This is a genomic window from Pseudomonas sp. CFII68 (assembly GCF_000416195.1).
GTDB classification, from domain to species: domain Bacteria; phylum Pseudomonadota; class Gammaproteobacteria; order Pseudomonadales; family Pseudomonadaceae; genus Aquipseudomonas; species Aquipseudomonas kilonensis.
This window is the reverse complement of sequence record NZ_ATLN01000053.1, coordinates 1-40985: the sequence shown is the minus strand read 5'-3', so window position 1 is coordinate 40985 and position 40985 is coordinate 1. Positions and strand designations below refer to the sequence as shown.

Below are 40985 nucleotides of genomic sequence, written 5' to 3'. Positions count from 1 at the left end.
CGCCCCACAAACCGGGCATTGAGGTTGCGATGCGCTGGGTCTGTATTCTCTTCCCGCAATTGGCGCTGGACGCCGCGCTGCGTCAGCGCCCCGATCCCGAGCAGCCCCTGGCATTGCTGACCGGTCCGGCCCAGCGTCGGGTGCTGCAAGCGGTGAATGCGCCGGCACGAGCCCTGGGCTTGCGCCCCGGCCAGACCATGACCGCCGCCCAGGCCTTGAGCAAAGGCTTTGCCACCGCCGAATACGACGCGGCGCAGATCGAATATTGGCAACAGTTCCTGGCAGCCTGGGCCTACCGTTTCAGCTCCCAGGTCAGCGTGCATTACCCGCGTACGCTGCTGTTCGAGATCGAGTCGAGCCTGGGCCTGTTTGGCCCCTGGCCGGTGTTCGAGGCGCGCTTGCGGGCCGAGCTGACCGAGCTGGGCTTTCGCCATCGCATCGTCGCCGCTCCCAATCCGGTGGCGGCGCGGGTGTTGGCCAATGCCTACGACGCCCTGGTGGTGCCCGACGCCGAGACTTTGCAGCAATGCCTGGGAGACATGCCCGTGGAGCGGATCGGCCTGGAACCCGAGGTCGCCACGGCGCTGTCGCGCATGGGCCTACGCCGCCTGAGCCAGGTCCAGGCCTTGCCCCGGCAGACCCTGGCTCGGCGCTTCGAGGCCCAGGTGCTCAAGCACCTCGACGCGCTGACGGGCAGTCGCACCCTGGCGCTGTCGTTCTACCTGCCGCCAGACCGTTTCGATGTACGCATCGAACTCAACTACGACGTTCAGTCCCATCAGGCGCTGCTGTTTCCGTTGCGCCGGCTGACCGGTGACTTGTCGGCCTTCCTGTGCGGACGCGACAGCGGCGTGCAGCGTTTCGACCTGCACCTGGAGCACGCCGGGTTGCCGGATACCGTGATCAAGGTCGGCCTGCTCAGCGCCGAACGGGACCCAGCGATGCTCTTCGAACTGGCCCGCGGTCGCTTGGAACAGGTGCAGGTCGCGGCCCCGGTGCGGGGTTTTCGTTTGTGTGCCGAGGACCTGCCGAGTTTCGTGCCCCAGCGCCTGGAGCTGTTCGACGAGCGCCCGCAACAGTCCTTGCCTTGGGAGCAACTGCGCGAACGGCTGCGGGCGCGGCTGGGGGATGACGCGGTGCAGGGCCTGGGGTTTCGCGATGACCATCGACCTGAATGCGCCTGGCAAATGACGCCCCAACCCCGGCCCCAGGCCGGCCCGGTGCGCGCTGGCGTGCAGCGTCCCGGCTGGTTGCTGAATGAGGCCCAGGTACTGCAGGACAGCCAGGCGCGAGTCCTCATGGGCCCGGAGCGCATCGAGACCGGCTGGTGGGACGGTGCCGACGTACGCCGCGACTACTACCTGATCGAAACCCGCAGCGGACAACGTGGCTGGGCCTATCGAACGGTGGGCGAGGGCGGGCCGTTGTGGCTGCAGGGTTGGTTCGCATGAGCGTTGAGTATGCCGAGCTGCATTGCCTGTCGAACTTCAGCTTCCAGCGCGGCGCCTCCAGTGCCCTGGAGCTGTGTCGTCGGGCCAGGCAAGAGGGCTACCAGGCCCTGGCGATCACCGACGAATGCACCTTGGCCGGAATCGTCCGGGCCTGGCAGGCGGCCAAGGAACTGGAGCTGCAACTGATCGTCGGCAGCGAAATCCAGGTCGAGAACGGCCCGAAACTGGTGTTGCTGGTGGAAGACCTGGAAGGCTATCAAGCCTTGTGCCGGCTGATCACCCGCGCCCGGCGTCGCAGCGAGAAGGGCTACTATCGCATCGTGCGAGAGGATTTCGACCAGCCCTTGCCGGGGCTGCTGGCGTTGTGGATAGCCGAGGGCAACGACGCTGAGGAACACGGGCGTTGGCTCCAGCCGATCTTTGCCGGGCGCCTGTGGCTGGCGGTCCAGTTGCATTGTGGGCAGGACGACCGCCGCCGGTTGGCAGACTCGTTGGCGCTGGCCGAGCGCTTGAATCTTCCCGCCGTGGCCAGTGGCGATGTGCACATGCACGTGCGTGGTCGTCGTGCCTTGCAGGACACCATGACCGCCATCCGTCACCACGTTACAGTGGCCGAGGCTGGCCAGCGCCTGCACCCCAACGGCGAGCGCCACTTGCGCAGCCGCAAGGATCTGGCCGATCTCTACCCGCGGGCCTTGCTCGACGAAACCCTGAACATCGCCCGGCGCTGCACCTTCGATCTTGGCCAACTGCGTTACCAATACCCCCGCGAGCTGGTGCCCGAGGGGCATGATCCGGCGTCCTGGCTGCGGGAACTGACCGAGCGTGGCATGCGCGAGCGGTGGAAGGCTGGCGTGACAGACAAAGTGCGGGCACAGATCGACAAGGAACTGAGCCTGATCGCCGAGTTGGGTTATGACAGCTATTTCCTCACCGTACAGGACATCGTCAGCTTCGCCCGCAGCCGCCATATCCTTTGCCAGGGGCGCGGTTCGGCGGCCAACTCGGCGGTGTGCTACGCCTTGGGCATCACCGAAATCGACCCCAGCCTTACCAGCCTGCTGTTCGAACGCTTCCTGTCCCGGGAGCGCAACGAGCCGCCGGACATCGACGTCGACTTTGAACATGAGCGTCGCGAGGAAGTGCTGCAGTACGTGTTCCAGCGCTATGGCCGTCATCGTGCGGCATTGACGGCGGTGGTCAGCAGTTACCACGGCGCCGGGGCGGTGCGCGATGTGGCCAAGGCCCTGGGCCTGCCGCCGGACCAGATCAACGCCCTGGCCGATTGCTGTGGCCGCTGGAGCGACGAGGCGCCGCCAGTGGAGCGCTTGCGTGAAGGCGGCTTCGACCCGGACAGCCCGGTGTTGCGCCGGGTCCTGAGCCTGACCCGGCAATTGATCGGTTTTCCCCGGCATTTGTCCCAGCACCCTGGCGGCTTCGTGATTTCCGAGCAGCCCCTGGACACCCTGGTGCCGGTGGAAAACGCCGCCATGGCCGAACGCACCATCATCCAGTGGGACAAGGACGACCTGGACGCGGTCGGGTTACTCAAGGTGGACATCCTGGCCCTGGGCATGCTCAGTGCGATTCGTCGCTGTTTCGATTTGATCGAGCACTACCGGGGCCAGCGCTACGCCCTGGCGTCGCTGCCCAAGGATGATCGGGCGACCTACGAAATGATCAGCCGCGCCGACACCATCGGTGTGTTCCAGATCGAGTCCCGGGCGCAGATGTCGATGTTGCCTCGGCTGAGACCCAAGACCTTCTACGATTTGGTCATCGAAGTGGCGATCGTGCGACCCGGGCCAATCCAGGGTGGGATGGTGCATCCGTACCTGCGGCGCAGAAACAAAGAAGAGGCGGTGACTTATCCCTCTGAAGCGTTGAAGGAAGTGCTCAACCGCACCCTGGGTGTTCCCTTGTTCCAGGAGCAGGTCATGCAGATCGCCATCGTCGCGGCCGATTACACCCCGGGTGAAGCAGACCAATTGCGTCGCTCCATGGCTGCCTGGAAACGTCACGGTGGGTTGGAACCCCATCGGGAACGCCTGGCGCAAGGGATGAAGAAAAACGGCTACACCGCTGAGTTTGCCGCGCAAATCTTCGAACAGATCAAAGGCTTCGGCAATTACGGTTTCCCGGAATCCCACGCCGCCAGTTTCGCCTTGCTGACCTACGCCAGCAGTTGGCTCAAATGCCACGAACCGGCGGCGTTCGCCTGTGCCCTGATCAACAGTTGGCCCATGGGGTTCTACAGCCCGGACCAGATCCTCCAGGATGCCCGCCGGCATCAACTGTCGATCCGTCCGGTGGACGTGCGCGCCAGCGATTGGGATTGCAGCCTCGAGCCCATGGACGGTCGGCAACCGGCGATCCGCATGGGGCTGCGCATGGTCAAGGGCTTTCGCGAAGAGGATGCCCGCCGTATCGAAGCGGCCCGCCGGCATCGGCCCTTCAGCGACGTGGCTGACTTGGGCGAGCGCGCGCAACTCGATGCCCGGGCCCAGGCGCAACTGGCCGATGCCGGTGCCTTGCAGGGCTTGGCCGGTGATCGCCATCGTGCCCGCTGGGAGGTGGCCGGGGTGCAGAAGCAACTGGGCTTGTTCGCTGGTTTGCCCTGCCAGGAGGAACCGCCTGTGGCCCTGCCAAAACCCACGCTGGGGGAAAACCTGTTTGCCGATTACACCACGCTCGGCACGACACTGGGCCCTCATCCGCTGGCCCTGCTGCGTCCCGAACTGCGCGCCCGGCGCTGCCGCAGTTCACGGGAGTTGCAGGATGTGGAGCATGGCCGCAACGTCAGCGTCGCCGGGCTGGTCACCGGCCGCCAACGCCCGGGCACGGCCAGTGGCGTGACCTTTGTCACCCTGGAAGATGAATTCGGCAACCTCAACGTGGTGGTCTGGCGCGACCTGGCCGAGCGCCAGCGCAAGACCCTGGTGGGCTCGCAGTTGCTCAAGGTCGACGGGCGCTGGGAAAGCGTCGGCGAGGTCCGCCACCTGATCGCCGGGCGCCTGAGCGACCTGACCGAGTTGTTGGCGGGCATCCAGGTGCAGAGCCGTGATTTCCGCTGAATCCGCACGTTGTTTTAGGCTGGAGACACGATTTCTGCGGCAACGGAATTACGTGGCGAGGGGATTTATCCCCGCTGGGTTGCGAAGCAACCCCATGATTCATCAGCCACTGTGATGTGTCAGACAGGACGCAGGGGGTTGCTGCGCAACCCAGCGGGGATAAATCCCCTCGCCACAGATATTTACTTTTGCCACAGGAATCATGTCCTCGATCCAAACAGCACCCTCACATGAAACCAAACGCCAACCCAGCGCTCGAAGCTCTGATCGCAAGGGATTTGTGTATGCCGACTCCCAGCAGGCATTTTGAGGTTCAGAATCGACCATGCAGTTTCTATCCCAGAATCACGGGTGCCCTGGATGGGGCGGTGAAATGGCCGGGCGTATCCGGGCGTTCGATTGGAGCCGGACCGAGTTGGGCGCCATCGAGCACTGGTCCGCCAGCCTGCGCAGCGCCGTTCAGTTGTTGCTGGCTTCGCCCCTGCCGATGGTGATGTTGTGGGGCCGCCAGGGCTTCATGATCTACAACGATGCCTATGCCGAGTTCGCCGGTGGCCGCCATCCTTACCTGCTGGGGTGCGCGGTGGAGTTGGGCTGGCCGGAGGTCGCCGAATTCAATCGGCATGTGCTGGACGTCTGCCTGGCCGGCGGCACCTTGTCCTACCGCAGCAAAGAGTTGGTCCTGCTGCGCGATGGCAAGCCTGAAGATGTGTGGATGGACCTCTATTACAGCCCGGTGCCCGATGACGACCAGTCCCCGGCGGGCGTGCTGGCGATTGTGGTGGAAACCACCGAGCTCGTGTTGACCGAGCGTGCCCGGCAAGAGGCCGAACGCAGTTACCGAGCCGTCAATGAACGCATCCAGTTGGCCCTCTCGGCCGGACCATTGCTGGGATCGTTCGTCTGGGACATCCAAGCCGACACGCTGTCGGGCGATGAGCGTTTCGCCCGTACCTTCAACTACCCGCCAGACTGTTCGCTGGACGCACTGCCCATCGAAATCGCCCGCCAGCGCATCCACGCGGATGACCTTGAAGAGGTCAACCAGCGGATCGAACTGACCGTGCGTACGGGCATCCCCTACAGCGCTGAATATCGGGTGCGCCGCATAGGCGGTGATGACCTGTGGGTGCTGGCCAGCGGTCGCTGCGAATTCGATGCCACGGGCAAGCCCCTGCGTTTTCCAGGTGTGCTGATTGACATCAATGAACGCAAGACAGCCGAAGCTTCGCTGCTCAAATTCACCCGCGACCTGGAACAGCGGGTCGCCGACGAGGTGCAGGCGCGACTGGCGGCAGAAGAACAGTTGCGTCAATCGCAAAAGCTCGAGGCCATTGGCGGTCTCACGGGTGGCGTGGCCCATGACTTCAACAACCTGCTGCAAGTGATTGCCGGCAACCTGCACTTGCTGGCCCGCCACGAGCGGGACAACGTCAACGTGCAACGGCGGGTCAGTGCCTCCATCGAAGCCGTGGAGCGGGGGGCCAAGTTGTCATCGCAACTGCTGGCTTTTGCCCGGCGCCAGCCATTGTCACCGGCGGTCTACAACCCACGACGCATCTACGAGGGTATGGGTGAGCTGCTGCAACGGGCCTTGGGTGAAACCATCCAGATTGAAGTGAGCCTGCCCCAGGAACCCTGGTGCATCCACGTCGATCGCAATCAATTGGAAAACGCCCTGTTGAACCTGGCGATCAATGCCCGCGATGCCATGGGCGGCGAGGGCATCATCCGCCTGATCGGGGAGAACATCGGGCTCGATAAAACGTTCTGTGCCGGCAAGGGGATCTCGGCCGGCGACTATGTCCGGCTGTCGGTGATCGACTGCGGTGCCGGCATGCCGCCCGAGATCCTGAAGCAGGTGTTCGAACCGTTTTTCACCACCAAGACCGATGGCCAGGGCACTGGGCTTGGATTGAGCATGGTGTTCGGGTTCGTCAAGCAGAGTGGCGGCCATATCGAGATCTCCAGCGACCTGGGCGAGGGCACGCGGGTACGGATGTATTTTCCTCGAAGCCTTGCGCCCGAAGCGGGCGAAACCGAGCAACACGACGCGCTTCAGTCCGGCCGGCAAGAGACGATCCTGGTGGTGGAGGACAACGACGAGGTGCGCAGCGCGTCGGTGGAACTACTGGAGCAGTCTGGCTATCGGACCCTCACGGCCGCCAACGGCGATGAGGCGATGAGGCTGCTGCTGGAAGGCATCTCGGTGGACCTGATCTTCACCGACGTCGTCATGCCCGGCCTGATCAAGAGTTCCGACCTCGCCGCCTGGGCCAAGGTGCAGAACCCACCGGTCCCGGTGCTGTTCACCTCGGGGCACACCCGGGACATCATCTCCCGCAACCATCAGTTGAGCCCCGATACCCATTTGTTGAGCAAACCCTACGGCCCGGACGCGCTGACCCGGATGGTGAGGAGTGTGCTGGGCGGCTGATCGCGGCACTGCAAACAAATGGAACCGATGCCGTCGCGTCACTTTCGAATGTTCGAGACCGGTCATCCATCCGGCCCTGCCATGAACGAGGTGCCTATGAACGACGATCCCGCAACCACCCAACCACTGCGCCCTGCCGGAACGGACCAGGCCCAGAGCGCCGCCACGGAGGTCGATCAGAAGAATCGTCATAGGGACAATGACAACACCTTCAGCCCCGGCTTCAAGCCTGAACCGGATCGGCCGAAATCTGGCGAGGATACTGACGCTGATATCGACACCGATGGTGGCTAGCCCATGACGGATGTGCGACACCGATTCATTGTGGGAGCGAGCTTACTCGCGATGACTGTGGCAAATTCGATATCCCTGTGACTGGACCACCGCTATCGCGAGCAAGCTCGCTCCCACAGGGAGGGCTTCGAAAAAACGGCGCTTCCCTTCCAACGGAGGCGCCGGGCTTTTTTCGTGCCTCGCTCTACTTGCTTGGATGCGCAGCCTGAAGTTTCTTGGCGGCTTCCAGGTGATGTTGCAGTTCCGGCAGCATCTTCTGGGCGAACGCCTTGAGTTCGGTATTGCCAGCCTTCTTGTCGTCGGTAACGGTTTCGGCTTCTTTCTTGAACAGGGCGATGGTTTCTTCGTGGGCCTTGACCTGGTTGTTGGCGTAGGCCGCATCAAAAGACTCATCGCGCACGTCGAGAATCTTCGCCTTGGCTTTTTTCATCAACGTGGTGTCGTCGGGTACTTCGATGTCATGTTTTTGCGCCAGGGCTTTCAGCTCTTCGTTGGCCTTGGTGTGGTCGGTGATCATCTTGTTGGCGAATTCCTTGATGTCCGCCGATTGGCTTTTTTCCAAGGCCAGTTTGCTGGTCTCGATTTCTGCAATGCCACCGGCCGCCGCGTTGTCGACAAAGTCGTTGGAAGTCGCGGCCCATGCCATGCCCATGCTGGTACTCAGGGCAACTGCCAGGCCGAGTTGACGCAGGGTGAATCTGTCCATAGGTAAGTCTCCACACACGTTGAACGAGCGATTCTTGTCGTCTCTGCTCAATGGAGGGCGAGGCACCGGCAAAGGTTTGATCGCCAAGCGATCCGGTACGACGAACGGTCACCGCTGGTCGGATTGGCGGTCGACAGAACCCTGTCGAGGAGGCCATCCTGATAATCGACGGGCGCCGCAAGGGCGTCTGCCACCGACCCATCGAAGGAGGTGTTCCATGCCGGTGTCCCACGATTTGTGCCAGGATCTCAAATGCACAAAAGACCACATCCAGCAAAAACGCAGCGAGAATCCAAGGCTCGACTCGTTACTTCAAAAATACTCCCAACTTGATGCCGAGGTGGTCGAAGCCGAGAAACCGTCCTCCGGCGCGTTGTCCGACGATGCTTTGGAGACGCTCAAGAAGAAGCGATTACTGGTCAAGGACGAGATCGTGGCCCACATGCAGAGGTAGTGCGAAGGGCTTTTGTGGCCAGAGATTGCTCCCGCTGGGCCGTAGGAGCTGTGTAGGAGCTGTCGAGTGCAACGAGGCTGCGATCTTTTCCCTGCCACTTGAACCTCAAGCGAAAGATCAAAAGATCGCAGGCTTCGCCAGCTCCTACAACGCGGGAGCAAGCTCTGGCCACGACGGCCCCTCATGCCTTGCCTCCCAACCTGTCAGGTCAATGGATCCCAGCGCTGCGACCAGTCGCTGCCGGTCTTGACGATCTCTCGCAACACCTCGAACGCCTGCTGCAACGCCGCTGAATCCCGATCGCGGGAGTAGACCAGGTAGGTGGGGTAGTTGAATTCCGGTGCCTTGGGCACCCGTTCCAGGATGCCGCTGTCCAGGTAGCTCTGCACGACCCGGGTGCGGAAGTAGCCGCTGCCGCCGTTTTCCAGGATGTACTGCAGGGCCAGGGGGCCGAGGTTGAAGGTCACGGCGGCCTTGGCCTTGTCTGGTAGCGCGGTGTCGTGTTGGCGCCGGAAGTCAGCACTCCAATCGATGTACACGTAGGGCTCGGGACGGGCGGCCAGGCGTACCAGGATGAGCTTTTCTTCCAGCAGCTGTTCTACCTGCAGCCGCGGCCAGTATTCGGGTTGATACACCACCGCCGCGTCCAGCAGACCCAGCTCCAGCTGTTGCAGCAGTTTCTCGCCGTCGCGGATGTCCATGCGCAGGGCATGGCCGGGAATCTTCTGGCGCAGTCCGCCGGCCCAGGCGAGCATCAACGGATTGCACAGGCTGACCTCGCCCCCCAGGTGCAAGACGTTGCGATAGCCCTCGGGCAGTGGCAGGTCCCGACGGGCTGCTTCCCAGGTCTGCACGAGCTGGTTGGCGTAGACCACAAACGCCTCGCCGTCGCTGGTCAAGCGCGCGCCGGCACGGTTGCGTACGAACAGCGCGCAGCCAAGCTGGCTTTCGAGCTTCTGGACCCGGGCGGTGATCGCCGTCTGGGTCACGTGCAGCTTTTCGGCCGCAGCAGCGAGGCTGCCGTGGCGGACGATTTCCAGGAAGGTGCGAGCGAGGTCGATGTCCATGTTCAGGCCGATACGGGGAAGCGGGCATTGTAAGAGCTGACGCGCCTCCCCGATACCTGCGAACCGCAGATCCCTTGTGGGAGCGAGCCTGCTCGCGATAGCGGCGGGGCAGCCAGCGAAGATACTTGAGGCAAAAACACGAATCCCGCCACGGGGGCGGGATTCGTTTGCAATCAAAGGCCCGCGAAGAACGCGAGCGCAGTCTCAGCCTGGGAACAGCTCGGACAGTTTCATGGCCAGCATCATGTCGCCTTCGGTGCGCAGCTTGCCGCCCATGAACGCTTGCATGCCGTCGGTGCTGCCGTCGACGATGCCCTGCAGGGTATCGCCGTCCATCACCAGGGTCACCTGGGCGTCCGGGTTCTCACCTTCCTGCAGTTCGCAGGTGCTGTCCTTGACGATCAGCGAGAAATTCTTGGTATCGTCGATGCGGAAACCGAATACCAGGTCCAGGCCGGCAGCGGCGGCTGGGTTGAACTTGGCTTTCATGGCTTGTACGGCGTCGGCTACGGAGGTCATGGTTTCGATCCTTATTTGGGTGGTACAGCAAGGGTCTACAGTAATCCGGACTCAGCGAAAGGTGATGAGGTCCGGGGCCTTCAGCAGTTGCAGGTGGGCATGGCTGTTGAAGGAAGCCAGGGCCACCTCGCGACCCCTGAATTTCAGGTGGTTGAGCGAGGTGTTGACGATTTGCCAGTTCAGTTCGAAGGCCTGTCGGGCCGGTATCTGGGTGATCAGGTGGAGCAGGGCGGTGATGGTGCCGCCGGAGGTGAATACGGCGATTTTATGGGTGTTGTCGGCTTGCTCCAGGATGCGGTGCAGGCCCGCCTGGACCCGCTCGACGAAACCCAGCCAGCTTTCCAGGCCCGGCGGGTCATACTGGCCGCTGAGCCAGCGTTCGACGATCAGTGCGAAGATGCGCTGGAACTCGGCGCGGTTCTGCGCAGCGTTGCGCAGGATATGCAGCGCCTCGGGCTCCTGGGGGAGCATGTCCGGCAGCAGGGCGCGAATGACCGCGTCGGCATCGAACTCGTTGAACGCGGCGTCGATTTCCAGCCCGGGAACCGGTAACCCGGCGGCGGACATCTGGCCCAGTGCGCCGATGGCGGTATCCTGTTGGCGACGCAGGTCACCCGAGAGGCAGCGATCGAATACGACACCGAGCTCCGCCAGGTGGCCGCCGAGCACTTGCGCCTGGCGCACGCCATTGGGTGAAAGGACATCGTAGTCGTCCGCACCAAAGGAGGCCTGGCCATGTCGAATCAGATAGATACTGCCCACGTCCGCGTCATCCCGGTACGTTGAAGGTTTGGCGAGGTTATGGGGATGGCGGTGAGCTGTCAATGAAAAAACATACGCTTGTTTGAAATGCCCGTTGCAGCCTTGTCCTGCCTCGCTCGCCTCAAGGTAACCACAGGTTTCATGACTGGCCGCGACGCAGTCGCATGGGTATGCTGGAGCCGTTACGCGCCTGCGTTCAGTGGCGCATCGCATTTAAGGAGTTGCTGTGGAGTTTTTCATCGAGTACGCCGGTTTCCTGGCCAAGACCGTGACGTTGGTGATCGCCATCCTGGTGGTGCTGGCCAGTTTTGCGGCGCTGCGCAGCAAGGGGCGGCGCAAGTCGACCGGCCAGTTGCAGGTGAGCAAACTCAACGATTTCTACAAGGGACTGCGTGAGCGCCTGGAGCAGACGCTGCTGGACAAGGATCAGCTCAAGGCGCTGCGCAAGGCCGAGGGCAAGGCTGAAAAGGCCGGGAAGAAAAACAAGGACAAGCCGGCGGCCAAGCCCCGGGTGTTCGTGCTGGATTTCGACGGTGACATCAAGGCCTCGGCCACCGAGAGCCTGCGTCATGAAATCACCGCGCTGCTGACCCTGGCGACGCCGAAGGATGAAGTGGTGCTGCGCCTGGAAAGTGGCGGCGGCATGGTCCACAGCTACGGCCTGGCCTCGTCGCAACTGGCGCGGATCCGTCAGGCCGGCGTGCCGTTGACGGTCTGCATCGACAAGGTCGCGGCCAGCGGCGGCTACATGATGGCGTGCATTGGCGAGAAGATTATCAGCGCTCCTTTTGCGATTCTGGGCTCCATCGGCGTCGTCGCGCAATTGCCCAACGTCAACCGTCTGCTGAAGAAACATGACATCGATTTCGAAGTGTTGACGGCCGGGGAATACAAACGCACGTTGACGGTGTTCGGCGAAAATACCGAGAAGGGCCGGGAGAAATTCCAGGAAGACCTGGACATCACCCATGAGCTGTTCAAGAACTTCGTGTCCAACTACCGCCCGCAACTGGCCATCGATGAAGTGGCGACCGGTGAAGTCTGGCTGGGGGTCGCGGCGCAGGGCAAGGGCTTGGTGGACGAGCTGAAAACCAGCGATGAATACCTGGCCGAGCGGGCCAAGGGTGCCGAGCTGTACCACCTGCACTACGCCGAACGCAAAAGCCTGCAGGAACGCATCGGCATGGCGGCCAGCGGTTCGGTGGATCGCGTTCTGCTCAGTTGGTGGAGCCGCCTGACCCAGCAGCGGTTCTGGTAACTCGGGGGTAGGGGCTCTCAGCGTTGAGTCCCATCGCCAATTCCCTGTGGGAGCGGGCTTGCTCGCGAAGGCGGCGGCACATCCAACATCCTCTGTTCAGACACACCGCTTTCGCGAGCAAGCCCGCTCCCACAGTGATTCCGAGGTGGCTGGGCATCGATCACTCACCCTCAAAAAAGCCCTGAACCGGTATCCCCGGCTCAGGGCTTTTTCATGGCGCTGTTTCAGCGACGACGGAACAACGGCAGCGGTTCGTCAGTGGCAGCCTGGTAGGTCACCGAGAAGTCCTTGAGGCTTTCGAGGGCTTCGTAGGGGTCTTTGTCGGCACGCAAGGCGAAGGCGTCGAAGCCGCAGCGGCGCATGTAGAACAGCTGGTCGCGCAGCACGTCGCCAATCGCCCGCAATTCACCCTTGAAACCATAGCGGTCACGCAGCAGGCGAGCGTTGGAGTAGCTGCGCCCGTCGGTGAAGGCCGGGAAGTTCAAGGCGATGACCTGCAACTGGTTGGCGTCCTCGCCGATTTCCTCGGCTTCCTCGTCGGCGTCCAGCCACACGCCCAGGCCGCCGTCGCGGGCCTTGAGGGCGTGGGCATGATCGCGCCACAGGGCCAGGGGCACGATCAGGTCGTCACAGTTGGAGATGCCGTCGAAGGTCGCGTCCTTGGGCAGCAGGTGCCAGGTTTCGTCGATGACCTCGTTGTTCTTAATGATTCGCTGCATAGACGCGTTCCTTGAAGAGGTCGATGCCAATACGTTGGTAAGTGTCGATGAAGCGCTCGTCTTCGGTACGTTGTTCGATGTACACGTCGATCAGCTTCTCGATCACGTCAGGCATGTCGTCCTGGGCAAACGACGGGCCGAGGATCTTGCCCAGGCTGGCGTCGCGGCTACCGCTGCCGCCCAGGGAGACCTGGTAGAACTCTTCGCCTTTCTTGTCCACGCCCAGGATGCCGATGTGGCCGACGTGGTGGTGACCACAGGCGTTCATGCAACCGGAAATGTTCAGGTCCAGCTCGCCGATGTCGAACAGGTAGTCCAGGTCGTCGAAACGACGCTGGATCGATTCGGCGATAGGGATCGACTTGGCGTTGGCCAGCGAGCAGAAGTCGCCGCCCGGGCAGCAGATCATGTCGGTCAGCAGGCCGATGTTCGGGGTGGCGAAACCTTGCTCGCGCAGCTCGCCCCACAGGGTGAACAACTGGCTCTGTTCAACGTCTGCCAGGATGATGTTCTGCTCGTGGGAAGTGCGTAGCTGGCCGAAGCTGTAGCGCTCGGCCAGGTCGGCCACGGCGTCCAGTTGCTTGTCGGTGATGTCGCCGGGCGCGACGCCGGTCGGCTTCAGGGACAGGGTCACCGCGACATAACCCGGCTTCTTGTGGGCCAGGGTATTGCGGGTGCGCCAGCGGGCGAAGCCCGGGTGTTCCTTGTCGAGGGCTGCCAGTTCGGCGTCCTGATTGCCCAGCGCCTTGTATTGCGGGTCGACAAAGTGCTTGGCGACGCGATGCACTTCGGCTTCGGTCAGGGTGGTCTGGCCGCCACGCAGGTGAGCCATCTCGGCGTCGACCTTCTCGGCGAACACTTCAGGCGTCAGGGCCTTGACCAGGATCTTGATCCGCGCCTTGTATTTGTTGTCGCGACGGCCGTAGCGGTTGTATACCCGCAGGATGGCGTCGAGGTAGCTCAGCAGGTCCTGCCACGGCAGGAACTCGTTGATGAACGCGCCGACCACCGGCGTACGTCCCAGGCCACCGCCCACCAGCACACGGAAGCCCAGCTCGCCGGCCGCGTTGTAGACCGTCTCCAGGCCGATGTCGTGGACTTCGATGGCCGCACGGTCCGAGGTCGAGCCGTTGATGGCGATCTTGAACTTGCGTGGCAGGTAGGCGAATTCCGGGTGGAAAGTCGTCCACTGGCGGACGATCTCGCACCATGGGCGCGGGTCGATCAGCTCGTCGGCTGCGACACCGGCGAACTGGTCGGTGGTGACGTTGCGCAGGCAGTTGCCGCTGGTCTGGATCGCGTGCATCTGCACGGTGGCCAGTTCGGCGAGAATCTCGGGCACATCTTCCAGGGCTGGCCAGTTGTACTGGACGTTCTGCCGGGTACTGATGTGGGCGTAGCCCTTGTCGTAGTCGCGGGCAATTTTCGCCAGCTTGCGCACCTGGCGCGAGGTCAGTTGGCCATAAGGCACAGCCACGCGCAGCATCGGGGCGAAGCGCTGGATATACAAGCCATTCTGCAAGCGCAGAGGGCGGAATTCTTCTTCGCTCAGCTCGCCTGCCAGATAGCGTCGGGTCTGATCACGGAACTGCTTGACGCGGTCCTCGATGATCCGCTGATCGTACTCGTCATATACGTACATATAAGTCTCGGTCTCAGGCTTGGGCCGATCAGAAACAGCTGCATGTTGGCTCGCTGGAATCGGGTTCTGCCTCGGCAATTCTGCGCGCACGGCCGCGCACTCCTAGAGGAGCCGGTGCAAGATACCTGTTTTGAGTTATGCGCAAAAGTGATGTTTGAGTATATGTAAAGAACCAAATCGACTAATGAGATTGATTATTGCCTAACCCACATTTGTCGTGCGGGCAATCATCGTCTTAACTGTGGTCGAGTCCCTATGCAATCACCTACAAAACCGACAAGAGGCGATGCAATGAGCAATCCGACCAAAGCAAGGAAAAGCGACAGTTCTGTTGATGCCTGGGCCATTTTGTTCCTGATTATCCTGGTGGTGGGCACCGCAGTGTTCTGGGTCAGCCATCAATAGGTTCGAGCCGTTGCCGGCCACATGAAGGTCTCGCGTTCATGTGCCGGTTCGCCACCCGGGTCGTTATACTGGGTGGCGTATTACTTGGGGCGGGCGGGATGTCGAAGTTTATCTGCAGGCTATTGGGGCTGTTATGCCTGTCATTCTGGACGCAGGCCCAAGCCGCCCATGTGGTTTCTTCTTCCGAGGCGTTGCCTGGCAGTTCGACTGCTCCTTCGGTCGTGTTCCTGAACCCGGGCCACTCCACCGAACCCTTCTGGGTCAGCTACACCGAATTCATGCAAGCGGCGGCAAGCAAGCTGGGCTTGCGGCTGCGCGTGGAGTATGCCGGGCGCGATCCCCAACTGATGATTCGCCTGGCGCGCGAGGCCGTCACGGCGAAGGACCGTCCGGACTACCTGGTGTTGGTCAACGATCAATATGTCGCCCCGCGGATCCTGCAATTGGCGCAGGGCAGTGGGGTCAAGCTGTTCCTGGTGAACAACACGTTGACCAGCGATCAGACTCGCCTGCTGACAGAGAACGGTGCCGCACCTCCCGAGTTGCTCGGCAGCCTGGTGCCCAATGATGAGCGCAGCGGTTACCTGATGCTCAAGGAACTGTTGCGCCAATACGGACCGCTGGCACCTGGGCAGACCCTCGACTTGCTGGCTTTTTCCGGGAAGAAACTCACCCCTTCGGCGCAACTGCGCGAGAAGGGCCTGCTCCGGGCGCTGGCCGAGCACCCGCAAGTGCACCTGCGCCAGTTGGTCTATGGCGAGTGGAATCGCGAACGGGCTCATGAGCAGGCGAGCCAGTTGGTCAAGCGCTATCCGCAGACCGCGCTGGTCTGGTCGGCCAACGATGAAATGGCCCTGGGTGCCATGCAGGCGTTCGAGGCGGCGGGTCGCCAACCGGGCAAGGATGTGTTGTTCAGCGCCATGAACAGCTCCAGGGCGGCGCTCCAGGCCCGTATCGACGGGCGCTTGAGCGTGCTGTTCACCGGGCACTTCAGCTTGGGAGGGTGGGCCATGGTGCTGCTCCATGATCACGCCCGAGGCGTCGACCTCGCGCGTCATGGCGGTTACAACCAGCAGATCGACCTGATGCAATCGCTCGATCCGGCCCGCGCCCGCGCGTGGTTGAACATGAATCCCGCCAAGGACTATCGCCTGGACTTCAAGCGCTTCAGCCTGGTGTCTCACCCGGATGGCGAGCGCTATGCCTTTTCGCTCGATGCCCTGGGGCGGCGCTAGAGCGACTCAGATCGAGACGGGCGGTATGGCTGTTTCGTTTCGCAAGAGGCCCGGTTCCATATTTGCAGATCCGTTCTATACGCCCGCAAAGTACAACACCAGATTGACGATCCCATACAACGTCAACCCGAAAATCACCGTAAACAGGATGCCCAGCAGAATAAAGTGACTCGGCTTGCCGTGGGTGAAGTCGCGGGCGCGGTTTTTTCCGCTTTGCACGCCAAGGGCCGCCGCTCCCACGCTGTGGAGCATTTGCCAGAGGGTGGGCGCCTTATTTTCGCTTGGTTCGTCCATGATGCTCTCCATACACAAGGTCGTATGTGGAGAGCATAGCCAATCTCTGCAGGCTTAAATCCCTCATTACACAGTTTCCCATCGACCTATAACTATGTACCGCCCATGCGGTTCGCTAAACGGGTCTGCTGTCGCTTCATTCAAAGGAGCGATGTATGTCACCCAATTCCACACAGTCCCCGGAAAAAATACAGCCAAAGCCACGGGCCACGGAGAGTCTGCACGCGGACTTCCTGGAAGCCGCCATGCCGGCATGGCTCATCGAGGCTTCGACGCAACGCAGGCAGGCGATGAAGCAAGTCGGAACGCAGATGCCGGCCTGGTACGCGAACGCTTCGCCAGAGCAGCGCAAGGTCGTGGATGCCTGTTTTAAGGAAAGTCTTGCGGCACAGAATCAACTGGATAAAACCATGTCCTCATTCCAGGACATCGATACCTTTGCCAGGCCGCTGTTGGTTCAGGCACTGAAAGATCAATTCAAGATAGAGCTGGATGTCGACAAGACCTTGTTGTGCCTTAGACGAGCCACGGAAATGGGTGTGTTCAGGATAGAAATTGGTACGTTTGAGTTGTTGAAGCTGCCTATGCTGCAGGCCGCGCTGCACAACTTCGAAAGTTGGGAATGCGATCACGATGCCTACCACCATAGCTCTGGATTTGTCAGGGAAACGGGAACCCCTGACGCATACGCACCCGTGGCTCTGAGCCTGTCGGTAAGCCAATTCCTCACCCTGTGCCGTACCCTAGATATCGGTACCAAGTACCAGGCTTACCTCAAGTCGTTTTTTTACCCGGCTGACGCGGCGATCGAAACGACTTTGCGCCAGCACTTCATTGCCAGCCAGAAAACCGCGATGAGGGCCGCCGCCGAACAAGCGCTGCTGGCAAAGGATATCGAGCCCGGAGATCACGCGATGATTCTTTCGGTCATCGAGGGGGAGAACAACCCTTGGCTGGGCAAAAAACCGGTCTGGTTCGAAGACATGACCGTTATGAAGCAACGGCTGGTGGGCTGTGTTGCGTTCACGATTTGTGAAATGCATCGCTACAGCGATGAAACGATTCTCTACGTGCCTCATGACCCCGAACATCCGCTGAAGCGTTACAACGGCGATCAACTGAAAACACGCATCAAACAATTGCTTACCACGCCCGATACTGGGCAATCTCAAGACATCGGCCCCACGCCTTATCAACGTTTTTTCAGTCAGTTCGTGCCGTACGATATGCGGCCTTATTTCTTCAGTCAGTTTGTCCAGGAAGCGGCCCATTCACTAGGCGATACAGTGATTTCTATAGGCGAAACCATCAGCGATTCGCCATGGATGATTTTCATCGAGTCCACTAATCCAGCCTATAGCCTGACGTACATTAAAAATCCTGCCCCCAAACACCCAAAAATGCAGCGTGAATCTGATCCCTATATCGCAGCTTCGACGGTGAGCCGCAAAGGGCAAGCATTGTGGGACGATAACTTGGATCCATGGGACTACCTCTATGATCGACATCGTGAAAAGGTACTGGCCGATGCGCGCAGTCATGCGGTTCCAACGGATGATGTCGACACCAAGGCAAGGGATGCAAAGCTGGCCCATTTAATGGAGGAGGGTCTGTTTGCACTCAACCTGGTATCCATGTTCGTTCCGGTGTTGGGTGAGGTCATGATGGTGGTCATGGCGGGACAGCTTTTATACGAAACCCTTGAAGGGGCAGTCGAGTGGGGCGAAGGCGACAAACGGGCAGCCAAGGCTCACTTGATCGACGTCGCAGAAAACCTGGCGTTGATGGGCGCGATGGCCGGTGTGGGGGCCGGGGTCAGCAAGCTGGCCGCCATCAAGCCTGAACCGGTGATCGAGTGCCTTGAGCCTGTGACGTTGCCTGATGGCGAAACACGCTTGTGGAAGCCGGAACTGAGCAGCTATGAAAGCGCTGTAACACTCACCGATACGAGCACTCCGAACGCGCTGGGGCAATACGAAGTCGATGGGAAAACCCATATTCGTTTAGGGGGAAAGGTGTACGAGCAGTTTTTCGACGCATCGATCCACAAATGGCGAATCAAGCATCCAACGGACGAGGCGGCGTACCAACCTATCCTCCTGCATAACGGCAACGGAGCCTGGCGGCATTCGCTGGAGCGCCCGATGACGTGGGATCGCCTGACGCTGCTCAGGCGCATGGGCCATGAGACCGCGGCGTTTTCGGATGAGATGCTGCTCAGGCTCGTCGATGTCAGCGGCGTCAGCGATAACGCGCTACGCAAAATGCACATGGACCGAACGATGCCCCCTCCCGAGCTGAGGGATGCGATGCGGCTGTTCAAGGCGGATGCCGAGGCCGCGCAGGTGATTGATCAGTTGCAAGCTGCAGCAAATCTGGGAGGGTTAACCCGGCAGCAAGTTTTTGAAAGGATCTACAAGGGCACGGAACCTGTGGACGGTCGTATCAGGATTTTGCAGCGTGAGTGCCCAGGCCTTAGCGAGGCTGCCGCCCAGGAGGTCATCGCCCACGGTAGTGCTGCGGATCTCGCCCGTCTTGACGCAAGGCGCCGCGCGCCGTTGAGCATGCTCGAAGAGGCTCGCTGGTATGCACGACAAGGACGTCAGGTTCGGGCGTATGGGGGATTGCACAGCGACAATATCATTTCGGCGGACAGCCGACGCTTGGCATTGCATGCCCTGGAAAGACTGCCGGGCTGGCCCGTTACGCTGCGCCTGGAAGTGCGCGAGGGAAGCGACACGGGTGCGCTGCTCGAAAGTATCGGCGACAAGAATGCGCCTGAAAAAAAATACCTGATCAAAAACGGACCTGGCTATCAGGCCTTCAATGAGCTGGGTGACGAACCGGGTGGCATGCCCCGGCGGGGCGGCAACTTCTACCGTTCGATCCTGCAGGTTCTGCCCGCTGATGCGCGTTCCGCCCTGGGGCTGCCGGAGGGGAACGGCCCCGAGCTGCAACGCATGATCATCGATTACGCCTACCTGCATCGTGGGGACATGACCCAGCTCCTTGAAACCCCCGCCAAGCGCTTCAAACCACCGGTTCGCGTGAGCGCGACGCTCAAGGGGTATTACGCGAGCGGCCGGGGTAGGGGAATGCATCCTTCCATTGAGGCGCGGGTGGAGGCACTTTACCCCAGCGAGCCACAGGCCGAGGCGTTCATCAGGCAACAACGGGGCAAGACCGAACGGCAGATCTATTTGGAACTGCAAACGCGCCAGCGCGAGTGGGAGTCGCTCGACGGCACGCTTGAACAATGGCTGGGCGAGACGCTCGGCAGCCCGGCCGATGCGCATAAAAATAGGTTTGCGCAGGCGCTCAGGGACGGTTGGCGCAATCGCCCGTTAGCGCAAGAGTCCCCCGAAGGCGCGCGGCTGGTGCTTTCCTGTGAGGTGTCGCTGCCCCCAATAGCCACCCATTTTGCGCATGTACGGGAATTGTCGGTGATTGGCGGCGGCATGACAGACGCCAATGCGGATGCCTTCCTGGCACTTTTCCCTGGGGTCACGAAATTGGAGATTGGCCTCAGGGAATCCGGATTCCTCGATCTGTCCTTCGGGCACCCGCCGTTGACCACCTTGCCGCACGCGGTGAGCCAGATGCCAGGACTCACCAACTTGCGGTTTTCCACCGCTGCTGTCTCGCTGGCCGAGAGTTTTCCACAAAGGCTCTCTTCGCTGACTTCACTGGAGGTGCTGCACATCGATTACTCAGGTTTCGATCAGACCGCCATGCACAACCTTGACCTGACACCATTGAGCCGTTTGCGTACGTTGAAAATCGAGGCGCCTCAAACGTTATCGCAATGGCCTGAATACGTGCAGCGTCTTCCCCGGCTCGAACGCCTGGAGCTGTCGCGCACATCGATACGTACGCTGCCGGATGCAATATTCGAAGGGCACGAAAAGTTGTGGGCCGGGCTATCGCTGAATTGGTCAGCGCTGACTCCGCAAGCGTTCGCGCGCGCCTACCGGTACGTCAGCGAATACTCGGGAGCGTTCGGCCATTTGGTGGACGTGGATCAAATGGTGGACGGCTACTGTCGCGGGCAATTGCGCTTGCTGGTCGGGGAGGCCGAGTCTGTCGGGCGCCTGCCCGTGAAATTTGACAGTGCCTCCAATACTCCTCAGGAACGATTTGCTGCGGTAGAAGCACTCAGGGCTGAACACGATGGAATCTTTGCGCAGTTTTTTTTCGAGCCGACGGGGGCGGAAGATTTGTCATACGCCTTGCTTTCGCCAGTGTGGTGGGAGGGCGGAGGTCTGTTGTTTCGAGCGTTGCGAGACAGCTGGCGCGGTGCTGTACGCCAACGCCTGGGTTTGCCGACCGTAGGGGGCTCCTTGTTTGAGCTGCCGGCTTCCGGGTCTGCTCTTCCCGGTAAGCAGTTTGCGGCGCTCCCAGCGTTGCCGCCCGCAAGCTTCTCCCACGTAGAAACGCTGCGCTTGGGATCGTTGGATGTTTCCCCCCGACAGGCGCGCAACTTTTTCAGGGCCTTCAGCGGTACGCGAACATTGGAAATAAGCGGCAACGGCTTCACCGAGCTGCCTTTCGACGCCGAAGACTTGCCAGCCTTGACGCAACTCGATATGCGCAACAACAACCTGCTCGTCACGCCCACTGTTCAAGCGCAGTTCAATGGGTTGACGCTGCTTGAGCAACTGAATCTGGAAAACAACCCGCTCGAGACGCTTGATGTCAGTGCCTTGACCCGGCTCAAGGCACTGGGCCTCAAAGCCACCCAGTTGCGGGCTTGGCCAACCGGTGCCGAGAACCTGACGCAGCTTTCCTGGCTTGACTTGCGGGATAACCAACTGCAGTCATTCCCGCCAACAGTGCTGTCCAATGATGAAGTCCTGTTAAAGACCCATTTGGCCGGTAACCTCTTCAGCCCTGAAGGCGAGGCAGCCTTGAGTGCGGCATATCAGCGAGTCGAAGATGCAAGAGGGCTTCCCCATGGGGCATTGGCCCGATTTGCCAAGGAGTCTGTACCGGATCAATTCCCGCCGACGGAAACAAGCTGGTCGATCGCTCAACTTCTATTACCGCCGCCCGAGGCGTCGGCCATGGTCGAGGGGGATGCGGGACGCAAACTGCGCCTGCAGCGGCTGGATCCGATCCTGACCCAGGAACAGGCAGCCCTGAAGCTCGGGCAATGGCGTGAAAACGGGATGACCGAGACGCAGATCGACGACCAGGTCAGCCAGTGGCATCAATCGTGTGTCTCGCTGACTCGTCGGTTGAATGACTGGCTCTTCATCAGAGAAGTTCGAGTCGCAGGGGGCACCGTTTCCGCGCAAAGCCGCGCGCTGGCGGCCAAGAGCATCCGTGAGGTTTGGCAAGAGGGACTGATACGCCACGGTGGGGCAGGACAAACACTCAGCCTGCATGGCCTGCAATTGGGCGACTTGCCTGAGTTGGGTGTGCAATTTCCTGGCGTGACGACGCTGGAGCTTTCGGGTGTCTTGCTGACCGAACGGGGCTCAAACGGTTTCTTCGGTTCCTTTGCTCATTTGAATCGATTGGACCTGGGCGGCAATGAACTGACCGCCGTTCCGGATGCTGTCCTGCAAATGGAGCAATTGGAGCATCTGGGATTCGGTGATAACTACTTGCCGCCTGCGGCGGCTTACCCGTTATTGACAAACGGTCGCCTGCGTTCGCTTAACTTGACCATTAATAGACTGGTCACGTTCGATCCTCCGGATTTTGGCCAGATCGAAGCACTGGACCTCAGCTATAACGACATAGAAAGCTGGCCCAGCCAGCTATTGAACGCGCAAGAGCTGGGTGTGCTGAACTTGAGCGGCAACGAGTTTACTGATCTTCCGGCGGGGTTGCTGGATGGCAGCCACCAGAGGCTCGTGGACGGAATGGATTTGAGTGATAACGAAGACCTGTCGCTCAACACATTTTATGAACTCAGGGATTACCTTGAGTCAGGCAATCGCGAAGAGGTTTTAGGGTTTTCCCGAGACGAAATCGATAGCCTGATCGCTACGTCAGAGGCGCCACAAGACGATAGCTCGGACTTCAATGACGACTCCGATGGTGGCGCAGGCGCTAATGGCCGTCACGATCCACATGCTTCTGTCGCTGCGGTCGAACCTCTTCTTGATCCGACGGGCGACGCATCGGCCGAGGCGCTGAGTCCATGGCTGGTGGGCTCAAGCAGTGAACAAATCACGGTCCGGAGCCGGATCTGGGCGCAGTTGGCCGAAGAAAACGATCACGAGCGGTTCTTCCAATTGCTTGCGCTGTTGCCTGATACGTTCGATTTCAGGTTTGACCGGGCAGAACTGACGCGACGGGTCTGGAACATCATGGACGCTGCCAGCGAAAACAGCGAGTTGCGTCAGTTGCTGTTTCAAAACGCCGAAACCCACGGTACTTGCATCGATGGCCGCATCTTGACCTTTAGCGAGTTGGAAGTGCGTGTGTTTGTCTTTCAGGCCTTGCGTGACATTCCGCTGGACCGTCCCCTGCTCAGGGGCCAGGCGTTGCTGCGCTTGTCGCGGCAGTTGTTCCGGCTGGAGAGGGTCGAAACGTTGGCTGAAGCGGCTGGCCAGGGCAGGGATCGGGCGGAAGTGCGCTTGCGTTATCGCATTGGCCTGACGAGCGGATGGGGCGACGGCATCGATTTGCCGGGGCAGCCTACGCACATGGCGTTCGGCGCGCCGATCACTGGAGAACTGGCGGCGCGCACCCGCACCTCGATTCTTGAGGCAGAGCGCAGCGATGCGCTATTGGTGAGCATGGTGTCGCGTGACTACTGGACGACCTACCTGCAGGAGCGGCATCCAGAACAAATGCGCAATATCGAAGACGTTGTCGCCAATAGGCGTCATGAGCTCCTGGACGCACTGGAGGATCGCCGGGCTGATGGCGGAATCGATACGCCGCGGTACAACCTGGAACTCAATGCGTTGGGCCGAACAGTCGATGCCCTGCGCACGGAGAAGCTGGTTGAGTTGACGCGAAGCGAGTTGAACGATTTGCGAAGCACCGTTGGTGAAGCGGAGCAATCCGGTACCCGGTCACCCCAACCTGGACCGTCACGCCGCAACTGATCCGCAGTTGCGGATCTGAAGGCCGATCTGTCGATACCGGTGCCGTCGATGGGTCGGTTTGCTGATGTTAAAGCGTAGGCTTGTTTGCTGCTCTAGTGTCCTGTTTCGCAAATACGTTTCTTTTTTGGCGAGTGGCTGTTGTCGTCAGGCAAGGCGCCGCGACGAGTCATAGCCCGCTATGGCGAGGAGCGGCAACGCAGCATGACGACAACAGACGCCGTCAAAAAGGAACAGTATTTGTGATACAGGACACTAGCTACTGTCATATCTGACAGTAGTCGTCCCGGTTTAATGGGATCAGTCTTATGGCTCCTGTCTTCGCAAGGAAATACGCCATGAATACTGGAAATCCATTCTCTACGGCTGGGCGCTCCGGCCTGACAGCGCTGACGTTGGTACTTGCGCTGCCCGCACTGGTCAGCGCTGCAACCGATAGCCCCGAAAATTCGCCCCAAGCGACGTCGGCCAGTATATATGCCGATACAATCGGCAGCGCGCGCTTTGAGCGTTCGGCTATCAAGGTTGAGCAGGGGTACACGGTAGAAAGCGGCAATTTGTACACCCGCGATGGCGAAACAGGCTCGCTGGTGGTGGTCAGGTCGCCTGATGGTGCGGTCACCGCGATTGTCGATGAGCCTGGCAAGCGCGGTTTGTTGGTGGTCGATGCGCACGGGAAAAGCACTTTTACCCAAGAGCCGCCCGACGATTATATGACTCCCGATACCGTTGAGATGTCTGAGACTTCAGTGCCTGCGGTGGACAATTCAAAAGCTGGTGAGCCGCGCTATATCGATATGCTGGTGGCTTACACCGCCTATGCCTTGGGTCGATTGAATACAGACCCTATCGCCTTTGCTCTGGCACAACTGGAGACAGCCAATCTCGGCCTCAGGAATTCACGGGTTGAGAATCTTTCCTTGCGACTCGCCGCAGTTAATGTTTTTGACGTGGCCCACAATACTTCGGGGGACGGACTGATCGCTTGGCAGGATATGCTGGAGCCTTACAGAACCCTCTATAGCACTGACGTCAGTGCAGCTTACTCAGTGGCAGCAGGTGCGGGTGGAATAGCTTTTGCTCCTGGCTATACGAGCGTTAGCAACTGGGTACAACCAGCCGCTTTTCGACATGAAGTTGGGCACAATGCTGGCGGCGGAGACTGCAATAACAATCCGAGCAACTATAATTTTGGCTATAACAATGGAAAATCCTCTACTTACCTTTGCGGTAACAAGGTTCCCTATTATTCGACGCCGGCAGTCAAGGATACACATGGCTTGCCATTGGGCAATGCACAAACCGCCGATATGGCTCGTGTATGGCGAGAAAATGCGGCGCGAATGTCAGGCTACAATGCGGAGTTGCCAGGTCTACGTATGCTGGTTGTCAGTGGACTGCAAGATCAGGTGTCGACTTATCTCCGAGTCCCCGGCATTGAGCGACTTTACAGTGGGGGGATAGTTGCTCTGAATGCAAATATTGGTCCTACTCAGTTGACGCCCGGCACAGACGAGAAGTTTACGATGTTGAATGCGTCATTATTAAACGCCCAGGGTCAAGCGGTAGTCGTGAAGTTGCGGGGTGTCCGCACCGAAGAGGGGGGGGAGTACGCTTGGAGGGAGCATATGAACAGCAAGCGCTTTATTGGAGCGCTTAGCCAATGGCTTGGCCTCGAAATACAGTACGATGCACGGGACAATATGGCGCTCCCGCCGGGATATTACAATGGGATGTTGCAGTTGGAGGCTCGTAGACCTAATTCTGATTGGAAGCAGCCGATTAATGTTTTCATCTCTGTAAAAAAATAAATTGAAGAGATCGCGGCCTTCAGCAGCTATTGGATGGGTCTATCCATGCAATAGCTGCTGAAGGCCACAGTCTATCTGGGCTGAAAAGACCTTATATCAGTTGTCGTAACCGAGGTTTGGCGACAGCCAGCGCTCAGTCAAGCTCAAGTCCTGGCCCTTGCGCGCGGTATAGCTCTGCACCTGGTCCTTGTCGATCTTGCCCACGGCGAAGTATTGCGCCTGAGGGTGGGCGAAATACCAGCCGCTGACCGCCGCTGCCGGGAACATGGCGTAGTGTTCGGTGAGGAACACACCGCTGCGCCCGGCCTTCAGTTCGCTGGCCTCGGGGTCGAGCAGGCGGAACAGGGTGGCTTTCTCGGTGTGGTCCGGGCAGGCCGGGTAGCCGGGGGCAGGGCGGATGCCGGTGTATTGCTCTTTGATCAGGGCGTCATTGTCCAGGTGCTCGTCCTGGGCGTAACCCCAATGTTCCTTGCGCACCTGCTGGTGCAGCCATTCGGCACAGGCTTCGGCCAGGCGGTCGGCCAGGGCCTTGACCATGATCGAGTTGTAGTCGTCGCCGGCTTCCTGATAGGCCTTGGCGACTTCTTCGGCGCCGATGCCGGCGGTGGTAATGAAGCCGCCGACGTAGTCGGTCACGCCGCTGTTCTTCGGCGCGACGAAGTCGGCCAGGGAGAAGTTCGGCTTGCCATCGGTCTTGATGATCTGTTGGCGCAGGTGATGCAGGCGCGCCAGTGGCTTGCCATCGTCGCCGTAGACTTCCAGGTCATCGTCGTGCACCTGGTTGGCCGGCCAGAAGCCGAACACGGCGCGGGCGCTGATGAGTTTCTCGTCGATCAACTTGCGCAGCATCGCCCGGGCGTCGGCGTACAGCGCGGTGGCGGCTTCGCCGACCACTTCGTCGGTGAGGATGCGCGGATATTTGCCGGCCAGGTCCCAGGAAATGAAGAACGGTGTCCAGTCGATGTATTCGGCCAGGACGTTCAGGTCGATGTTGTCCAGCACCTTGGCGCCGGTGAAAGTCGGCTTGACCGGCTGGTAGCTGCTCCAGTCGAACTGTGGCTTCTTGGCCACGGCGGCGGGGTAGCTCAGGCGCTCGGTGCGGGCGCTGCGGTTGGAAGTACGCTCGCGCACTTCGATGTAGTCCAGGCGGGTTTTCTCGACGAACGCCGGCTTGAGTTCCTTGGACAGCAACTGGGTCGCCACGCCCACGGCGCGGGAGGCGTCGGTGACGTAGATCACCGCGTCGTTGCTGTACTTGGGCTCGATCTTCACCGCCGTGTGGGCCTTGGAGGTGGTGGCCCCGCCAATCATCAGCGGCAGGTGGAAGTCCTGGCGCTGCATCTCGCGCGCCACATGCACCATTTCATCCAGGGACGGGGTGATCAGCCCAGACAGGCCGATGATGTCGCATTTCTGCTCCTTGGCCACCTGCAGGATCTTCTCCGCCGGCACCATCACGCCCAAGTCGACGATGTCATAGCCGTTGCAACCGAGCACTACGCCGACGATGTTCTTGCCGATGTCATGCACGTCGCCCTTGACCGTGGCCATCAGGATCTTGCCCTTGGCCTCCGGCTTGTCGCCTTTTTCCGCCTCGATGAACGGGATCAGGTGGGCCACGGCCTGCTTCATCACGCGGGCGGACTTGACCACTTGGGGCAGGAACATTTTGCCGGCGCCGAACAGGTCGCCGACGATGTTCATGCCGGCCATCAGCGGGCCTTCGATGACCTCGATCGGCCGGGTGAAAGACAGTCGTGACTCCTCGGTGTCTTCAACGATGTGGGTGGTGATGCCCTTGACCAGCGCATGCTCCAGACGCTTGTTCACTTCCCAGCCGCGCCATTCCTCGGTTTCCGCTTCCTTGACGCTGCCGTCGCCCTTGTACTTGTCGGCGATGGCCAGCAAGGCGTCGGTGCCTTCTGGGGTGCGGTTGAGGATCACGTCTTCCACGGCGTCGCGCAGTTCCACCGGGATCTGGTCGTAGATCTCCAGTTGGCCGGCGTTGACGATGCCCATGGTCAGGCCCGCGCGGATTGCATAGAGCAGGAACACCGAGTGGATCGCCTCGCGCACCGGGTTGTTGCCGCGGAACGAGAAGGACACGTTGGAGACCCCGCCCGAGGTCAGCGCGTAGGGCAGTTCGTCGCGGATGTAGGCGCAAGCGTTGATGAAATCCACGGCATAGTTGTTGTGCTCTTCGATACCGGTGGCGACGGCGAAGATGTTCGGGTCGAAGATGATGTCTTCCGGCGGGAAGCCCACTTCATTGACCAGGATGTCGTAGGAGCGTTTGCAGATTTCCTTCTTGCGCGCCTCGGTGTCGGCCTGGCCGGCTTCGTCGAAGGCCATCACCACTACGGCGGCGCCGTAGCGCTTGCACAGCTTGGCGTGATGGATGAACTGCTCGACGCCTTCCTTCATGCTGATGGAGTTGACGATGCCCTTGCCCTGGATGCACTTGAGGCCGGCTTCGATCACTTCCCACTTGGAGGAGTCGATCATGATTGGCACGCGGGAGATGTCCGGTTCGCCGGCAATCAGATTGAGGAAGGTCACCATGGCCTTCTTCGAATCGAGCATGCCCTCGTCCATGTTGATGTCGATCACCTGGGCGCCGGCCTCGACCTGTTGCAGGGCCACTTCCAGGGCTTCGGTGTAGTTGTCTTCGCGGATCAGCCGGGCGAACTTGGCGGAACCGGTGATGTTGGTCCGCTCGCCCACGTTGACGAACAGCGAACTGCGATCGATGGTGAACGGTTCCAGGCCCGACAGGCGGCAGGCCCGCGGGATCTCCGGGATTGGCCGCGGCGCGTAGCCGGCCACGGCTTTGGCGATGGCTTCGATGTGCGCCGGGGTGGTGCCGCAGCAGCCGCCGACAATGTTCAGGAAACCGCTCTGGGCGAACTCTTCGATGACCTTGGCCGTTTCGGCTGGCAGTTCGTCGTATTCACCGAACTCATTGGGCAGGCCGGCGTTGGGGTGGGCCGATACGTGGGTGCTGGCCTTGTTCGACAGCTCTTCCAGGTACGGGCGCAATTCGCTGGCGCCGAGGGCGCAGTTCAGGCCCACGGAGATCGGCTTGGCGTGGGCCACCGAGTTCCAGAAGGCTTCGGTGGTCTGGCCCGAGAGGGTGCGGCCGGAGGCGTCGGTGATGGTGCCGGAGATCATGATCGGCAGTTCGACGCCCAGTTCTTCGTAGACCCCTTGCACGGCAAAGATCGCCGCCTTGGCGTTTAGCGTGTCGAAAATGGTTTCGATCAGGATCAGGTCGGCGCCGCCTTCGATCAGGCCCTTGGTGGCCTCGGTGTAGTTTTCCACCAGTTCGTCGAAGGTCACGTTGCGGTAGCCGGGGTTGTTCACATCCGGCGACAGCGAGCAGGTGCGGCTGGTCGGGCCGAGCACGCCGGCGACGAAGCGCGGCTTGTCCGGGGTTTCCAGGGTCTTGGCGTCGGCCACTTTACGGGCCAGGCGTGCGCCTTCCAGGTTCAGCTCGTAGGCCAGGCTCTGCATGCCATAGTCGGCCTGGGACACCTGGGTGGCGTTGAAGGTGTTGGTCTCCAGGATGTCGGCGCCGGCATCCAGGTAGGCTTTTTCAATGGCACCGATCACGTCGGGGCGGCTGAGCACCAGCAAATCGTTGTTGCCCTTGACGTCGCTCGGCCAGTCGGCGAAGCGCTTGCCGCGGTAGTCCTGTTCTTCCAGCTTGTAGCTCTGGATCATCGTGCCCATGCCGCCGTCGAGGATCAGGATGCGTTCCTTGAGGGCTTGCTGGAGAAGATAAAGGCGAGCGCTGCGATCAGACATAGGACTACCTGGAAAAAAAGACCATTACGAAGGCCGGGATGATAGCAAACCTGTGCAGGATTTGATCATGATGGGCTTTTGCATGAATATCGCTCATGTTTGCAAGGCGATGCTGGCCCGGTAGAATCGCCGGACTATCTCTTAGGGACCCGAGACATGCCGTACCGCGTCTTATTCGGCAGTCTGTTGCTGCTGTTGTGTTTTACCGCAGCCGCCGGGAGTCCCGCTCCCGCGATCTCCTACACTCGCGACGTCCAGCCGATCTTCACGGAAAAATGCGTGGCCTGTCATGCCTGCTACGACTCCGCTTGCCAGTTGAACCTGGGCAGCGGCGAAGGTGTGGCACGGGGAGCGAGCAAGCTGTCGGTGTACGACGGCGAGCGGCGCCAGGCGGCCGATCCGACTCGCTTGTTCTATGACGCCTCCGGCCCGCGCGCCTGGCAGCGCAAGGGCTTTTATTCAGTGCTCGACGCCCAAGGCAGCCAGGCTGCCCTGATGGCGCGCATGCTGGAGTTGGGCCACCGCACACCGTTGCAGCCCAACGCCAAGCTGCCGGAAGAGATCGTGCTGGGCCTCAATCGTGAAAACAGCTGCGCGATGCCGGATCAATTCAACGAATACGCAGGCAGCCATCCCAAGGAAGGCATGCCCCTGGCTGTCACCGGCCTGACCGACCAGCAATACCAGACCCTGCAACGCTGGCTGGCCGCAGGCGCCCCCATCGATCAGCAGGCCCTGGCGCCGAGTGCCGCCGAAGCCTTGCAGGTGGTGCAATGGGAAAACCTGCTCAATGCCCCGGGCGCCCGGGAAAGCCTGGTGGGCCGCTGGTTGTTCGAGCATTGGTTCCTGGCGCACATCTATTTCAAGGGCGGCGAGCCGGGGCATTTCTTCCAGTGGGTCCGTTCGCGCACGCCCACCGGCCAGCCCATCGACCTGATCAACACCCGCCGACCGAACGATGACCCCGGCACACGTGTGTATTACCGGCTCTGGCCGGTGCAAGGGGTGATCGTGCACAAGACTCACATCACCTACGGCTTGAGCGCGGCGAAGATGGCGCGGATCAAGAGCCTGTTCTACAGCGGCAAATGGCAGGTCTCCGCGTTGCCGGGCTACGGCCCGGAGCGCCGGGCCAACCCGTTTTCCACCTTCGAAGCGATCCCGGCCCAGGCGCGCTACCAGTTCATGCTCGATAACGCCGAGTATTTCGTGCGCACCTTCATCCGCGGGCCGGTGTGCCGGGGCCAGATTGCCACGGACGTGATCCGCGACAATTTCTGGGCGCTGTTCCAGGACCCCGAACACGACCTGTACATCACCGACCCGAACTACCGCGGCCAGGCCACGCCGCTGTTGGCGATGCCGGGGCAGAACGACGACGTGGGCAGCGTCGTCAGCCTGTGGCTCGACTACCGCGACAAGCGCAACGAGTATGAGGCCTTGCGCCGCGACAACTATGCCGAGCTGCCGGCGCCGAGCTGGTCGACGCTGTGGGCCGGTAACGACAACGCGCTGCTGAGCATTTTCCGGCATTTCGACAGTGCTTCGGTCACCAAGGGGTTGATCGGCGAAGTGCCGCAGACGATGTGGCTGTTCGACTTCCCGTTGCTGGAGCGCACCTATTACCAGTTGGCGGTGAATTTCGACGTGTTCGGCAACGTGTCCCACCAGGCCCAGACCCGGCTGTATTTCGACTTGATCCGCAATGGCGCGGAGCAGAATTTCCTGCGCCTGATGCCGGCTGACGCCCGGGAAGGCTACCTGGACGACTGGTACCAGGCCGGTGGCCAATTCAAGATGTGGCTCGATTACGAGGCCATCGACGATGACACGCCGACCGCCCTCAAGCTTGACGAACGCGACCCCAAGGGCGATTTCACCCAGCAACTGCTGGCCCGGTACGGCGAGCTGAATGCCCGTCCCGATCCGATCAACCGCTGTGACGGTGCCTACTGCTCGCGCCCGAACATCGACCCGGCGCTGCAAAACGCCGAACAGGCCCTCAGCCGCCTGGTGTCGCGCCCGGCGGCGGGGCTCAAGGTGATCGACCAACTGCCGGAAGCGACCCTGCTGCGCATCGAAACCGCCAGTGGCCATCGAGAGATCTACAGCCTGCTGCGCAACCGTGCCCACAGCAACGTGGCGTTCCTGCTGGGCGAGGAGCGGCGCTACCAGCTGGGGCTGGACACGCTGACGGTCTACCCGGGCGTGTTCAGCAGCTATCCGAACTTCATGTTCAACATTCCGGCCGGGCAAGTGCCGGCGTTCGTCGAGGCCATGCAAGGCGCCCAGGATGCGCCAGCGTTCGAGCGGATTGTCGAGCGCTGGGGCATTCGCCGCAGCCACCCGCAGTTCTGGTACTACTTCCACGACCTGAGCCAATACATCCAGGAGACGGAGCCCGTGGAAAGCGGTGTGTTGGACATGAATCGCTACCAGAACCTCTGATCGACAGCGCCGGCGGCAAACTCCGTGCCGCCAGGCGCTTTCCTGACAAAAATACTGGGACTTTGTCCGGCGCGATGATTGGCGTAAACTGCCGGCAAGCCTGCGAGGAGTTTCCATGACCGCCATTACCATTACCGATGCCGCCCACGATTACCTGGCCGACCTGCTGTCCAAGCAGAACACGCCTGGTATCGGGATCCGCATCTTCATCACCCAGCCCGGCACCCAGTACGCCGAGACGTGCATTGCCTACTGCAAGCCGGGGGAAGAAAAACCCGAAGACACCGCGCTGGGGCTCAAGAGCTTCACCGCGTACATCGACTCGTTCAGCGAAGCCTTCCTGGACGATGCGGTAGTCGACTACGCCACCGACCGCATGGGCGGCCAACTGACCATCAAGGCGCCGAACGCCAAAGTGCCGATGGTCAATGCCGACAGCCCGGTCAACGAACGCATCAATTACTACCTGCAGACCGAAATCAACCCGGGGCTGGCCAGCCACGGCGGCCAGGTTTCGCTGATCGACGTGGTGGAAGACGGCATCGCCGTGCTCCAGTTCGGTGGCGGCTGCCAGGGCTGCGGCCAGGCTGACGTCACCTTGAAGGAAGGCATCGAGCGCACCTTGCTCGAGCGCATTCCGGAACTCAAGGGCGTACGCGACGTGACCGACCACACGCAGAAAGAAAACGCCTACTACTGATTGTGGCGATACCATCTTGCGATCAGCTCGTAACCTGTGGGAGCGAGCTTGTGGGAGCAAGGCTTGCCCGCGATGCAAACACCTCGGTGTAGCTGATAGACCGAGGCGACGCCTTCGCGGGCAAGCCTTGCTCCCACAGGTTCGCTCCCACAGGGGGATCCAGGTGGATTCTCTGGCGAGTCAGGGTCTATAGAGATGCGCATGCCCGGCGCGGTACAGCGAAGACTCGCTGAACACATCGTTGCCCAGCACACGCCCCACCAGAATCAGCGCCGTGCGGCGAAAGCCCTTGGCGTGCACCTTTGCCGCGATATCGTCCAGCGTCCCCATCACCCAATCCTGATCCGGCCAGGTCGCCCGGTGGATGACCGCAATCGGGCAATCGGCGCCGTAGTGGGGTAGCAGTTCGTCGACGATTTTTTCCAGATGATTGACCCCCAGGTGAATCGCCATGGTCGCCCCGTGCTGCGCCAGGCTGCCCAGTTCTTCCCCGGCGGGCATCGGGCTTTTGTCGGCGTAGCGGGTGAGGATCAGGCTTTGGGAAATGTCCGGCAAGGTCAGTTCGGCGCCCAGCAGGGCGGCGCAGGCTGAGGTCGCGGTCACGCCCGGGATGATTTCGAAAGGGATGTCCAATTCCCGCAGGCAACGAATCTGCTCGCCAATGGCACCGTACAGGCTCGGGTCGCCGGAATGCACCCGGGCCACGTCCTGGCCCTTGAGATGGGCACTCTTGATCAATTCGATGATCTGTTCCAGATGCAGCTCGGCGCTGTTAATCACCTGTTCGGCACAGTGGCCTTCCAGGACGGCGGTCGGCACCAGCGAGCCGGCGTAGATGATCACCGCGCAGTGGCGGATCAGTCGCTGGCCTTTGACCGTGATGAGATCCGGGTCGCCGGGGCCGGCGCCGATGAAGTAAACGGTCATGACCGGCTCCTGTGAAAGGTGGGTGAGCGTCGCCCAGATGAAGATCGCTCATGATCCTGGGCGCCGATTATCGGGATTTACGCCACGACCGCCAATGCCAACGTGCTCTTGGGGCCTTTTTGGCGAGTAATCAGTAGCCTCGCGGGCGGTGTGCCCAAGTGGTCGGCCAAGGCCAGGGCGGCGCTTTCGGCGATGCCGTAGCAACCGGTGCGCTCGAAGGCGATCTCGGAGCGGTGACTGAGCCGCTGCTCGTAGCTGGCCAACTGTTCGACACTGAAACAGGTCAGCGGCAGGGCCAGTTGCCCGGCCAGCTCCAGCAGCCCGGGCTCGTCACGTTTGAGGTCGATACTGGCCAGGGCCCGTACCCGATGAAGTTCGATGCCGTGGGCCAGCAGCGTCTTGTCGAGCAAGGCCCGCAGCGTGCTGGCCGGGCAACCACGCTGGCAGCCCAGGCCGATCACCAGGATCGGCTCGGCGCTCATGCGTCGTGGTGGGCTTGGCCGTCACGGCGAAACAGCCAGGCGCTGATCAGGCCCAGGGCCAGCCAGAACGCGACGTTGGTCAACTGCGAGGCGATCTTGAACTGGCTCTCAAGCGCTTCGGGCGCCAGCATCGAGTGGACTTCGGGCTGCGGTGCGCCGATGACGTGGGGCACCAGCAACGTCGCCACGCCCAACAGCTTGAGCAGCCAATGCCGGCCGAAGGCGATCAAGGCAATGCCCACCGCCGTGGACGCCGCGGTGCCGATCCACCACATCTGCCGTTGGGCCAGGTCGGCCGCTGCGGTGCCAGGCAGTTCCGGTGGCAGGCCAAGTGTCGGCGCCAGGACGAAAGTGGCATAGCCGGCCAGGCCCCAGAGCAGGCCTTGGGACGTGCGAGTCGGTGCGCGCAAGGTGTACAGGCCCGCTAGCATCAGGGCAAAACCCACGGCGACTACCAGGTTACCGCCGGTGGTGGACAGCACGCGCTGCCAACCGTCTTCCGGCTCCCAGGCCTCGGCATCATGGGTATGAGCCGCCCCGTCGGCGTGTTCATGGACCTCGGTCGCCGGAGCCTTCTCGAAGGTTTCCGCCTGGAGAATCAGCGGCGATACCCAGAAACTTTGCAGCAGGGTCAGCAGCAGGGCGGCCAGCAAGCCGCTGAAACCGGCGGTCTGCGCGATACGCTTGATCATGTCGTCAGTTCTCAATGGCACGGGAAGGCGGCGCTGTGACGGGTATCGTGAGCGGCGTTGTGCACCGCTTCGATGTGGGAGAAACCGGCGAAATAGACCAGCCCTGCGCCCAGGATCGAAGCAAGGATCGCGGCGCTCAGGCGTTGGCTCAGGGTGGTGGTGCTGCTGGCGGTGCGGGCGGTGCTGCTGATGGTCGACATGGCGCTTCCCTCTGTTCTTGTTCAGTGGGTATTCGAGCGCGATGAGACCCCGGGCGAAAGCCCACCAAGGTTCGAACAGCGCCCGCCCACCGCGGGTTTGTTGATGCATGAGTCATGGGCCGGTCTCCGGGCTCGCGAGGGGCCGGGCTTGCGCCTGGCCTGCAAGCGTCACCTTCCCATGTCCTGGGACACAGTGGTTCAGACGCTTCGCTCGCTTACCGTTGCGGGGGCAGCACCGGACTGACGTGGCCTTGAAGTAAAGCACACGATTCACCGGTTTCCCGTTTCACCCTGTGAAGGGCACCCATAACTAGGCGCACAGGAGAGCATGGGCGGGGCTGGGTCGTCAATGTACAAGGGGCGCGGCGAGCATGCTGTTGTGGCGAGGGAGCTTGCTCCCGCTGGGCAGCGCAGCGGCCCCCCGGCTCTTTACGGTCGCTGCGCAACCGAGCGGGAGCAAGCTCCCTCGCCACAACAGCGTCCTGCATATTACTTGCGGAGATTGACCCGCCCCCACACCCTGCGTAGCCTTGCGCCTTCGAGGTTCTTCGGCACGTGCCGGAGCTAAGAAGGGAACGCGGTCCAAGCCGCGGCTGCCCCCGCAACTGTGAACGGTGCTGTTTCTGCAAGGCCACTGTGCATGCCTTTAAAACGGGCGCACGGGAAGGCGCAGCAATTGCCAGTCGAAAGATTGGCCCGCCGTCAGCCAGGAGACCTGCCTCGAGACAGATTCTCACTACAACCGGGCGGGGTGATCCGGTGGCGAAATCTTCCGCGCGCGCCTGTGCCAGCGGTTGTCGTCCCGTTTGCCCGCCACCTTGCCAAAGGGCATCCGATGAAAACACTGGCCAAACTCCCCGTCACCATCGTCACCGGTTTCCTCGGCTCGGGTAAAACCACCTTGCTGCGGCACATGCTCGACAACGCCCAGGGCCGCCGTATCGCCGTGATCGTCAACGAATTCGGCGAGCTGGGCATCGACGGCGAGATCCTCAAGCAGTGCTCCATCGGCTGCACCGAAGAAGAAGCCAACGGCCGCGTCTATGAACTGGCCAACGGCTGCCTGTGCTGCACGGTGCAGGAAGAGTTCTTCCCGGTGATGCGCGAACTGGTGGCCCGGCGTGGCGACCTCGACCACATCCTCATCGAAACCTCCGGCCTGGCCCTGCCCAAGCCGCTGGTCCAGGCCTTCCAATGGCCGGAAATCCGCAGCGCCTGCACCGTCGATGCAGTGATCACCGTGGTCGACAGCCCGGCCGTGGCCGCCGGTACCTTTGCCGCGTTCCCCGACCAGGTCGATGCCCAGCGCAAACTCGACCCGAACCTGGACCACGAATCGCCGCTGCACGAACTGTTCGCCGACCAACTGGCGAGCGCCGACCTGGTGATCCTCAACAAGGCTGACCTGATCAGCCCTGAAGACCTGGCCAAAGTTCGCCTGGAAGTCGCCGAAGAGCTGCCACCGGCGGTCAAGGTCATCGAAGCCAGCAGCGGTCGCCTGCCGCTGGACGTACTGATCGGCCTGGGCGCTGGTTCCGAAGAACACATCGACGGCCGCCACAGCCATCACGACCATCACCACGATGGCGACGATGATGACCACGATCATGACGCCTTCGATTCCATTTCCATCGAACTGCCCCAGGCTGACGAAAGCCTGCTGCTCGACGCGTTGACGCAACTGGTGGTCCAGCACGGCGTACTGCGAGTCAAGGGTTTCGCGGCGATCCCGAACAAGCCGATGCGCCTGTTGATCCAGGGCGTCGGGACGCGGTTCGACAAGCATTTCGACCGCCAGTGGGGCGCCGAGGAAGCGCGGGTCACCCGTCTGGTGCTGATCGGCCAGGCGCTTGACGCCGCCCTGCTCGAAGCGCAGTTGCGCGCCGCCCTCGGGGCCTAAGTCATGCACCTGCTCAGGACCCAGCCCGGCGGTTTCGTGTCGGATGACAACATCGCCGACCTGGGGCAAACCCCCGCCGAACTGGTGATCCTGTGCAGCGGCGACTCCAGCCTGGCGCTGTTGGCCGAAGCGGCGAAGCAGTTGCCGGGCGATTATCCGCAGTTTCGCCTCGCCAACCCGATGCAGGTGCAGAACCACGCCTCGGTGGATCTGTATGTCGAAGACGTGCTGCAACACGCCAAGGTCATCCTGTTGTCGCTGCACGGCGGCATCGGCTATTGGCGCTACGGCATCGAGCGCCTGATGGAACTGGCCGGGCGCGGGGTGAAGCTGATCCTGGTGCCGGGGGATGATCGTCCGGACCCGGAACTCAGTGACCTGAGCAACGTGCCCTGCGAAGACCGCGACCGGCTCTGGCAGTTCTTGCGCCAGGGCGGGCTGGGCAATGCCCTGGACCTGTTCTACAACCTCGGCAGCCAATGGTTTGGCCGCGATTATCCGTGGGCCGAGCCGCAGGCCTTGCCACGCACGGCCATCTATCACCCGGCGAAAACCAGCGCCAACCTCGATGATTGGCAAGCCGACTGGAGCGCCGGGCAACCGGTGGCGGCGGTGCTGTTTTATCGCTCCCACCTGCAAGCGGCGAACACCGCGTTCATCGACGTGTTCTGCCAGCGCCTGCAAGCGGCGGGGCTCAATCCGCTGCCGATTGCCGTGGCCAGCCTCAAGGAGCCTGGTTGCCTCGCACTTGTAGAGGACTGGCTGGACGAGGTGCAGGCGGGCGTGATCCTCAACACCACCGGCTTCGCTCAATCCAGCCCCGAAGCTCCGCACTTGCGACCGTTTCGCCGCAATATCCCGGTGATCCAGGCGATCTGCGCCCAGGACAACGAACCCGGCTGGCGTGCCAGCGAGCAGGGCCTGGGACCGCGGGACCTGGCGATGCACATTGCCTTGCCGGAACTGGACGGACGGATCATCAGCCGCCCGATCAGTTTCAAGGACCTGGCCTGGCGCAGCGAGCGCAGCCAGAGCGACGTGGTCTGCTACCGGGCCGCGCCCGAGCGCATGGATTTTGTCGCCGAACTGGCCCGACGCTGGACCACCCTGGCGCGCTTGCCCAATGCCCAGAAGCGTGTGGCGCTGATCCTCGCCAACTACCCGACCCGCGACGGTCGCATCGGCAATGGCGTCGGCCTGGACACCCCGGCAGCAGCGTTGAATATCCTCCGGGCCCTACAGGTCGAAGGTTATCCATTGCCGGCTGAACTGCCGGCGAGCGGCACCGCGTTGATCCAGCAATTGCTCGGCGGGGTCAGTAACGACCTCGACCGCCTCGACTTGCGTCCCTGTCACCAGAGCCTGGCCCTTGCCGAGTACCAGGCCTTGTTCGACGCACTGCCCGAAGCCAATCGCCAAGCGGTGCTGGCGCGCTGGGGCTCGCCCGAGCAGGACCCGATGTGCCGCGAGGGGCGCCTGATGGTCGCCGGCCTGCGCCTGGGCCTGACGTTCGTTGGCATCCAGCCGGCGCGGGGTTACCAGGTCGATCCGAGCGCGGTGTACCACGACCCGGACCTGGTGCCGCCCCACGGTTACCTGGCGTTTTATTTCTGGTTGCGCCACACCTACGGCGTCCATGGGGTGATCCACGTCGGCAAGCACGGCAACCTCGAATGGCTGCCGGGCAAGGGCGTCGGGCTGTCGGAAAACTGCTGGCCGGACGTGCTGTTGGGGCCGCTGCCGAATATCTATCCGTTCATCGTCAACGACCCGGGTGAGGGCGCCCAGGCCAAGCGTCGCACCCAGGCGGTGATCATCGACCACTTGATGCCGCCGCTGACCCGGGCCGAAACCTATGGGCCGCTGCGTAACCTCGAGCTGCTGGCGGACGAGTACTACGAGGCGCAATTGCTCGATCCGCGCCGTGCCCGGGAGCTGCAACGGGACATCCTCAACCTGGTGCGCGAGACCCACATCGACCGCGAACTGCAACTCGATGCCGGTCTGGACAGCGACGCCGACGCGGCGATCTGGCTGCCACGCCTGGACACTTACCTGTGCGACTTGAAGGAGTCGCAGATCCGCGACGGCCTGCATATTTTTGGCGAGTCGCCCAGTGGACGACTGCGCATCGACACCTTGCTGGCGTTGCTGCGCATTCCCCGGGGCGACGGCAAAGGCGCGCAGTCGAGCTTGTTGCGGGCGCTGGCCAAGGCGTTCGGGCTGGGTTTCGACCCGCTGGATTGTGCCTTGGCCGAACCCTGGACCGGCGACTGTCCCGAGGCGTTGCGTCAGGTCAGCGCCGAGCCTTGGCGCACCGCCGGCGATACCCGCGAGCGCCTGGAGCTGTTCGCTGTGCAGTTGATCGAGCAGGCGCTGGACGGTGCGGTGGGGCAACTCGACGCGCCAGGCTGGGAGGTGGTGGGCAGCATCATTGAAAACCTGCGATCCGTCGTGGCCCCGCGCCTGGACGCCTGCGGTCCGGCGGAAATGCGCGGCTTGCTCGATGCCTTGAGCGGGCGCTTCGTGCCGGCCGGTCCCAGCGGTGCGCCGAGCCGCGGCCGCCTCGACGTGCTGCCCACCGGGCGCAACTTCTTTTCGGTGGACGTGCGCAACCTGCCCACCACCACGGCGTGGCGTATCGGTTTCCAGTCGGCGAACCTGATCCTTGAGCGGCACTTGCAGGACCACGGCGATCACCTGCGCCAGCTCGGCCTGTCAGTGTGGGGCACCGCGACCATGCGCACCGGCGGTGATGACATCGCCCAGGCCGGCCTCGGGTCGATGTCACGTTGCGCGTGTCCGGCTTCTTCCGTGACGCCTTTGCCAACCTGATTCGCTTGTTCGATGCCGCCGTGCAGGCCGTCGCCGCACTCGATGAGCCGGACGACATGAACCCCTTGGCGGCCAAGGTGCGTGGCGAACGCGAAGCCCTGCTGGCATCGGGTCTTGAGCCGGAAGCCGCGGCGCGCCAGGCCGGCTGGCGGATCTTCGGCGCCAAGCCCGGTGCCTATGGCGCGGGCGTGCAGGGCGCGATTGACGGGCGCTTGTGGCAGAGCCGCGAGGATCTGGCCGAGGTGTACCTGAACTGGGGCGGTTACGCCTACGGCGCCAGCGATGAAGGCACGGCCGCCCGGGAGCAGTTCTCCCGGCGCTTGAGCCAGGTGCAGGCGGTGTTGCAGAACCAGGACAATCGCGAGCACGACCTGCTCGATTCCAACGATTACTACCAGTTCCAGGGCGGCATGCTGGCGGCGGTCGAGACCCTCAGTGGTGATGCGGCGGCCAGTTACCATGGCGATCACAGCCAGCCAGACTTGCCCAGGATCCGCACCCTGAAAGAAGAGCTCAATCGCGTCATCCGTTCCCGCGCAGCGAACCCGAAGTGGATCGACGGCGTGAAGCGGCACGGCTATAAAGGCGCCTTCGAACTGGCGGCGACGGTGGACAACCTGTTTGCCTTCGACGCCACCACCCGGTTGATCGACGATCACCAGTACGCCTTGCTGGCCGATGCCTACCTGCTCGACCCGGACACCCGGGATTTCGTCCGCGAGCACAACCCCGACGCCCTGCGGGACATGACCGAGCGCATGCTCGAAGCGCAGCAGCGGGGGATGTGGCAGGATCCAGGCGAGTATCGCGAGGCGTTGGAAAATTTGTTGTTGGACATTGAAGAAGATGGCTGACATGCCTACTGAGCAGGCGAGACACAACCCCTGTGATGGGTTGACCTGTGGCAAAGGGATTTATCTCCACCCTGTGGGAGCAGGGCTTGCCCGCGATGGTCGCGCCGCGGTTTAGCAGCTAAACCGCGTTTTCGTTCATCGCGGGCAAGCCTTGCTCCCACAAGTCCCCTTTTGACATTGACGTTACCGACCACCCTTGAGAATTAGATATGACCCACACCCCCCATTTCCCGCTCTGCGCCGTGGTCGGTGCCGATGATCTGAAACTGGCCCTGTGCCTGGCCGCGATCGATCCGAAAATCGGCGGTGTGCTGATCGAAGGGCCGCGAGGCATGGCCAAGTCCACACTGGCCCGGGGCCTGGCGGACCTGCTGGCCAGCGGTCAGTTCGTCACCTTGCCCCTTGGTGCTACCGAAGAGCGGCTGGTGGGTACCCTGGACCTGGACGCAGCGCTGGGGGAAGGGCGCGCGCAGTTTTCTCCCGGCGTGTTGGCCAAGGCCGACGGTGGCGTGCTGTACGTCGATGAAGTGAACCTGCTGCCCGATCACCTGGTGGACTTGCTGCTCGATGTGGCCGCCAGCGGCATCAACCTGATCGAGCGCGACGGCATTTCCCATCGGCATCCGGCGCGGTTTGTGCTGATCGGCACGATGAACCCGGAGGAGGGTGAGTTGCGGCCTCAGTTGCTCGACCGTTTTGGCTTGAACGTCGCCCTCAACGGTCACACTGCACCGACTGAACGCGGTCAGATCATCCGGCGACGGCTGGATTTCGACAGCGATCCGCTGGCGTTCTGCGTGGCGTGGGAGACGGCCCAGCAGCAGTTGCGTGACCGTTGCCAACAGGCGCGCGACCGCTTGGCCGGGATCGCCCTGGATGACGCGGCGCTGGCGCAGATCACCGAGCGCTGTTTTGCCGCCGGGGTCGATGGCTTGCGCGCCGACCTGG

Annotated in this window: 25 protein-coding genes, 1 pseudogene and 2 riboswitches; of the genes and pseudogenes, 14 read left to right on the top strand and 12 right to left on the bottom strand. The window is 61.8% G+C overall.

Annotated elements, in window-relative coordinates; genetic code table 11:
* Window positions 1-29 precede the first annotated feature (29 nt).
* From CFII68_RS17760 to CFII68_RS0125920, 4 genes are all read left to right on the top strand, one after another.
* Window positions 30-1451 carry a DNA polymerase Y family protein gene (locus tag CFII68_RS17760; RefSeq protein ID WP_018604799.1) on the top strand — a complete coding sequence of 474 codons (1422 nt, stop codon included), beginning with the start codon at window positions 30-32 and terminating at the stop codon, window positions 1449-1451.
* Complete coding sequence (locus tag CFII68_RS17765) at window positions 1427-4525, top strand: error-prone DNA polymerase (RefSeq protein WP_371103542.1); 3099 nt, start codon at window positions 1427-1429, stop codon at window positions 4523-4525. The genes CFII68_RS17760 and CFII68_RS17765 overlap by 25 nt, the downstream gene beginning before the upstream one ends.
* Before the next feature lie 325 nt (window positions 4526-4850).
* The gene (locus CFII68_RS17770) at window positions 4851-6962 is read left to right on the top strand and encodes an ATP-binding protein (RefSeq protein ID WP_084483678.1); all 2112 of its coding nucleotides are present in this window, start codon (window positions 4851-4853) and stop codon (window positions 6960-6962) included.
* A 96-nt stretch (window positions 6963-7058) separates the two neighbouring features.
* Window positions 7059-7256 (top strand): hypothetical protein, encoded by a 198-nt coding sequence (locus CFII68_RS0125920; RefSeq protein ID WP_018604793.1) that lies wholly within the window; start codon window positions 7059-7061, stop codon window positions 7254-7256.
* Between the two features lie 184 nt (window positions 7257-7440).
* Here CFII68_RS0125920 and CFII68_RS17775 read toward each other — a convergent pair whose 3' ends face one another.
* Entirely contained in the window at window positions 7441-7962 is a 522-nt protein-coding gene (locus CFII68_RS17775; protein ID WP_018604791.1) for a DUF4142 domain-containing protein, read from the bottom strand.
* Between the two features lie 217 nt (window positions 7963-8179).
* Here CFII68_RS17775 and CFII68_RS17780 point away from each other — a divergent pair, with 217 nt between their 5' ends.
* Window positions 8180-8416: a YdcH family protein gene (locus CFII68_RS17780; RefSeq protein WP_018604789.1), complete on the top strand. Its 237-nt coding sequence runs from the start codon at window positions 8180-8182 to the stop codon at window positions 8414-8416.
* Window positions 8417-8619: 203 nt separating this feature from the next.
* Here the strand turns inward: CFII68_RS17780 and CFII68_RS17785 are convergent, their stop codons facing one another.
* From CFII68_RS17785 to CFII68_RS17795, 3 genes are all read right to left on the bottom strand, one after another.
* Window positions 8620-9483, bottom strand: a complete 864-nt coding sequence (locus tag CFII68_RS17785; RefSeq protein ID WP_018604787.1) for a LysR family transcriptional regulator — start codon at window positions 9481-9483, stop codon at window positions 8620-8622.
* Between the two features lie 204 nt (window positions 9484-9687).
* A complete protein-coding gene (locus CFII68_RS17790; RefSeq protein ID WP_018604785.1) occupies window positions 9688-10002 on the bottom strand; it encodes an SCP2 sterol-binding domain-containing protein in 315 nt (104 codons plus the stop codon).
* Window positions 10003-10053: 51 nt separating this feature from the next.
* Window positions 10054-10764: a histidine phosphatase family protein gene (locus CFII68_RS17795; RefSeq protein WP_018604782.1), complete on the bottom strand. Its 711-nt coding sequence runs from the start codon at window positions 10762-10764 to the stop codon at window positions 10054-10056.
* Window positions 10765-10990: 226 nt separating this feature from the next.
* Between CFII68_RS17795 and sohB the strand changes: the two genes are divergently transcribed.
* Complete coding sequence (gene sohB, locus CFII68_RS17800; RefSeq protein WP_003200184.1) at window positions 10991-12022, top strand: protease SohB; 1032 nt, start codon at window positions 10991-10993, stop codon at window positions 12020-12022.
* A 224-nt stretch (window positions 12023-12246) separates the two neighbouring features.
* Here sohB and CFII68_RS17805 read toward each other — a convergent pair whose 3' ends face one another.
* The gene (locus CFII68_RS17805) at window positions 12247-12741 is read right to left on the bottom strand and encodes a DUF934 domain-containing protein (RefSeq protein WP_018604779.1); all 495 of its coding nucleotides are present in this window, start codon (window positions 12739-12741) and stop codon (window positions 12247-12249) included.
* Window positions 12725-14383 (bottom strand): nitrite/sulfite reductase, encoded by a 1659-nt coding sequence (locus CFII68_RS17810; RefSeq protein WP_018604778.1) that lies wholly within the window; start codon window positions 14381-14383, stop codon window positions 12725-12727. Before CFII68_RS17810 ends, CFII68_RS17805 begins: the two co-directional genes overlap by 17 nt.
* Before the next feature lie 503 nt (window positions 14384-14886).
* Here CFII68_RS17810 and CFII68_RS17815 point away from each other — a divergent pair.
* Window positions 14887-16023 (top strand): ABC transporter substrate-binding protein, encoded by a 1137-nt coding sequence (locus CFII68_RS17815; RefSeq protein WP_018604758.1) that lies wholly within the window; start codon window positions 14887-14889, stop codon window positions 16021-16023.
* A gap of 75 nt (window positions 16024-16098) precedes the next feature.
* On the opposite strand, the gene CFII68_RS17820 is transcribed toward CFII68_RS17815, so the two are convergent.
* Entirely contained in the window at window positions 16099-16317 is a 219-nt protein-coding gene (locus CFII68_RS17820; RefSeq protein ID WP_018604755.1) for a DUF2970 domain-containing protein, read from the bottom strand.
* A gap of 155 nt (window positions 16318-16472) precedes the next feature.
* Here CFII68_RS17820 and CFII68_RS17825 point away from each other — a divergent pair, with 155 nt between their 5' ends.
* Both CFII68_RS17825 and CFII68_RS26300 read left to right on the top strand, forming a co-directional pair.
* On the top strand, window positions 16473-23384 hold the full coding sequence (locus CFII68_RS17825) for an NEL-type E3 ubiquitin ligase domain-containing protein (RefSeq protein ID WP_018604752.1): 6912 nt from the start codon (window positions 16473-16475) through the stop codon (window positions 23382-23384).
* A 335-nt stretch (window positions 23385-23719) separates the two neighbouring features.
* The gene (locus CFII68_RS26300) at window positions 23720-25192 is read left to right on the top strand and encodes a hypothetical protein (RefSeq protein ID WP_018604750.1); all 1473 of its coding nucleotides are present in this window, start codon (window positions 23720-23722) and stop codon (window positions 25190-25192) included.
* Window positions 25193-25288: 96 nt separating this feature from the next.
* Here CFII68_RS26300 and metH read toward each other — a convergent pair whose 3' ends face one another.
* Complete coding sequence (metH, locus tag CFII68_RS17830) at window positions 25289-28999, bottom strand: methionine synthase (RefSeq protein WP_018604748.1); 3711 nt, start codon at window positions 28997-28999, stop codon at window positions 25289-25291.
* A gap of 156 nt (window positions 29000-29155) precedes the next feature.
* Between metH and CFII68_RS17835 the strand changes: the two genes are divergently transcribed.
* Together CFII68_RS17835 and nfuA are read left to right on the top strand one after the other, a co-directional pair.
* Window positions 29156-31447: a fatty acid cis/trans isomerase gene (locus CFII68_RS17835; protein WP_018604746.1), complete on the top strand. Its 2292-nt coding sequence runs from the start codon at window positions 29156-29158 to the stop codon at window positions 31445-31447.
* A 115-nt stretch (window positions 31448-31562) separates the two neighbouring features.
* Window positions 31563-32147: a Fe-S biogenesis protein NfuA gene (gene nfuA / locus CFII68_RS17840; protein WP_003182850.1), complete on the top strand. Its 585-nt coding sequence runs from the start codon at window positions 31563-31565 to the stop codon at window positions 32145-32147.
* A 180-nt stretch (window positions 32148-32327) separates the two neighbouring features.
* Here the strand turns inward: nfuA and cobM are convergent, their stop codons facing one another.
* From cobM to CFII68_RS17860, 4 genes are all read right to left on the bottom strand, one after another.
* Window positions 32328-33074 (bottom strand): precorrin-4 C(11)-methyltransferase, encoded by a 747-nt coding sequence (cobM, locus tag CFII68_RS17845; protein ID WP_018604742.1) that lies wholly within the window; start codon window positions 33072-33074, stop codon window positions 32328-32330.
* 77 nt (window positions 33075-33151) lie between these two features.
* On the bottom strand, window positions 33152-33556 hold the full coding sequence (locus CFII68_RS17850; protein ID WP_018604740.1) for a cobalamin biosynthesis protein: 405 nt from the start codon (window positions 33554-33556) through the stop codon (window positions 33152-33154).
* Entirely contained in the window at window positions 33553-34248 is a 696-nt protein-coding gene (locus CFII68_RS17855; RefSeq protein ID WP_018604738.1) for a CbtA family protein, read from the bottom strand. Before CFII68_RS17855 ends, CFII68_RS17850 begins: the two co-directional genes overlap by 4 nt.
* Window positions 34249-34259: 11 nt before the next feature.
* Complete coding sequence (locus CFII68_RS17860) at window positions 34260-34448, bottom strand: CbtB-domain containing protein (protein ID WP_014338677.1); 189 nt, start codon at window positions 34446-34448, stop codon at window positions 34260-34262.
* Window positions 34449-34547: 99 nt separating this feature from the next.
* A riboswitch (cobalamin riboswitch) is annotated at window positions 34548-34771 on the bottom strand.
* A 201-nt stretch (window positions 34772-34972) separates the two neighbouring features.
* A riboswitch (cobalamin riboswitch) is annotated at window positions 34973-35186 on the top strand.
* Window positions 35187-35283: 97 nt separating this feature from the next.
* On the opposite strand from CFII68_RS17860, the gene cobW reads away from it, so the two are divergent.
* The 3 genes and pseudogenes from cobW to CFII68_RS17870 form a co-directional block, all read left to right on the top strand.
* Complete coding sequence (gene cobW, locus CFII68_RS17865; RefSeq protein ID WP_003200209.1) at window positions 35284-36348, top strand: cobalamin biosynthesis protein CobW; 1065 nt, start codon at window positions 35284-35286, stop codon at window positions 36346-36348.
* Between the two features lie 3 nt (window positions 36349-36351).
* Window positions 36352-40037 (top strand): annotated as a pseudogene (gene cobN / locus CFII68_RS0125910) (cobaltochelatase subunit CobN).
* A gap of 209 nt (window positions 40038-40246) precedes the next feature.
* Window positions 40247-40985 (top strand): ATP-binding protein (locus CFII68_RS17870; RefSeq protein ID WP_018604729.1); only part of this gene is annotated, 739 nt, incomplete at its 3' end.

Coding starts and splice junctions, on each gene's coding strand:
- CFII68_RS17760 (WP_018604799.1), top strand. CDS start 30: ATGCGCTGGGTCTGTATTCTCTTCCCGCAATTGGCGCTGGACGCCGCG.
- CFII68_RS17770 (WP_084483678.1), top strand. CDS start 4,851: ATGCAGTTTCTATCCCAGAATCACGGGTGCCCTGGATGGGGCGGTGAA.
- CFII68_RS0125920 (WP_018604793.1), top strand. CDS start 7,059: ATGAACGACGATCCCGCAACCACCCAACCACTGCGCCCTGCCGGAACG.
- CFII68_RS17775 (WP_018604791.1), bottom strand. CDS start 7,962: ATGGACAGATTCACCCTGCGTCAACTCGGCCTGGCAGTTGCCCTGAGT.
- CFII68_RS17780 (WP_018604789.1), top strand. CDS start 8,180: ATGCCGGTGTCCCACGATTTGTGCCAGGATCTCAAATGCACAAAAGAC.
- CFII68_RS17785 (WP_018604787.1), bottom strand. CDS start 9,483: ATGGACATCGACCTCGCTCGCACCTTCCTGGAAATCGTCCGCCACGGC.
- CFII68_RS17790 (WP_018604785.1), bottom strand. CDS start 10,002: ATGACCTCCGTAGCCGACGCCGTACAAGCCATGAAAGCCAAGTTCAAC.
- CFII68_RS17805 (WP_018604779.1), bottom strand. CDS start 12,741: ATGCAGCGAATCATTAAGAACAACGAGGTCATCGACGAAACCTGGCAC.
- CFII68_RS17810 (WP_018604778.1), bottom strand. CDS start 14,383: ATGTACGTATATGACGAGTACGATCAGCGGATCATCGAGGACCGCGTC.
- CFII68_RS17815 (WP_018604758.1), top strand. CDS start 14,887: ATGTCGAAGTTTATCTGCAGGCTATTGGGGCTGTTATGCCTGTCATTC.
- CFII68_RS17820 (WP_018604755.1), bottom strand. CDS start 16,317: ATGGACGAACCAAGCGAAAATAAGGCGCCCACCCTCTGGCAAATGCTC.
- CFII68_RS17825 (WP_018604752.1), top strand. CDS start 16,473: ATGTCACCCAATTCCACACAGTCCCCGGAAAAAATACAGCCAAAGCCA.
- CFII68_RS26300 (WP_018604750.1), top strand. CDS start 23,720: ATGAATACTGGAAATCCATTCTCTACGGCTGGGCGCTCCGGCCTGACA.
- metH (WP_018604748.1), bottom strand. CDS start 28,999: ATGTCTGATCGCAGCGCTCGCCTTTATCTTCTCCAGCAAGCCCTCAAG.
- CFII68_RS17835 (WP_018604746.1), top strand. CDS start 29,156: ATGCCGTACCGCGTCTTATTCGGCAGTCTGTTGCTGCTGTTGTGTTTT.
- nfuA (WP_003182850.1), top strand. CDS start 31,563: ATGACCGCCATTACCATTACCGATGCCGCCCACGATTACCTGGCCGAC.
- cobM (WP_018604742.1), bottom strand. CDS start 33,074: ATGACCGTTTACTTCATCGGCGCCGGCCCCGGCGACCCGGATCTCATC.
- CFII68_RS17850 (WP_018604740.1), bottom strand. CDS start 33,556: ATGAGCGCCGAGCCGATCCTGGTGATCGGCCTGGGCTGCCAGCGTGGT.
- CFII68_RS17855 (WP_018604738.1), bottom strand. CDS start 34,248: ATGATCAAGCGTATCGCGCAGACCGCCGGTTTCAGCGGCTTGCTGGCC.
- CFII68_RS17860 (WP_014338677.1), bottom strand. CDS start 34,448: ATGTCGACCATCAGCAGCACCGCCCGCACCGCCAGCAGCACCACCACC.
- cobW (WP_003200209.1), top strand. CDS start 35,284: ATGAAAACACTGGCCAAACTCCCCGTCACCATCGTCACCGGTTTCCTC.